Source organism: Sorangium sp. So ce363, from assembly GCF_051520435.1.
GTDB lineage: Bacteria > Myxococcota_A > Polyangia > Polyangiales > Polyangiaceae > Sorangium > Sorangium cellulosum_B.
In genome coordinates this window covers 7,682,767-7,740,437 of record NZ_CP150333.1, presented here as the reverse complement: position 1 = coordinate 7,740,437, position 57,671 = coordinate 7,682,767, and the positions used below count along the sequence as shown (strand labels likewise).

19 protein-coding genes and 2 pseudogenes (1 of these 21 running past the window's edge) are annotated in these 57,671 nt (G+C 70.5%); 7 read left to right on the top strand and 14 right to left on the bottom strand.

What is annotated here, in order from left to right; all coding sequences use genetic code 11:
• The 7 genes from WMF12_RS28880 to WMF12_RS28850 all read right to left on the bottom strand — a co-directional run.
• Window positions 1-5,595: the 5' portion of an AAA family ATPase gene (locus WMF12_RS28880; protein ID WP_437850572.1), read on the bottom strand. The gene continues 369 nt to the left of window position 1, outside the view; the window shows 5,595 of its 5,964 coding nt (coding positions 1-5,595); its start codon is at window positions 5,593-5,595; its stop codon lies beyond the left edge, outside the window.
• A gap of 181 nt (window positions 5,596-5,776) precedes the next feature.
• Window positions 5,777-11,809 (bottom strand): AAA family ATPase, encoded by a 6,033-nt coding sequence (locus tag WMF12_RS28875; RefSeq protein WP_437850570.1) that lies wholly within the window; start codon window positions 11,807-11,809, stop codon window positions 5,777-5,779.
• A 166-nt stretch (window positions 11,810-11,975) separates the two neighbouring features.
• Entirely contained in the window at window positions 11,976-18,002 is a 6,027-nt protein-coding gene (locus tag WMF12_RS28870; protein WP_437850568.1) for an AAA family ATPase, read from the bottom strand.
• Between the two features lie 233 nt (window positions 18,003-18,235).
• Window positions 18,236-18,838 carry a hypothetical protein gene (locus WMF12_RS28865; RefSeq protein WP_437850566.1) on the bottom strand — a complete coding sequence of 201 codons (603 nt, stop codon included), beginning with the start codon at window positions 18,836-18,838 and terminating at the stop codon, window positions 18,236-18,238.
• 70 nt (window positions 18,839-18,908) lie between these two features.
• A complete protein-coding gene (locus WMF12_RS28860) occupies window positions 18,909-19,985 on the bottom strand; it encodes a hypothetical protein (protein WP_437850564.1) in 1,077 nt (358 codons plus the stop codon).
• Window positions 19,982-21,553 (bottom strand): FecR domain-containing protein, encoded by a 1,572-nt coding sequence (locus WMF12_RS28855; protein WP_437850563.1) that lies wholly within the window; start codon window positions 21,551-21,553, stop codon window positions 19,982-19,984. Before WMF12_RS28855 ends, WMF12_RS28860 begins: the two co-directional genes overlap by 4 nt.
• A complete protein-coding gene (locus tag WMF12_RS28850; protein WP_437850561.1) occupies window positions 21,529-22,176 on the bottom strand; it encodes an RNA polymerase sigma factor in 648 nt (215 codons plus the stop codon). The genes WMF12_RS28855 and WMF12_RS28850 overlap by 25 nt, the downstream gene beginning before the upstream one ends.
• 328 nt (window positions 22,177-22,504) lie before the next feature.
• Here WMF12_RS28850 and WMF12_RS28845 point away from each other — a divergent pair, with 328 nt between their 5' ends.
• From WMF12_RS28845 to WMF12_RS28820, 6 genes and pseudogenes are all read left to right on the top strand, one after another.
• Window positions 22,505-24,760, top strand: a complete 2,256-nt coding sequence (locus WMF12_RS28845; RefSeq protein ID WP_437850559.1) for a DUF3160 domain-containing protein — start codon at window positions 22,505-22,507, stop codon at window positions 24,758-24,760.
• Between the two features lie 317 nt (window positions 24,761-25,077).
• Complete coding sequence (locus WMF12_RS28840; RefSeq protein ID WP_437850557.1) at window positions 25,078-25,701, top strand: hypothetical protein; 624 nt, start codon at window positions 25,078-25,080, stop codon at window positions 25,699-25,701.
• Between the two features lie 268 nt (window positions 25,702-25,969).
• Window positions 25,970-26,113 (top strand): annotated as a pseudogene (locus WMF12_RS28835) (helix-turn-helix domain-containing protein); the annotation flags it as partial.
• A 387-nt stretch (window positions 26,114-26,500) separates the two neighbouring features.
• Window positions 26,501-26,950: a DoxX family protein gene (locus WMF12_RS28830; protein WP_437850555.1), complete on the top strand. Its 450-nt coding sequence runs from the start codon at window positions 26,501-26,503 to the stop codon at window positions 26,948-26,950.
• A gap of 27 nt (window positions 26,951-26,977) precedes the next feature.
• Window positions 26,978-27,409: a VOC family protein gene (locus tag WMF12_RS28825; protein ID WP_437850553.1), complete on the top strand. Its 432-nt coding sequence runs from the start codon at window positions 26,978-26,980 to the stop codon at window positions 27,407-27,409.
• Between the two features lie 591 nt (window positions 27,410-28,000).
• The gene (locus WMF12_RS28820) at window positions 28,001-29,140 is read left to right on the top strand and encodes a hypothetical protein (RefSeq protein WP_437850551.1); all 1,140 of its coding nucleotides are present in this window, start codon (window positions 28,001-28,003) and stop codon (window positions 29,138-29,140) included.
• 484 nt (window positions 29,141-29,624) lie between these two features.
• Here WMF12_RS28820 and WMF12_RS28815 read toward each other — a convergent pair whose 3' ends face one another.
• From WMF12_RS28815 to WMF12_RS28805, 3 genes are all read right to left on the bottom strand, one after another.
• Window positions 29,625-30,014 carry a nuclear transport factor 2 family protein gene (locus WMF12_RS28815; RefSeq protein ID WP_437739903.1) on the bottom strand — a complete coding sequence of 130 codons (390 nt, stop codon included), beginning with the start codon at window positions 30,012-30,014 and terminating at the stop codon, window positions 29,625-29,627.
• A 143-nt stretch (window positions 30,015-30,157) separates the two neighbouring features.
• Window positions 30,158-31,228 carry a helix-turn-helix transcriptional regulator gene (locus WMF12_RS28810; RefSeq protein ID WP_437850549.1) on the bottom strand — a complete coding sequence of 357 codons (1,071 nt, stop codon included), beginning with the start codon at window positions 31,226-31,228 and terminating at the stop codon, window positions 30,158-30,160.
• Window positions 31,229-31,607: 379 nt separating this feature from the next.
• Complete coding sequence (locus WMF12_RS28805; RefSeq protein ID WP_437850547.1) at window positions 31,608-31,739, bottom strand: hypothetical protein; 132 nt, start codon at window positions 31,737-31,739, stop codon at window positions 31,608-31,610.
• A 494-nt stretch (window positions 31,740-32,233) separates the two neighbouring features.
• Here WMF12_RS28805 and WMF12_RS28800 point away from each other — a divergent pair.
• A pseudogene (locus WMF12_RS28800) lies at window positions 32,234-32,722 on the top strand (transposase); the annotation flags it as partial.
• Window positions 32,723-32,987: 265 nt separating this feature from the next.
• On the opposite strand, the gene WMF12_RS28795 reads toward WMF12_RS28800, so the two are convergent.
• The 4 genes from WMF12_RS28795 to WMF12_RS28780 all read right to left on the bottom strand — a co-directional run bounded on the left by WMF12_RS28795 (window position 32,988) and on the right by WMF12_RS28780 (window position 57,620).
• The gene (locus WMF12_RS28795; protein ID WP_437850545.1) at window positions 32,988-39,050 is read right to left on the bottom strand and encodes an AAA family ATPase; all 6,063 of its coding nucleotides are present in this window, start codon (window positions 39,048-39,050) and stop codon (window positions 32,988-32,990) included.
• Between the two features lie 128 nt (window positions 39,051-39,178).
• Entirely contained in the window at window positions 39,179-45,193 is a 6,015-nt protein-coding gene (locus WMF12_RS28790) for an AAA family ATPase (protein WP_437850543.1), read from the bottom strand.
• Between the two features lie 214 nt (window positions 45,194-45,407).
• Complete coding sequence (locus WMF12_RS28785) at window positions 45,408-51,452, bottom strand: AAA family ATPase (RefSeq protein ID WP_437850541.1); 6,045 nt, start codon at window positions 51,450-51,452, stop codon at window positions 45,408-45,410.
• Between the two features lie 135 nt (window positions 51,453-51,587).
• Entirely contained in the window at window positions 51,588-57,620 is a 6,033-nt protein-coding gene (locus WMF12_RS28780; RefSeq protein WP_437850539.1) for an AAA family ATPase, read from the bottom strand.
• Window positions 57,621-57,671: the final 51 nt, after the last annotated feature.

The window sequence follows — 57,671 nt, the reverse complement described above, 5'->3', positions numbered from 1 at the left end:
CTGCCCGACCACGGGCTCGCCCAGCTCGAGCTGGGTGCGGCAGCGGGCGTCGTCGAGCTGCTGGCCCATCCGCTCGACGACCTCGCGCGCGAGCGCCGCGAGATCGACCGTCGCGCGCGCGAGCGTCATGCGCCCGGCGCTCATGCGGGTGACGTCGAGCAGGTCGTTGACCAGGTGTCCGAGCCGCCCGATCTGGCGATCGAGGACCTGGTTCGCGGCGTCGACGCGCTCCGGGGCGATCTCTCCGCGCCGGTAGCGAGGCAGCAGCCGAGCGAGGAGGTGGGCCTGCATCTTCAGCGAGGTGAGGGGGGTGTTGAGCTCGTGGGAGGCGACAAGGAGGAACTCGTCGCGGCGCTCGATCGCCTGCTGGGCCTCGGCGAACAGACGGCTGTTGTCGAGGGCGAGCGCGGCGCGGCTCCCCAGCTCCTCGGCGAGCCACAGGTCGGCAGGGCCGTAACGGCGCCGGGGCGCGGCCGCCAGCAACGTCATGATCCCGAAGCATCGGTCGCGCGCGAGGAGCGGAACCCGGAGGAACGAGTGGACGCCGAGCCGATCGAGGAGGGGCGCAGCGCGGACGTCGCCCACCTCGGGCCGGTAGGACGACGCCGCTGCCAGGGGCCGCAGCGCGTCGGTCACCGCGTCCGCCAGCTCGTCCGGCACGCCTGTGGAGACGGCGTATGCCGGGGCGCCGCGGGCGAGGGCCACGTCGATGATGCACCGGTCGGCCAGCTCGGGCACGGCGAGCTGCGCCACGCTCTCGAGGGTGGCGCTGTAGCCGAGGGCCATCAGCTTGCGGCTCGCCTCGGCCAGGAAGCGCTCCGCCTGCTCGGCCCGCTTGCGCTCGGTGATGTCGGTGGCGATGCCGCAGAGCGCGCCCGGCGCGACGCCCTCGCCGAGCGGGAACTTGATCGCCAGGAAGGTGTGCGGCCCGTCGTCGAGCGCCACCGTCTCCTCCCACTCCATCGGCGCGCCCGTCTCGAGCACCTTCCGGTCGTGCTCGTCGATGACCTCGGCGACCGCCGCAGGCAAGAGATCAGCGTTCGTCTTCCCGAGGATTTCGTGCATCGGCATGCCCAGGAGGCTGCTCACCTTCCGGTTGACGAGGAGATGTCGTCCCGCGCGATCCTTGAGGTAGATGGCCGCGGCGGAGTTGTCGACGATGGCCCGGAGGGTCTTCTGATTGGCCTGGAGGTCCCGCTCCGCCCGGCGCCGCTCGGCGTTTTCCTGCTCGATATCGGCGTAGAGCATGGCGTTCTCGAGCGAGATGGCCGATTGCGAGGCGAGCAGCTCGAGCACGGTGAGCCGCCCTTGGGTGAACGCCCCGGCGACGAGCCCGTTCTCCAGGTAGAGCAGGCCGAGCAGCCGGGCCTGCCGCACGATCGGCAGGCACAGCACCGATCTCGGCCGCTTCCGCGTGAAATACTCGTCCTCGAAGAAGGGGTGTTTGCCGGCGGCGTCGTCGAGCAGCACGCGCTCGTGGGTCCGGCGGACGTAGTTGAGGATGGAATGCGGCAGCGCCGCCGCCTCGCCCGTGTCGAGCACCCGCGCCTCGCCCCCGGAGGCCGCGATCGCCGCGGCCGTCGATAGGCGATCCTCCCGTACCAGGAGCGCAACCCCCTCTCCGGCGCCCGCGTGCTCGACCACGATGCGCAGCAGCGTCTCGAGCAGGCGCGGGAGCTTGAGCTCGCCGGAGATGCTCTGAGAGGCCTTGACGATGGACAGGACGTCGAACTGCTCGGCCCGCACGGCGAAGGTGACGGTGGGGGCGATCGGCTTGCGCTCGATGAGGTGGGGATAGCGCTGGTCGAGCTGCTCCACCTTGGCGTGGGCGCCCCAGCGGAAATAGGCGGCGCGGGCCTCTTGCAGGTAGGCAGCGGCGGGCGTGGCAAGGCCGCGGCCGCGGTAGAACGCCGCGGCAAGCTCGCAGGCGATGGCCTCGTGCTGGACGAAGCCGTTCTCCCGCGCCGACGAGATGGCCCGCTCGTAGCGCCGGATGGCCTCCCCCTCCTGCCCGCGGAGCCGGGCGATCTCGGCGCAGACCAGCGCGTGCTTGTGGAGGAAGTTGTCGGGGCAGTTCCTGGCCCACGCGGCGAGCTGCCGCTCGCAGTCGAGGAGCCCTCCGGGGAGCTCCTTGAGCGGCGACGCCTCGCCGCAGGCGGCGGCGAGCGCGAGCGCGCGATAATGGAAGCTCTCGGCGATCAGCACGTGCGTCAGGGTCTTCCAGTCTTCATCGACGATCACACGCGCCGTCGCCGCGCACGCCTCCTCGGGGAAGCCGAGCACGAACAGCGCTTGGGCCTTCAGGCCGTAGTAAAAGCCGCGCAAGTTTCCCGGAGGGAGCCGCGCCTCGAAGGCCTCCTGACCCAGCTCGGACCCATCCAGCATCGAGAAATGGGCCGGCCTGCCGCGCAGCATCTGGACCATGTGAGGAACGCTGAGGAGGACGTCGTGAACGAGCTCATAACCAGCCTTGCGCACGAAGCCGAGGCGATCCTCGGCCTCGTGGAGGACGTCCTCCAAGGGCTCCCCGCACAGCAGCGGGAACACCGGGCCAAACAGGCAACTGTAACAGGCGCTGTTCCAGTCGCCGCACTCCACTGCGGCGTTGAAGCCGAGGCGCCGATAGAAAAAGGTCTCTCGGTAGTGGCGCGTCCAGTAGACGACCAGGTCCCCGAACAGGCTGAACACCGCGCTCTTGGCGGCGATGGAGGGGCTCCTGTCCGCCAGGTCGTAGGCGAGCTTGCCGAACAGGTAAGCCTCCTTGTATCTCCCGAACCGCGGGCCGAGCACCTTCGCGAAGGCGGTGTACGCGTGGGCGGAGTCCTCGGCGTTACCGTGGCGGAGGCTCAGCTTGACCATGTGCACGACGAGCAGATAGTGCAGGTTCTGGTCCACGAAGAACGCAGCGATGGCCACGCCCCGGAGGACGCTCGTCGCGATCTTGATCTCCGGGTGCGCCATGGAGGGCAGATCGAGCAAGCCCTCGATGGGCCGGTCGCCCAGGATCTCCCAGACGGCCTCGGTCTCCTCTTCGACCTGTGCGTCGGTGATGGGAAGCGACAGCTCGATGTTCCAGGCGCGGAGGCACGAGAGCCCGATCTCCACGGCGCGGGCGCATTGCCCGCGGGTGACGTTCAGCGCGACTTCGAGCTCGACGACCGCGGCTCTGTCGAGCTTGGTCCTCGCGCGATCCATGAGCTCGCCGAGCAGCCGCTCGGCTTCCTCGAAACGGCCTGTGGCGTACGCGGCGTGCGCGCGCTCGAGGCTCAGGTTGTAGGCCAGATCGTACTGCGTCTCCCAGCGGTCCGGCGCGAGCAGGGCGAGGCCGGCGGCGAAGAGGGCGGCGGCGGACTGAAAGCCCGCGGCGCCCTTGGCCTTCCTGCCGGCGCGGAGGTTGAGCGCGGCGAGCTCGTCGCGCTCGGCCTGAGAATGGATGAGCGCGGCGCCGCGGTTGAGGTGGCCGATGATGTCGAAGAGCGAGTCCTCGCGCTCTTCCGGGCTCCGCCCCTTCAAGAGCAGCCCGCCGATCCGGAGGTGCATCTCGGCGAGCTGTCCCGCCGGAATGAGCGAATACGCGGCCTGCTGCACCCGGTCGTGGAGGAACCGATAGGCGTCTCCACGGCAGAGGAGCTGCCCCTCGCGCACGGCCTCCGCGAGCGCCTCGCGGAGCTCTGCCGCCGGCCGGCTCGCGACGAGCGCGAGGGCGTCGAGGTCCACGCTGCTGCCGAGGCACGCGGCGAGCTTGAGCGCGCCCCGCGTCGGTGCCGAGAGCCGCTGCAGCTTGCCCGCCATCAGCTCGACGATGTTGTCGGTGAAGCCCTTGTCGCGGATCGCCGCGACATCCCACCGCCACCCGCCCCGCTCCCCGTCGAAGGCGATGAGCCCTTCCTGGTGCAGCTCGAGGAGGAACTGGAGCACGAAGAACGGGTTGCCGCCGGTCTTCTCGTAGACGAGCCGGGCGAGCGGCTCGACCTGCGCGGCGGCGGCGTGGACCGTCTCGGCGACGAGCGCTCCGACATCGGCGGCGGACAGCGGCTCGAGGACGAGCTCGGAGACGACGGCGCCGCGCTTGCGCGCCTCGGCCAGCGTGAGCGACAGCGGGTGCGCGGGGCCGACCTCGTTGTCGCGGTAGGCGCCGATCAGCAAGAGGTGCGCGGCGTCGGCGTAGGTGGCGAGCTGCTCGAGCAGCTGGAGGCTGCCGGCGTCGGCCCACTGCAGATCGTCGAGGAAGAGCGCCACGGGGTGCTCCTTTGGGGCGCACATCGCGACGAAGCGCTGGAGCGTGGCGTGCAGCCGGCCCTGCGCCTCGGCCGGCGGAAGCTCGGGCACCGGTGGCTGAGGGCCGAGGAGCAGCGCGATCTCGGGGAGCATGTCGGCGAGCAGCCGGCCGTTCTGGCCGAGCGCCTCCCGCAGGCGCTGCCTCCAGCGCTCGAGCTCCTCCTCGCCCACGCACAGGATCTCCTGCAAGAGCTCCCGGAAGGCCTGCAGGAAGGGGAGATACGGGACGTCCCTCTTGAGCTGCTCGAACTTGCCGGAGAGGAAGAAGCCCCGCTCGCGCACGATCGGTCTGTGCAACTCGGCCACGAGCGACGACTTGCCGATGCCCGAGTAGCCCGAGACGAGCACGAGCTCGGGCCGGCCCTGCGCCACCACGCGCTCGAACGCGGCGAGCAGCGCCTCGATCTCGCGCTCGCGGCCGTAGAGCCGCTGCGGGACCTGGAACCGGTCGGAGAGGTCGCGCTGGCCGAGCGGAAAAGCCTGGATAGTGCCCGTCGCCTCGAGCTGCGCGGAGCACTGCTCGAGGTCGTGGCACAGCCCGAGCGCGCTCTGATACCGCTCCTCGGAGGCCTTGGAGAGCAGCTTGAGCACGATCGCGGACACCGCAGGGGGAATCGAGGGGACGATCGCGTGCGGCGGGGGCGGGGTCAGGGCGATGTGGCAATACACCCATTCCACGGGGTCGCTCGCCTGGAAGGGCAAGGTGCCGGTCAGCATCTCGTAGAAGGTGACGCCGAGGGAGTACAGGTCGGTCCGCTCATCGGTGGAGCGGTTCATTCGGCCGGTCTGTTCCGGCGCCATGTACGCGAGCGTCCCCTCGATGAGCCCGCCATGGGAGGGGCGTTGGAGCTCGCGGAGCGAAATGCAGGCGATCCCGAGATCGGTGATCTTCACCTCGCCAGTGTCGGGATTGCAGAGGAGGTTCTGGGGCTTGATGTCCTTGTGGATGACGTGGTGCCGGTGCAGCTCGACGAGCGCGGCAGCGAGGCGCAGGGCGAGGGGGAAGAAGCGATCGAGCGGCATCGGCCCATCGAGGAGCCGGTCGAGCGAGCGGCCGCCGAAGTCCTCCAGGACCAGCGCGACCTGGTCGCCGAACGCCTCGATCGCGTGGGTCTTGACGATGACCGGCGCGTCGAGCGCCCTGGCGACCTCGTGCTCGTGACGCAGCCGCCCGAGGGCGCGCGGGCTCGCGTGATCGCGCCGCAGGACCTTGAGCACGGCCGGCCGGCCGTCCTTCGCGCGCCTGGCTCGGTAGAGGATCGTATCTGCCCCGGTGTGCAGGACCTCCAGCACCAGGTAATGGGAACTCTCAGGCATAGGAAGAACTTCGAAAGCCTGAGCGGCTTCCGAGGCGGGTGAGCGTCGATGAGGACGTTGCCAATAGCGCGGCGCTTCGTCTCGGACAAATGCCGCCGTGTCGGCTCGCCTGCGGCGCCCACGCGCCAGGCCCGCCGGGGGCGAAGGAAGCTGACCTCCCGCAGCGGCTCCCGGTGAAGGTCTACGCCGGTGGGCGCAGGGCACCCTGACCGTCCGTGTCCATGTCCGCTTCCGGCACGTGCAAAGGAAGCTGCACGATGAACGTGGCGCCGACGCCCGGCTCGCTCTTCACGCGGATGGTGCCGCCATGAGAGGCCACAATCCAGCGCACGATGTAGAGCCCGAGGCCGAGCCCGCCGAAGTTCCGGACCGACACCGCGCGCTCGAAGCGCTCGAAGATCCTCTCTTGATCCGACTCCGCGATACCGATGCCGTGGTCCCGGACCGCGAGCAGCGCGCGATCGGCCTGCCCGCGCGCGACGACGTGAATGGGGCTTCCCGCGCCGTACTTCATCGCGTTCGACAGGAGGTTGATGAGGACCTGCTCCACGCGAGACGGATCCCAGCGCCCGATCACAGCCTCGTCCAGATCGAGCCGGACGCTGCAGCGTGCGTCCGCGAGCTGCTGGCCCATCCGCTCGACGACCTCGCGCGCCAGGGCCGCCAGATCGACCGGGGCGCGCACGAGGGTCAGCCGCCCGGCGTTGAGGCGGGTGACGTCGAGCAGCTCGTTGATGAGGTGGCCGAGGCGCGCGATCTGGCGGCTCAGGACCTGGATCGCGGCGTCGATGCGCTCCGGAGCGACCTCGGCGCGCTGGAAGCGGGGCAGGAGGCGGGCGAGGAGGTGGGCCTGCATCGTGAGCGAGGTGAGCGGGGTCTTGAGCTCGTGCGAGGCGACGAGGAGGAACTCGTTCCGGCGCTCGATCGCCTCCTGGGCCTCGGCGAACAGGCGGCTGTTGTCGAGGGCGAGCGCGGCGCGGCTCGCCAGCTCCTGGGCCAGCCACAGGTCGGCGGGACCGTAGCGGCGCCGGGGAGCGGTCGCCAGCAGGGTCATGACGCCGAAGCACCGGTCGCGCGCGAGGAGCGGAGCCCGGAGCAAGGAGTGAACGCCGAGCGGCTCCAGGAGGGGCGCGGCGCGGACGTCGCCCACCTCGGGGCGTTGCAGCGACGCGGCCGAGAGCGGCTGCAGCGCGTCGATCACCGCCCCTGCGAGCTCGGCAGGCACGCCCGCGGCGATCGTGTGTCCCGGGGCGCCGCGAGCGAGGTCCACGTCGATGACACACTGATCGGCCAGCTCGGGCACGGCGAGCGGCGCCACGCTGTCGAGGGTGGCGCCGTAGCCGAGGGCCATGAGCTTGCGGCTCGCCTCGGCGAGGAAACGCTCGGCCAGCTCGGCCCGCCTGCGCTGGGTGATGTCGGTGGAGATGCCGCAGAGCACGCCGGGCATGACCCGCTCGCCGAGCGGGAACTTGACCGACAGGAAGGTGTGCGGCCCGTCGTCCAGCAAGATCTCCTCCTCGCACTGCAGCGGCTCGCCCGCGTCGAGCACCTTCCTGTCGTTGTCACGGAGCACCTCGGCGGTCGAAGCAGGAAAGACCTCGGCGTCGGTCTTTCCGACGAGCTCATGGCGCGGCAGCCCGACGGCGCTCTCCGCGTGGCAGTTGGCGAGCAGATACCGGCCGTCGCGATCCTTGAGGTAGATGGATGCAGCGGAGTTGTCGACGATGGCCTGGAGCGTCTTCTGGTTGGCCTGGAGCTCCCGCTCCGCCCGGCGCCGCTCGGCGTTCTCCTGCTCGATATCGGTATAGAGGATGGCGTTCTCGAGCGAGATGGCCGATTGCGAGGCGAGCAGCTCGAGCACGGTGAGCCGCCCGGGCGTGAACGCCCCGGTGATGAGCCTGTTCTCCAGGTAGAGCAGGCCGAGCAGCCGCGCCTGCCGCACGATCGGGAGGCACAGCACCGATCCCGGCCCCCTCTGCCTGAAATAGTCGTCCTCCGAGAACGGGTGCCGCCCGGCGGCGTCGTCGAGCAGCACGCGCTCGTGGCTCCGGCGAACGTAGTTGAGGACCGACTGCGGCAGCGCGGTCGCCGCCGCTTCGCCCGCGTCGAGCAGCCGCGCCGCGCCCCCGGACGCGGCGATCGCCGCCGCGATCGACAGGCGATCCTCCCGGACCAGGAGCACGACCCCCTCTCCGGCGCCCGCGTGCTCGACCACGATGCGCAGGAGCATCTCGAGCAGGCGCGGGAGCTTGAGCTCGCCGGAGATGCTCTGAGAGGCGGTGACCACCGACAGGACATCGAACTGCTCGGCCCGCACGGCGAAGGTGACGGTGGGCGCGATCGGCTGGTGCGGGGCGAGGTAGGGGTAGCGCTGGTCGAGCTGCTCCACCTTGGCGTGGGCGCCCCAGCGAAAATAGCCGGCGCGGGCCTCTCGCAGGTAGGCGTCGGCGGACGTGAAGAGGCCGCGCGCGCGGTAGAACCCCGCGGCGAGCTCGCAGGCGATGGCCTCGTGCTGGACGAAGCCGTTCTCCCGCGCCGAGGAGATGGCTTGCTCGTAGAGCCGCATCGCCCGCGGTTCCTGCCCGCGGAGCCGGGCGATCTCGGCGCGGACCAGGGCGTGCTTGTGAAGGAAGTTCTCGGGGCAGCTGCTGGCCCACGCGCCGAGCTGCCGCTCGCACTCGAGCAGCTCCTCGGGGGGGTCCCCCCGCGGGGCGGGCCGCGCCTCATGAGCCTCGCTGGAGAGGGCCGCGAGCGAGAGCGCGAGGTAATAGGAGCTCTCGGCGATGATGACGTTCGACTCGACCCTGGTGGGGTGCTCGGCGCGCCCGCGGGTCACCGCGGCGAACGCCGCTCCGGGAGGGCCGATCAGGAAGCGCGCCTGCGCCTTCAAGTTGTAATAGATGGCGCGGACGAGCGGAGGATTCCCCTCCTCCAGCGACGCCTCGAAGGCCGGCAGATCGAGCTCCGAGCCGTCCAGGGTCGAGAGGCGCACCGGCCTCCCGCGCAGCGCCTGGATCATGGCGGAGATGCCGAGGAGGACGCAGTGCGGTAATGCGTAACCGGCCCTGTGCACGAAGCCGAGGCGCTCTTCGACCGCGCGGAGCACGTCCTCCAGCGGCTCCCCGGAGAACAGCGGGAATATCTCGGCCCACATGCAGTTGTAGCACGCGTCGTTCAGGTTGCCGGACTCGACGGCGGCGCTGAACCCGTCGCGCGTGTACGGATACGTCTCTCGGTAATGGCGCGTCCAGAAGACGATATGCTGTCCAAACATGGTGAGCACCACCGATTTCGTGGTGAGGAGGCCGCTCCTCTGCGCCAGGTCGTGACCGAGCTTGCCGAACAGATATCCTTCCTGGTATCGCCCGTACCTCGGGCCGATCACCCTCGCGAAGAAGGTGTACGCGTGAGGGGAGGTCTCGGCGTTGCCGTGGCGCAGGCTGAGCTGGACCATGCGCAGGACGACGAGGTAGTGCAGGTTCGCGTCCATGAAGAACGCGGGGAGGGACACCCCCTTCAGCACGCCCATCGCGCTCTCGATCTCCGGATTCGTCATCCGGGGCAGGTGGATCAGGTCCGCGATCGCGCGATCGCCCAGGCCCCGCCAGACGTGCTCGGTCTCCTCGTCGACCTGTGCGTCGCTGGGGCCGAGCGGAAGTGCGATGTCGCAGGCTCGGAGCCACCCGAGCCCGATCTCCACCGCGCGAGCGTCTCGCCCTCGGGTGACGTTCAGCGCGACGGCGAGCTCGACGGCGGCGGCCGTCTCGGTCCTGGTCCTCGCCCGATCCATGAGCTCTTCGAGGAGCCGCTCGGCCTCGTCGAAGCCGCCGGTGATGTACGCGACGTGCGCGCGCTCGAAGGTCAGATCGTACGTCAGCTCGTGCCGCGTCTCCCAGCGGCATGGCGCCAGCAGGGAGAGGCCCGCGGCGAGGAGCGCGGCGGCGGCCTCGTAGGCCGCGGCGGCCTTGGCCTTCTTGCCGGCGCGGAGGTTCAGCGCGGCGAGATCGTCTCGCTCCACCTGGGAGCGGAGGAGCGCGGCGCCGCGGTTGAGGTGGCCGACGAGGTCGAAGAGCGACTCGTCGCGCTCGTAGGCGCGCTGCGCCTTCACGAGCAGCTGGCCGATGCAGAGGTGCACCTCGGCGAGCTGCTCGGCCGGGATGAGCGAATACGCGGCCTGTTGCACCCGGTCATGGAGGAAGCGATAACCAGAGCTCCGTCGGAGGAGCAGCCCCTCCCGCACGGCCTCCTCGAGCGCGCCGCGGAGCGCTTCCGCCGACCTTCGCGCGACGATCGCGAGGGTGTCGAGGTCCAGGCTGCTGCCGAGGCAGGCGGCGAGCTTGAGCGCGTCCCGCGCCGGGAGGGAGAGCCGCTTGAGCTTGCCCACCATCAGCTCGACGACGTTGTCGGTGAACCCCTTGTCGTGGATGGCGGCGATGTCCCATCGCCATACGCGCTGCTCGGCGTCGAAGGTGATGAGGCCTTCCTGGTGCAGCTCGAAGAGGAACTGGAGGACGAAGAAGGGGTTGCCGCCGGTCTTCTCGTAGACGAGCCGCGAGAGCGGCTCGACCTCCTCGGTTCGGGCGTGGACCGCCTCGGCGACGAGCGCCCCGACGTGGGCGGCGGAGAGCGGCGCGAGGACGAGCTCGGAGACGGCGGCGCCGCGCTTCTGCACCTCGGCCAGGGTGAGCCGGAGCGGGTGCGCGGGGCCGACCTCGTTGTCGCGGTAGGCGCCGATCAGCAGGAGGTGCTCGGACCCGGCGTAGGTGGCGAGCTGCTCGAGCAAGAGGAGGCTGGCCGCGTCGGCCCATTGCAGGTCGTCGAGGAAGAGCACCATGGGGTGCTCGTCCCGGGCGCACGCCGCGACGAAGCGCTGGAGCGCCGCGTGAAGCCGGCCCTGCGCCTCGGTGGGCGGGAGCTCGGGCACGGGCGGCTGCGGGCCGAGGAGGAGCGTGAGCTCGGGGAGCACGTCGGCGAGCAGACCGCCATCCTGGCCGAGGGCCTCGCGGAGGCGCTCTCGCCAGCGCTCGAGCTGCTCCTCGCTCGCGCACAGGATCTCCTGCAAGAGCGCCCGGAACGCTTGAAGGAAAGGGAGATAAGGGACATCGCGCTTCAGCTGCTCGAACTTGCCGGAGAGGAAGAAGCCGCGCTCGCGCACGACGGGCCTGTGCAGCTCGGCGACGAGCGATGACTTGCCGATGCCCGAGTAACCCGACACGAGCGCGAGCTCGGGCCGGCCATTCGAGACCACGCGCTCGAACGCGGCGAGCAGCGCCTCGATCTCGCGCTCGCGGCCGTAGAGCCGCTGCGGGACCCGGAACCGGTCGGAGAGGTCGCGCTGGCCGAGCGGGAACGGCTCGATGGCGCCGGTCGCCCGCAGCTGGGAAAAGCACCGGTCGAGGTCGTGGCGCAGGCCGAGCGCGCTCTGGTACCGCTCCTCGGCGGCCTTGGAGAGCAGCTTGAGCACGACCGCCGACAGGAGCGGGGGAATCGAGGGGACGAGCGCCTGCGGCGGCTGCGGCGCCTGGGCGATGTGGCAATGCACCCACTCGACGGGATCGCTGGCCTGGAACGGCAGGGCGCCCGTCAGTATCTCGTAAAAGGTGACGCCGAGGGAGTACAGGTCGGTCCGCTCGTCGATCCAGCGGTTCATCCGGCCTGTCTGCTCCGGCGCCATGTAGGCGAGCGTGCCCTCGATGAGCCTGTCGCGGGCGAGGTCCTGGGACTCGCGGGGCAGCAGGCACGCGATGCCGAGGTCGGTGATCTTCACCTCCCCGGTGTCGGGGTTGCAGAGCAGGTTCTGGGGCTTGATGTCCTTGTGGATGATGCGATGGCGGTGCAGCTCGGCCAGCGCGTCGGTCAGGCGGAGGGCGAGGGGGAAGAAGCGCTCGATCGACATCGGGCGCATCGGGCGCGTGGGCCCGTCGCCATCGAGCAGCTGGTCGAGCGAGCGGCCGCCGAAGTCCTCCAGGACCAGCGCCACCTGATCGCCGAACACCTCGATCGCGCGGGCCTTGACCACGGCCGTCGTGTCGAGCGCCCTGGCGAGCTCGTGCTCGTGGTGCAGCCGGCCGAGGGCGCGCGGGCTCGCGTGGTCGCGCCGCAGGACCTTGAGCACCACCGGCCGGCCGTCCTCCGCGCGCCGCGCTCGGTAGAGGATCGTCTCTGCACCTTGGTGCAGGACCCCCACCACGAGGTAACGCGGACTTTCTGGCATAGGCAAGATCGTCGGCAGCCGGAGCGGCCTCCGAGGCGTCGGCGTCTGGCCTGATGGTGCCAAAAGCGCCGTGCTTCGCCACGGGAAATGGCGGCATGCCCTCGCGCCGGCTCGCCTGCAGAGCGCATGCACCGGTCGCCCCGGGGGCCCCCTGTGAACGTCGATTCTATGTCGATGAGAGGGAGGTGCCCTGGCCGTCCGTCTCCGCCTCCGCCGCATGCAAAGGGAGCTCGACGATGAACGTGGCGCCCGCGCCCGGCTTGCTCTCGACGCGGATGGTGCCGCCGTGGGAGGTGACGATCCACCGCACGATGTAGAGGCCGAGGCCGAGGCCGCCGAAGTTGCGGACGGAGACGGCGCGCTCGAAGCGCTCGAAGATCCTGGCCTGATCGGCCTGCGCGATGCCGATGCCGTGGTCGCGGACGACGAGCAGCGCGCGGCCTTCCAGGCCGCGCACGACGACGTGAATGGGGGCCCCCGCGCCGTACTTGATCGCGTTGGACAGGAGGTTGATGAGGACCTGCTCCATGCGAGAAGCATCCCAGTCCCCGATCACGGGCCCTTCCAGCTCGAGCTGGGTGCGGCAGCGGGCGTCGGTGAGCTGCTGGTGCATCCGCTCGACGACCTCGCGCGTCAGGGCCGCCAGGTCGAGGGGGGCGCGCGCGAGGGTGAGCCGGCCGGCGTTGAGGCGGGTGACGTCGAGCAGCTCATTGATCAGGTGGGCAAGGCGCCCGATCTGGCGGCTCAGGACCTGGATCGCGGCGTCGATGCGCTCGGGAGCGACCTCGGCGCGCTGCAAGCGAGGCAGGAGCCGGGCGAGGAGGTGAGCCTGCATCTTGAGCGACGTGAGCGGGGTCTTGAGCTCGTGCGATGCGACGAGGAGGAACTCGTCGCGGCGCTCGATGGCCTCCTGGGCCTCGGTGAACAGGCGGCTGTTGTCGAGGGTGAGGGCGGCGCGGCTCGCCAGCTCCTGGGCCAGCCACAGGTCGGCGGGGCCGTAGCTGCGCCGTGGCGCGGTCGCCAGCAAGGTCATGACGCCGAAGCACCGGTCGCGCGCGAGGAGCGGAGCCCGGAGCAAGGAGTGAACGCCGAGCCGCTCCAGGAGGGGCGCGGCGCGGACGTCGCCCACCTCGGGGCGTTGCAGCGACGCGGCCGAGAGCGGCTGCAGCGCGTCGATCACCGCCCCTGCGAGCTCGGCGGGCACTCCTGCGGTGGCCGTGCGCTCCGGAGCGTCCGGATCGAGGCGCACGTCGACGACGCACTGGTCGGCCAGCTCGGGCACGGCGAGCTGAGCGACGCTCTCGAGGGTGGCGCCGTAGCCGAGGGCCATGAGCTTGCGGCTCGCCTCGGCGAGGAAACGCTCGGCCAGCTCGGTCCGCTTGCGCTGGGTGATGTCGGTGGAGACGCCGCAGATCACGCCGGGCATCACGTCCTCGCCGAGCGGGAACTTGACCGACAGGTAGGTGTGCGGTCCGTCCTCCATGATCAACTCTTCCTCGAACTCGAGCGCCTCGCCCCTGTCGAGCACCTGCCGGTCGTGCGCGTCCAGCGCCTCGGCGCGCGCGGCAGGCAGGAGCTCGGCGCTTGTCTTTCCGATGATCTGATCGAGCGGCCTGCCGAGGGCGCGGCTCACCCCGCGGTTGGCGAGCAGGTGCCGGCCGTCGCGATCCTTGAGGAAGATGGCCGCGGCGGAGTTGTCGATGATGGCCTGCAGCGTGGCCTGGCTCTCGCGGAGCTCGCGCTCCGCCCGGCGCCGCTCGGCGTTCTCCTGCTCGATATCGGCGTAGAGCATGGCGTTTTCGAGCGAGATGGCCGACTGCGACGCGAGCAGCTCGAGCACGGTGAGCCGCCCAGGGGTGAACGCCCCCGCCACGAGCCGGTTCTCCAGGTAGAGCACGCCGAGCAGCCGCGCCTGGCGCACGATGGGCATGCACAGCACCGACCTCGGCTTCTTCCGCGTGAAATATTCCTCTTCGAGGAAAGGATGCCTCCCGGCGGCGTCGTCGAGCAGCACGCGCTCGTGGCTGCGGCGAACGTAGTTGAGGATGGACTGCGGCAGCGCGGCCGCCGCGGCCTCGCCCGCGTCGAGCAGCCGCGCGGCGCCCCCGGACGCGGCGATCGCCGCTGCGGTCGACAGGCGATCTCCTCGGGCCAGGAGCACGTAGCCTTCCTCGGCGCCCGCGTGCTCGATCACCGTGCGCAGGAGCATCTCCAGCAGGCGCGGGAGCTTGAGCTCTCCGGAGATGCTCTGAGAGGCCTTGACGACGGACAGGACGTCGAACTGCTCGGCGCGGACGGCGAAGGTGACGGTGGGGGCGATCGGCTTTCGCTCGACGAGGAAGGGATACCGCTGGTCGAGCTGCTCGACCTTGGCGTGGGCGCCCCAGCGGAAGTAGGCGGCGCGCGCCTTCTGGATGTGGGCGTCGGCGGCCGTGGTGAGGCCGCGCGCGCGGTAAAACGCCGCGGCGAGCTCGCAGGCGATGGCCTCGTGCTGGACGAAGCCGTTCTCGCGCGCCGCCGACGCGGCCCGCTCGTAGAGCCGGGCCGCCTCCGGTTCCTGCCCGCGGAGCCGGGCGATCTCGGCGCGGACCAGGGCGTGCTTGTGGAGGTAGTTGTCGGGGCCGTTCCTGGCCCACTCGCCGAGCTGCCGCTCGCAGTCGAGCAGCCCGTCCGGCAGCTCCCGCTCTGGCGACGGCGGCGCCTCGTGCGGGCTGCGCGCGTCGTGCGCCTCGTCGTCGTCGACGAGCGCCGCGAGCGCGAGCGCGTGATAATAGAAGTCCTCCGCCACGAGCGCGTGCGGTTCGCTCCTCCAGGGCCTGTCGACGATCACCCGGCGCGTCGCCTCGCACGCCTCCCCGGGGGAGCCGAGCAAGAACAGCCCCTGGGCCTTCAGGCTGCAGTAGAAGCTGAGCACGCCGCCCATGTCCCCGGGAGGCAGCCGCGCCTCGAACGCGCCGGGATCCAGCTCGGATCCATCCATCATCGGGAGTCGGGCCGGCCTGCCTCGCAGCGCCTGGACCAGCGCGTAGGCGCTCAGGAGGATGTTGTAGACGAACTCGTATCCGGTCTTGCGCACGAAGCGGAGGTGCTCCTCGACCTCGCGGAGGACGTCCTCCAGCGGCTCGCCCGCGAGCAGCGGGAACAGCGGGGCCCAGATGCAGAGGAAGCACGCGTTGTTCTGGTCGCCGGCCTCGAGCGCCGCGTTGAAGCCGGCCCGCGTGTACGGATACGTCTCTCTGTAGTGGCGCCTCCAGAAGATGATCTGATTGCCGAACAAAGAAAACACCATGGCCTTGATGGCGAGGAGGTTGTCCCTCTCCACCAGGTCGTGGCCGAGCTTGCCGAACAGGTATCCCTCCTGGTATCGCCCGTACATCGGGCCGACCGCCTTCGCGAAGGCCGCATACGCGTGAGGGGAGCTCGCGGCATTGCCGTGCTGCAGGCTGAGCTTCACCATGCGCACGACGACGAGGTAGTTCAGGTCCGGGTGCACGAAGTACGTGGGGACAGACACGCTCGCCAGGACGCTCATCGCGATCTTGCACGGCGGGTGCGTCATGGGAGGCAGGTGGATCAGGCTCTCGATCGCCCGGTCGCCCAGGGCCTGCCAGACGCCCTCGGTCTCCTCCGCGAGCCGCGCTCCGGTGAGCGGGACCGACAGGTCGACGTCGCAGGAGCGGAGGAACGAGAACCCGATCTCCACCGCGCGGGCGGCCTGCCCGCGGGTCACGCTCAGGGCGATGGCGAGCTCGACGGCCGCGGCTCGCTCGGCCTCGGTGCTCGCGTGATCCATGAGCTCTTGCAGCAGCCGCTCGGCCTCGTCGAAGCCGCCGGTGATGTACGCGGCGTGCGCGCGCTCGAAGGTCAGGTCGTAGGTCAGCTCGTGCCGCGCCTCCCAGCAGCTTGGCGCGAGCAGGGAGAGGCCCGCGGCGAAGAGCGCGGCGGCCGACTGGAAGGCCGCTGCGGCCTTGGCCTTCCTGCCGGCGCGGAGGTTCAGCGCGGCGAGCTGGTCGCGCTCGGCCTGGGAACGGATGAGCGCGGCGCCGCGGTTCAGGTGCCCCACGACGTCGAAGAGCGCCTCCTCGCGCTCGTCCGCGCGCTGGCCCTTCAGGAGCAGCCGGCCGATGCAGAGGTGCACCTCGGCGAGCTGTCCGGCGGGGATGAGCGCGTGGGCGGCCTGCTGCACCCGGTCATGGAGGAAGCGGTAGCCCGAGTCCCGGCGGAGCAGCAGCCCCTCGCGCACGGCCTCGGCGAGCGCCTCGCCGAGCTCGGCTGCAGGGCGGCTCGCGACCAGCGCGAGGGTGTCGAGGTCCAGGCTGGCGCCGAGGCACGCGGCGAGCTTGAGCGCGTCCTGCGTCGGGACGGGGAGCCGCTTCAGCTTGCCCACCATCAGATCGACGACGTTGTCGGTGAAGCCCTTGCCGCGGATCGCGGCGATGTCCCAGCGAAAGGCGCCCGCCTTCGCGTCGAAGGCGATGAGGCCCTCCTGGTGCAGCTCGAAGAGGAACTGGATCGCGAAGAAGGGATTGCCGCCGGTCTTCTCGTGGACGAGCCGTGAGAGCGGCTCGGCGCGCTCGGCCGCGGCGTGGACCGCCCCCGCGACGAGCGCCCCGACGTCGGAGGCGGAGAGCGGTGCGAGCACGAGGTCGCTGAAGGTCGCGCCGCGCTTCCGCGCGTCGGCCAGCATGAGCGGCAGCGGGTGCGCCGGGCCGACCTCGTTGTCGCGATAAGCGCCGATGAGCAGGAGGTGCTCGGTCTCGGTGTAGGTGATGAGCTGCTCGAGCAGCTGGAGGCTGCCGGCGTCGGCCCACTGGAGATCGTCGAGGAAGAGCACCATGGGGTGCTCCTTCTGGACGCACGCCGCCACGAAGCGCTGGAGCGCCGCGTGGAACCGGTGCCGGGCCTCGACGCCCGGGAGCTCCGGCACGGGCGGCTGCGGGCCGAGGAGCAGCGCGAGCTCGGGGAGCACGCCGGCGAGCAACGCGCTGGTCGCGCCGACGGCCTCCCGGAGGCGCTCTCGCCAGCGCTCGAGCTCCTCGTCGCTCACGCCCAGGATCTCCCGCAAGAGCGCCCGGAACGCCTGGAGGAAGGCGTGGTAAGGGACGTCGCGCCTCAGCTGCTCGAACTTGCCGGAGAGGAAGAAGCCCCGCTCGCGCACCACCGGCCCGCGCAGCTCGGCCACGAGCGACGACTTGCCGACGCCCGAGTAGCCCGACACGAGCACGAGCTCGGGGCGGCCGCTCGCGACCACGCGCTCGAACGCGGCGAGCAGGGCCCCTAGCTCGCGCTCGCGGCCGTAGAGCCGCTGCGGGATCTGGAACCGATCGGAGAGATCGCGCTCACCGAGCGGGAAGGGCGGAATCTCCCCGCTCGCTTGCCACCTGGCGAAGCACTCGTCGAGGTCGCGCTGCAGGCCGAGCGCGCTCTGGTAGCGATCCTCGGCGGACTTGGAGAGCAGCTTGAGGACGACCGCCGACAGCTGCGGAGGAATCGAGGGGACGAGCGCGTGGGGTGGGGATGGGTGGAGGGCGACGTGGCAATACACCCATTCCACGGGATCGCTCGCCTGGAAGGGCAAGGCGCCGGTCAGCAGCTCGTAGAAGGTGACGCCGAGGGAGTACAGGTCGGTCCGCTCATCGGTGGAGCGGTTCATCCGGCCCGTCTGCTCGGGCGCCATGTACGCCAGCGTCCCGGCGATGAGCCCGTCGTGGGAGGCGTCGTGGCATTCGCGGGGCGAGAGGCAGGCGATCCCGAGATCGGTGATCTTCACCTCCCCGGTGTCGGGGTTGTAGAGCAGGTTCTGGGGCTTGATGTCCCTGTGGATGACGTGGTGTCGATGCAGCTCGGCGAGCGCGCCGGTCAGGCGGAGAGCGAGGGGGAAGAAGCGCTCGATCGGCGTCGGCCCCTGGATGAACCGGTCGAGCGAGCGGCCGCCGAAGTCCTCGAGGACCAGCGCCATCTGGTCCCGGAACGCATCGATCCCGTGGGCCTTGACGATGGCCGTCGAGTCGAGCGCCCTGGCGACGTCGTGCTCGTGGCGCAGCCGCCCGAGGGCGCGGGGGCTCGCGTGGTCGCGCCGCAGGACCTTGAGCACCACCGGCCGGCCGTCCTCCTCGCGCCGGGCTCGGTAGAGGATCGTCTCGGGCCCGTCGTGCAGGACCTCGATCACGAGGTAGCGTGGACTATCGGCCATAGGCGGATCTTCGAAGGCCAGTGCGGCGGCCTCCGAGGCGTCGAGCGTCGGTGCATGTTGCCAAAACCGCCGCGCTCCGCCATGGAAAATGGCGGAGCGCCCTCGCGCCGGCTCGCCTGCGATGACGAGGGGGAAGAGAGGGCGTTCGCCGAGAATCCTCCGACGCCTGCCGTTCGGGCGCGCTGTGCTGTTTCTGCCGGAGCCCGGCGGCCAGCCGTCGCGCGAGCGCAGAGCTATGTGCCGCAGCGCTGGACCGTGTAATCGCCGTCGACCGGCCAATGCTGGTCGCCCGCGCCGCGCACCTTCACGAACAGCGAGGTCTCGTCGCTGCTGACGATCTCGAGCGTGCCCCAATGGCCGGGGCCCGAGCCGCCCCCTCCACCGCAACCGGAGAGGATCACGGATTTGGAGAAGGGGATGTGCATGGCGGAGAGATCGATGAGACCTGGCTTGTTGAGCTCGGGCGGAATCGTCAGGATGAATTGCCAGGTACCTGCCTTGTCACAGTTGACGCCGACCTTGAGATCGATCACGGGCTGGGCGCACTGCTCGACAGCGTTGCTGAAGTACAGGACGAGCGCGTCCGGGGTCTCCCAGGGCGGTGGACTGCCCGTGAAGGGGAGGGAGCCGGGGACCACATCGCTGCCTCGCAGCGCGATGACGTGGACGGCCGAGGCGCCGTCGTCCACGTCGTCTACATCATCGTCGTCCACCTCATCGCCGTCGTCGGGCACCATGGGGGCCGGGGGGCTCTCCCAACCCCCATTTTGAATGGGATTGAAGATGAACTCGTCACATCCGCTGTTCATCACCGCCATCGCTCCGAGGACCATCATCCATCGTTTCATTCGAACGACCTCCAGGCCAGGCTCCAGAGGTGAAGTCCCTCCGGCGCGTGACGGTGGCTCATAAAAACAGATCGAGCTCGATGCCGGCTGAAGAGAGGATGAACGGTTTGCCCCAGGTCGCTGTCTCTCGCTCGACGAACCGGACGGAGACGCCCTCGACGAGGACGCTGGCGAGGGCGTCGGCGCGCAGGCGGAACGTGGGGGTCAGGGCGAAGGAGAGGCCGGCGCCCGCGAAGGGGCTGGCGGTCACCGCGGCGGATGCGCTCGAGCGGAAGCCTTTGCTGGCCACCCCCGTGCTCCAGAGCAACACGGCCGAGAAGCCGAGATCCGCCGAGGCCGTCCACGGGCTGGCGCGCGGGGCCAGCTCGAAGCGCGCGCCCCCGCCGGCGAGCAGGACGGAGAGCTCGGCGGTGCCTTGCGATCGCTCGATCTGGTGGGAGCTTACCGGAATCGCGGCGAACGCGATCGCGCCTACGTGCTCGCTGGGCAGCCAGGAGAGGCCGACGTCGATGCTGGCCGCCGCGCCGAAGCCGCCTGGGCTCAGCAGCGCACCGGGAGCGAGCGAGAGGCGGAGCGCCGGCGACGGCCTCTGGGCCGGCGCGGGCAGCGTGTCCGGCGCGCGGACCCGCAGCTTCTCGCGGATCTCGGGCGTCGCGGGCACCTCTCCGGGCGGGGGCGCGGGCAGCCCGACCTCGAGGAGGCTGGCGCGCAGGAGCTCGACGGCGCGGAGCGCGAGCGCCGCGTCGCGGTCGGGCGTGCCGCCGTCGTCCGCCATCTCGCGGAGGACGGTCTTGCCGGTCACCCGATCGGCGATCCAGATCTCGACGCCGCGCTCGGAGGGGACGGCGCGGATCGCGGCGATGGCGCCCACCTCGCGCGCCGAGGCCTCGAGGGACGCGCGCGACGCCGGCTCGGCCGCGGGGTCGAGGCGCTCCGCCCGGAAGCCCAGCGACTCGATCTCGGCCACGAGCCGCAGGCCGAAGCGATCGTCGGGGGCGCAGAGGACGGCGATGGTCGACGGGGCTTCGGTCCGGGTCTCGTCGGCACGCGCGCCCTCCGCGAGCGCGGCCCCTGCCGCGAGCGTGGCCCCGGCGAGGAAGGTGCGGAAGAGGAGCGTCGCCGCGCGGCGTATCACGGCGAGGGAGGCTCGGCGGCGGGGCCCGGCTCGCCGGGCGAGCCTCCGGAGGGGACGGGCCTGCCAGGCGAGCCTCCGGGGGGGACGGCCTTCGATCCGCGCGCGAGCACGTGCTTCGCGTACCCCGCGTGCGAGCCGCTCGGATGAGCGGCGAGGTACTGCTCGGCCGCCCTCCGGGCGCCCGCCTCGTCGCCCCGCCTGTCCTCCGCCTCGACGAGGCGCCCCGCGGCATCGGCGGCGAACGCGCCCGCCGGCTGCTCGCTCAGGTACCGGGCGAACCAGCGCGCGGCGGCCGCGTGGTCCTTGCTCTGGTCCTGGGCGATCCTCCCCAGGATGAACGCCGTCGACGTGGCCTCGGGCGAGCTGGGGAACCGGGCGCGGAGGGACGCGAAGGCCTGGGTGGCGCGCGCCGGGCTCCCGCCGAGCCGGGCCGCATCGCCGAGCGCGTGCAGATCGCTCGCGCTCGCGGCGTCGCAGAGCGCGTCGAAGCCCTCGCCCTCCGCGGCGGCCAGGGCGTCCCTGTACCTGGCCTCGAGGACCAGGGCGCGCCACGACGGCGTCTCTCGGTGCGCGGGCAGGGGAGCGACCGAGCCCTCGCCGCCTGCTTGCCCTTGGAGCGCGGCCGCCCCGGCGCCCGGGGCGCGGGCGCTCGCCAACGGCCCGCTCGTCGAGGGCGCAGCCGCGCCCGGAGCGGCTTCGCTCGGGGCAGACGCGCCTGGAGCGGCCGCGCTCGGAGCGCCTGCGTCGAGATCGGCCGCGCTCGGGGCCGTCGCGCCGGGCTCGGTCGCGCTCGGGGCAGCCGCGCCGGGCGTGGCCGCCGTCGATGTGGGGCCGGAGGCGGCGTCGATCGAGCCGACCTCGAGGGTGTTCGTCGCGGGCGAGATGGTGAGCCGCTCGCCGGCGCGGACGGCGCGCGATTCGCCCACGACCGGCCCGGAGACCGTGATCGCCCCCTCGTGCAGCGCGACCACGAGCTGCTCGGTCACCGGGTCCCATCGGGTCTCGAAGCGCGTCCCGATCACGCGGATCTGGAACGGCCCGACCCGCACCGTCCAGCGCGCGCCCTCGCGGTGGACGACCGAGAGATCGAGGGCGCCTCGCTCGAGGGAGAGCTCCGCGCCGTCTGCGCCCACCGAGGCGACGCGGGCGCGCCCCCCCGGCGCGAGGCGGAGCAGCGAGCCGTCGGAGAACCGGATCGGCAGCTCCGCCGTGGTCGGCGCGGCGATCCACGCGCCGACGACCCCTGGCTCGGCCGCCCCGAGCTCGAAGCGCATCGGAGCGCGTGGGCGCGCCACGAGCGCGACAACGAGCGCGGCGGCGAGCAGGGCCACCGCCGCCAGCGAGGCGGCGAGCCGCACCGCGAACGGCCTTCCAGGCCTCGTCCGCCGCCAGGAAGACTCACGGCGGGGCCGCTCTCCGCGCCCGGCCGTCTCCGCATCGGGCACCGGCGCCGCCGCGAGCAGCCGCGCTCGCCCGCGCTCGCGATCGAGCCGCGCCGCCGGCATCCGGTCCTGAAGCTCGGCCACGTGCCGCCCCAGGGGGGTCAGCGGGCGCTCGGATTGCCCCACCGGGTACCTCCATCGAGCCACGCCTCGAGCGCGGGTCGCTTGCGGGCTTCGGCCTCGAAGCGGGCGCTGGCGCGGGCGAGCCGCCGCTTGATCGTCGCGAGCGAGGTCTCGCACGCCGCGGCGACCTCGGTGAGCTCCATGCCGTCGATGAACCGGAGAGCGAAGGCGATCCGCTCATCCACCGGGAGCGCGTCGAGGACCGCGTAGGTCGCGCGCAAGGCGTCCAGCACGTCGCCCGACGCCGCGCCGGACTCGACCTCGGGCAGCTCCTCGCTCGGCAGGAACCAGAGCCAGCTGCGCCGCTTCCTGCGGGTGATCGACGTGCGCGCCACGTGCACCGCGATCATCGTGAGCCAGCCCCTGAGGGCGCTCGGGTCCTCCAGGCCCGGCAGCGAGCCGAGCGCGCGGACGAAGACGTCGTGGTGCAGGTCGGCCAGGTCGTGGCTGAAGCCCAGCAGCCGGTAGAGCACCCGGTGGACGTGATCCGCGAACCGGTCGTAGAGCGCGGCGCGCGCCCCGGGGTCGCCCCGCCGGAACGCGTGCACGAGGGTCGCGTCGTCGCCGGCGAAGGCCCGCTTCGGCGCGGGCGGCGGCGGTCGGACGAGCTTCAAGGGGCGGGTCAAACGGGGCTCCTCTGCTGAAGTCCCGCGAGGGGAGGCTCACGGCTCAGGGGGTCGTACGATCGTCCCCCGAGGCCCAAGGAGCGCCTGAAGAACCGTGGTTTCACACGAGAGCCCTGACCCTGCGCTCGTCGCAGAAGCGATCTTCGCGCCGAGGCTGCGCGGCCACGGCCGGCAGGCGCGTGGATCAGCCCCAGCGCGCGGCCGGAGCATGGCTGTCTCCCACCGTGTTGCAAGAGGACCGCCCCCGCATCGCGCGCCCACGGCACCACCTTTGCTTTCAGGGCCGTCGCGCCCCGGGCTCAGGGGCACGCTTCGAAAGGGGAGCACGATGCGCAACCTGCTTCTTCGCCTTCACGTCGTCCCGATCCTCGTCGCCCTCGCCGCCGGCTGTTCAGGCGAGGGGAGCCAGCCCGCGCCCGGCACCGACGGCACCCAGCTGCCGCCGGATCTGCCGTCCACGGGGCTCGGGTCCGATCAGCAGGCGGAGCTCACCGCGCTGCTCGCCGAGCGGGATGCCTCGGCGAGCATGACCGCCGAGGACTTCGCCTCGCGGTACCCCGTCTCCTTCGCGTCGGGCCTCTCCTATGAGCCGGCGGACGCCGCGGGGCTCGCGCTCCTCCAGGGCACCGCGCTCGCCCTCGACGAGGACGAGCTCGCGAAGCTCTCCGAGAACGGCTTCGTCATCTCGAGCAGGAAGTCCTTCCCGACCTTCGTCTACGGCTACGACAGCATCTACGGGCTCGACCTGCCGCTCTACGTGTCCGCGGACTCGATCCTGTACGCGGTCCACCGCTCGTACGACGCGATCCTGAAGGCGGTGGAGCTGGCCTCGCTCGCGCCCGAGCTCGGGCAGATGCTGAAGCAGATGCGCGCGCGGCTCGCCTCGGGCGCCGGAGCGGAGCTCGGCGACGAGGCGCGCGCGGACGCGGATCTCTTCACGGCCGTCGCGCTCGCGCTGCTCGACGGCGCGCCCGTCGCCCCCGTCGCGGGCGCCAGCGCAGCGGCGATCGACGAGCTCGTCGCGGGCGCCGAGGCCCACCAGGGCGCGGCGGAGGTCCGCCTCTTCGGTTCCGACCGGCTCATGGACTTCTCGCAGTTCGAGCCCCGCGGCCACTACATCGACGAGGAACACCCCGAGCTCGCGCGCTACTTCCGCAGCATGATGTGGCTCGGCCGCGTGGATTTCCGCTTCCTCGAGACCCAGCCGGACGGCACCCAGCGCTTCCACCGGCGGCACCTCGAGGGCGCGTACGTGCTGCGCGCGCTGGCCGACGCGGAGACCCTCGCCCGCTACAAGCGCATCGACGACGCGATCCAGGCCTTCGTCGGCGAGAGCGACTACATGACCCTGCCGGAGCTCGACGAGCTGCTCGCCGATCTCGGCCTCAGCGACGCCTCGGGCCTCGCCGGCGTCCCGGACGCGCGTATCACCGAGGTCATCGTGAAGGAGGGCCACGGCACGCAGCGGATCGCGAGCCACATCATGATCAACGGGCTCGGCAAGGGCACGATGCCCCTCTCGTCGAGCTTCGCGCTGCTCGGCCAGCGGTACGTCGTCGACTCCCACGTCTTCTCGAACGTGGTCTACGACCGGGTGAAGGGCGGCGCCGTCAAGCGCATGATGCCGAGCCCGCTCGACGTGGGCTTCGCCGCGCTCGGCAACGATCAGGCGGGCCAGCTGCTCGCGCCGGAGCTCGGACAGTTCGACTACGCGCCCGATCTGCACATGATGCGCGTGCTCGTCGACGCGCACCCCGCGGACTTCTGGGGGAAGAACCTCTACAACCGCTGGCTCGGCGCGCTGCGGGAGCTGTCGCCGGCGAAGGCGATCGGCGACGGCGAGGGGCTGCCCGGCGTGGCGAAGACCGAGGCGTGGGGCCGGCGCCTGCTGAGCACCCAGCTCGCCTCCTGGGCCGAGCTCCGCCACGACACCCTGCTCTACGCCAAGCAGTCGTACACGGAGGGGATCTCGTGCGAGTTCCCGGACGCCTACGTCGACCCGTACCCGGCGTTCTTCGCACGCATCGCCGAGCTGGCCGAGCAAGGCGTCGAGATCGTCGGCGCGCTCGATCTGTCGAGCGCGCCGCAGCTCGAGCGGGCGGTGTCGGCGTACTTCTCGCAGCTCCACGACGTCGCGCGGACGCTCGGCGAGATGGCCGCGAACGAGCGCGCCGGCCTGCCCCTCACCCAGGAGCACATCGCTTTCATCAACCAGGCCGTGCAGATCGAATGGCAAGGCTGCGGTGAGGCCACGGGCATCCACGGCTGGTACAGGCAGCTCTTCTTCGACGAGAAGAAGGGCCTGGAGCAGGATCCGACGATCGCCGACGTGCACACCCAGCCGACCGACGAGGGCGGCGCCCCGGTCGGCCGCGTGCTGCACGTGGGCACCGGCCTCCCGCGGCTCATGGTCGTGACGGCCGACCCCTGCGGCGGCGCGCCTCGCGCGTTCGTGGGGCTCGCCTCCTCGTACTTCGAGGCCGTCACCGAGGGCTTCGAGCGGATGGACGACCGGCAGTGGGCCGGCACGGTCCTGAGAACGACCCCCGACGTGCCCTGGATGACGGACCTCGTCTCCCGCTGATTCCGCTGATTCCGCCGACGCAGCGCTCGGCGCTGGCCGTCCCGTGAACTCGTGCCGAACTGTGTCGACTTGTGCCGATCCGGCGCTGCTGCGCGCCAGCGGGATCATGGTGCTCGGTCGATCCTGTCCGCGGCCGGAACGCACCACCGTCATGCGCTCGTCGCCATTTCGATCTCGAGCTTGAGGTAAAGCTCGCGGACGATCCTTTCAATTGTCTACTCCGGTGACTTCGATTACCTCGGTTCGGCAGGTTGCCCGGAATCGTCGGTTCCCCAGCGGATCTGGGCCATGAAAGTCCGTAGAGAGGTTCGGCTGTTATGCAAGCGCAGAGCGTGTTGGTGCAGGTCGGGACGGCGGTCTTCGCGATGCTGGCGGCGTCGGGCTGCATCGTCGCCGAGCGGATAGAGCAACCAGGAGACGAGGAGGTCGACTCGGTGAGCGAAGCGCAGCTCGACCCTGGCATGTCGACTCCATGGCGGCTGTACACGGCGACCTTCTCGAACGGCCAGCCGTTCTTTCGAGCCCTTGCGATCGGCGGGAGCAATGTGGGCAGCTACCAGGCGAACACCGAGTACTTTTATGTGACCACGGCGAGCCTGCAGTACCTCGGCAAGAAGGGCGTGAGCGTCAGCCACACGGACGGCAGCGGCGCGCCGCCGGCGCAGAGCGGAACGCAGCAGTTTCAGCTGCCGGTGAGCTCCTCCTGGACGTGGTTCTCGAGCGACCAGGTGAGCGGTGGATACCGCTATGACAACGGCGGCGTGCACCTGCGGATCGGCACGGGCGGCGGAGAGATCACCCGGCTGACCTGGTACCAGACGATCGGGCAGGGACAGAACCCGGCCAACATCACGCCGAACGGGGCGTTCACCGTCGGCTCAGGCGCCGTGACGGTCCCGGTCGGGAGCGCCGGATACTACGTCGACGACACGATCCCGTGATCACGGCGATCCACGGGGCGTCGAGGCGCTCGGCGGCGGGGGAGGGCCGACCCGCGATTGGCCCCTGGAGATGCGCCCGGTCGTGGTCGCCCGCATCCGCGGCGATGCGGCTCCAGTCGTTCGAAGCCTTGGGTTTTCCGGACGAGATCTAGCTGTAAAGCGCTATTCCTGCTCGAAGTAGACGCTGCCATCGAGGTCATCTAGAAGGCCCGGCAACGCAGGTTCCCAGGAGAGGCGCCTTCGCGTGAGCGCGCTGGAAGCTGGATTATCGCGAGATTCAATCTCGGCCATCGCCGGCGCGCTGGGATAGGAGTCCGAGAGCGCGTTCAGCTCGGCGTTCAAGAAGGTCATGGGCTGCTCTCCACGACGGTACGAGCTGCGGCACCGCGCTTCAAAGGGAACCACGAAGTAGTCGCCGCCTGACGGCCGGCCAGCAAGAGGGAGCCCGCGTGGGCTGCGACGGTCGCGATGCCTGTGCCGTCTGGTGTGAGCGTGGCTGCGGTGAGCCATCAACTATCAACGGCCTCTTCAGCAGAGCGGCGGCAACCAGCTGAGCTCTCGCCGGCGCTGCCCGCCCGGCCCCCGGCGGCCACGTGGCCTGGGCGATCCTCGTGCTCGACGTGCGCGGCGACGGCATCGCCGGCATGACCTCGTACCTCGACGTCGACTACCTGTTCCCGCGCTTCGGCGTGCCGCGATGCCTGCCCTGAGGGGCCCGCGAACTTTTTTTGCGGCCCATCGATGAGTTCAGCGCGGCCCCGGAGTCTATCCCTCAAAACGAACGCAACGGAGGGAGCCCATGACGACCGCGAGTGCCGCAATTTCTCAGCAATTTCATACTGTTGCGAGCCACGTCCGCAGCGAGGCGCCGTCCCGCGCCGCGCTGTGGGGAGGCCGGGTCGCGAGCGGCCTCGCGGTGCTGTTCTTGGCCTTCGACGGCGGCTTCAAGCTGCTGGCCGCCGAGACCGCCGCGAAGCACAGCGCCGACCTCGGCTGGTCGGGCGAGGCCATCCACACGCTTGGCATCCTCCAGGCCGTGTGCCTGGTGGCCTACCTGGTGCCCCGCACGCGCGTGCTCGGCGCCCTCCTGTGGACCGGCTACCTCGGCGGCGCCGTGGCCACGCACCTGCGCGTCGGGCACCCGCTGCTCAGCCACACGCTGTTCCCCATCTACATCGCCGCGCTCTTGTGGCTCGGCCTCTGGTTGCGCGACGCGCGCCTGCGCGCGCTGCTCCCGCTGTCCCGCTGAACCTCACGCCCACTCCAGGAGAAGCCCATGTCCATCAAGAACCTGAACCCGTACCTCATCTTCGACGGCAACGCCGAGCAGGTCATCCAGCTCTACGAGCGCGCGCTCGGGGCCAAGATCGAAGGCGGCATCATGCGCTTCGGCGACGTGCCCGGCACCCCGGCCGACTCGCCCGTGAAGAACCGCGTCATGCACGCGATGCTGCGCATCGGCGAGGGCGTGCTGATGATCAGCGACGCCATGCCCGGCACTCCGTTCCCGGCCGGCAGCAACGTGCACGTGTGCCTGCACTTCACCGACAAGAGCGAGATGGCCTCGCGCTTCGACGCGCTTTCCGCCGGCGGCAAGGTCGACATGCCTCTCCAGGACACCTTCTGGAACGCGCACTACGGCCAGGTCACCGACAAGTTCGGCGTGCAATGGATGTTCAACTGCGACAACAAGGGGGTGACGCCATGACCACGGCCCACACGCGCGGCCTCTTCGTCAACCTGGCGGTGAGCGATCTCAAGCGCTCGATGGCGTTCTTCACGAAGCTGGGCTTCTAGTTCAACCTCAAGTTCACCGACGGCAACGGCGCCTGCATGGTCATCAACCAGCACGCCTCGGTGATGCTGCTCAGCTAGCCCTTTTTCCAGACCTGCAGCGCGGCCATGGCGCCGATCATCGCGTCGGGGCAGGGCAGCGCGATGCTTGGCTCGCTGGCGCGCAGGCGGCGTGCGGCCAGGGCGAGCGCGTGATTGCGGGCGCACCGGCATAAGCTCCACCCTCGCGCTCGTCGCCGCTGACTCGCCCTCTCGACCCGGCGCGCCTCGCTGACGGTGCCAGCCGAATCCCCCGCGAGGCACCCGGCGTTGATGAATTGGCTCGACGCCGCCCTCGATACGCGGCACGTTCACGGACAGTCGTTTCGGTCCGTCCTCCGGGCCCCATGACCCTGAAAACGAGTGGCCCATGAGGGTGAGAGCCGGCGTGCAACAGGCCGCGGACTGCTCGGGCTGTATATCCGATCACGAGCGACGCGACGTCCCCGAAAGCGAAGGAGATCTCATGAAGAGAGCGGCCAATCGTCCTGCAGCAGGCCTCGGACCGAGCTTGCCGGGGGTGGTCTTGCTGAGCGCCCTCCTCGCAGGGTGCGGTGACGGCGAGATGAAGTCCAGCTCCTCATCCATGTCTTCAGGCACCGGAGTCAGCGGCGGCTGCATCGCCTGCAGCGGCGGCGGAGGCACGAGCGCCGGAAGCGGTGGTGGAGCAGGAGGCGGCGACGCGCCAAGCACCAAGGGCTACCCCGATCGCTTCACCGTCGGCGCACCCGGCGTGGGCACCTACGCCCAATCCGATCCCCAGCTCCCGGTGCCGCCCGGGTACACGGAAGTGTGGCCCAGCGACGACCAAAGCAAAGAGTGGGATCTGTACGATTGCAACGGCACTGTCAATCTGGACCACATGTATTTCCACGCGTTCATTTACATTGGCACCGGCTGCCACGGCACGGTCAACATCACCAATTCGATCATCGCGCCGCCGCCCGGCTCCACGAACCGCAGCATTCTGGTCAACGCCGACGAGTCCGCGCCGCTCACGTTGAACATCAGCGATACCACCATTCGCCCCGAGCCGGTCGGTCCCGGAGGTACGAACGTCGCCCTTACCGAGCATGCCGTGAACGCCTGTGCGACGTGTACCATCCGCTTGACCCGGGTGGACGCGGCCAATACCGGTGGCATGTGCCTTTGCGGCCAAAACACCATCATCGAGCAGAGCTGGTTGCACGACAACTACATCGCGCACTTGGCGGACCCCTCTCTTGCGCATACGGGCGGTGTCTTCCCGTACGGGGGCAGCGGGCCGCTCGAAATCAGCCACAACCGACTCGAGCCGGGCGTCGACGCCGCTACGGGCAACGAAGTGCCGAACTATTGGCAAGCCATCACTGCCGTGCTCTTCACCCAGAGCGTCGATGGCTCGACGCTGCAGAACTACGATGTCCACGACAACTTCGTCTCGCTCGGCGCCTACGACTTCTACCCCGAGAACGGCAAGGACATGATCCTGCGCAACAACGTCTTCGGCCCGAACCACTGGGGTTACACGACGTCGTGCGCGACGTGTACGTACGCTGATTGGTCCAACAACGTGGTCGGCGACATTGACGGCAACCCCACGAACGAGGTCGTCCCCCAGCCATAAGGTCGCGCTCTCGGCGGCGCCGAGGGGACGCGGGTCGCTTCTTGACCGCCGATGTCGCGGTGCGCACCCAAGCGGTCCCCGGCGGCGAACGCGATCCCTGGATGGATAGTATAGTAGGACGTGGTCGATCGATGCCGTGAGGGTCGCCGGCGAGCATCCGATAGAGGCCGGTGCGCTTCGGACCACCCTGGAAGTAGATGCAGGGCGCGTCGATGAGGAACGCTCCGCAGTTATTGTCCATCGGCTCGGCGACGCCCGTGGTGTCCTTCTTGACCCGGTAAAGCCCGTGCGCGCCGGTCCTCCCTGGAAGTACACGTAGCCATCTTCGGGCACGAGCGAGTTGCCGCAGTTGTTGTCCAGCTGCTGAGCCGTTCCATAGCGCCCGGTCGCTGCGCACGACGTGACGTGTCGTGCGCCGATTGGTGACCGGCTGTCAACTCGGCGAGGGGTAGGCGCGCGCCGCCGTGGGTGCGAGGCGGCGCGCTCAGAACATGGCGCGGGGGTTCGGCGCGTCGGCCGGGATGTCCTGCAGCACGTCCCAGTGCTCGCAGAAGCGTCCGTCGGCGACGCGGAAGATGTCGACCACCGCGACGCCGCGCGGCCGTCGCGGGTTCACGAGCTTGTAGTGCACCACGGCGTACTCGGCGTCAGCGATCATACGCTGGATCTCGACCTGCGCGCCGTGAAGTGGCGTCTCGCCGTCGCGGAAATAGGCGATGAAGGCCTCGCAGCCGTTCGCCCCGGGCGCGGCGCGCGCGTCGGGGTTGTGGTCGACGAAGTCGGCGGTCAACAGCGCGCGGACGGCGTCCCAGTGCCTGCCGACCACGGCGTCGTACAGCTCGAGCAGCATCTGCTTGTTGCGTTCGGGGTTCATACGGAGGGGGCGTGCCTTTCTGCACCGGGGGGGCATGGTCGCTCGCCGGTGCGTGCTCACCCTCGCAGCGGGGCGCGCGGCGGGCTTGAATCTGCGCGCCAATCGTCGGCCGCAGCGCGCGCGCACCGCGCCGTGGGCGCGTGCTAGCGCGTGCGCGCGACCGCGCGGTACGCGCTCGGCGGCATGCCCGACGCGACGCGGAACTCGCGCGCCAGGTGGGCCGCGTCGCTGAACCCGTACGCGTGCGCGATCTCGGTGAGCGGTCGAAGCGAGCCGGCGATCGCGACGGTGGCGTCGCGCGTGCGCACGCGGCGCGCGAGCGCCGAGGCAGTGGTGCTGTGTGCCGCGAGCCGGCGTTGCAGCGTGCGGACCGACTGGCGCGTGGCGTGCGCGAGGCCCTGCGGCGTCCACGGCGCGTGCGGCTCGCGCGCGATCGCCGCGAGCGTGGCGGCGACCGGGTCGTCCGCGGCGCTCTGTGGGTGCAACGTCAGGCGCGCGGACGGCGCCGGCGCGGTCCGGCGCGACCACACAAGGCGGAGCGCGACCGGGGGCTCGGCAAGCGACGCGGGCCCGAGCCAGCGGGCGTCGCAGGCGAGCTCGCGCCACGGTCCGCGCGCGGCGCGCGCCGCGACGACGAGTTCGCTGTGGCCCATCCGGCGCAGCAACGCGGCGAGCACCCCGGTGATCATCACGGTCTGGCTCGTGGGGGCGAGCGCGCCGGCGTACGGCTGCGCCGCGAGCTGCAGGGCGCCGTCGCCGTCGAGCGCGAACCGCGTCTGGTGGCGCACGCCCCACGCGCGCTCGAGCGCGCTCCAGCGATGCGCGAGCTGTGCCACGCTCGCGGCGCTCTCGAGCAGGTAGAGCGTTGGCGAGAAGGTCAACGTGTCAAGCCCGTCGCCCAGCGCGAAGACGGCGCCGAGCCCACCGACGCGTGCGCGCTCCGCGACGAGCGCCCGCAGCGGCGCCGCGGGGCTGAGGGCCTGCAGGGCGGGGTCGGGCGCGCGCGCGACGTGCGCGTCGCGCGCGCGGACGCGCTGCGCGAGGTGGAGCAGCTGCAGGCTGACGTTCTGCGACACGGCGCGTGGGCGCAGCGACAGGCGTGTGGACTGCCGCGCGCGCTCGCGCGCTAGTGTGGCACCTGCGCGCGCGGGCCGCCACGGTCGCGCGCCCTTCCCCCCTCGCCCGCGAGGGGGGAAGGGCGCGCACGCGCTCACCTCTCCCTCCTGGGCGATCTCTCGCCGCCCGAGCGCGATATCGCCTTCGGCGCGCCCGCAAGCTGCTCTGTTCAGGCGGCCCCTTAGATGGAATGAGGCAGCCCACGGGGCGCCTGGACCCATGATGCCGACCGCACCGACCCGAGCCTCTGCGCGACGCGTTCGCGCGGCGGGGCCTGCGAAGACAGCCCGCAGCACCGTGGAGGTCGGCCCATCGGCAGCCGAGGGTGCTGGAGTGCTCGGAGGCGTCAAGGGTTCGCGAGCGGAGCTCGCCGGCTCCGCCGCCCTTGACTCCCCCTGCGGTGCGCCAGGAAAGCCCTGGTGAGGAGGAAGCCATGTAAACCTTGACCCGGCTGGTCCCCTTCCGTCGGCCCGCGCTTCAGCCGCGGTCGGGCGAGAGCAGGGTCCCGAAGCCGGGGACCTTCGATCTGCTGGGCTTCACCCATTGCTGGGCGAGGTCGCGGCAGGGGAACTGGGTGGTGAGGCAGAGAACGGCCTGCGACCGCTTCACGCGGGCGCTCGCGAGAGTCGCCCAGTGGTGTCGGGAGAACCGGCACCAGCCGGTCCGCTGGCAGTGGCAGATCCTCACGCAGAAGCTGCGAGGCCACTTCGGGTATTACGGGATCACCGGGAACTTCGAGGCCCTCGATCGCTTTCTGCACGAGGCCCGGCGCGTCTGGTGCAAGTGGCTGAACCGCCGCTCGCAACGGGCGCGCATGCCGTGGGAGCGCATGGCGAAGCTGCTGGAGCGGTATCCGCTCCCGCAACCGCGCATCATGGTGTACTTTCCAAGCCGCGTAGCGAAGCCGTGTCACGAAGAGCCGGATGCGGTAGTCCCGCACGTCCGGATCTGTGGGAGCCCCGGGAGGGTAACCTCCCGGGGCCACTCGAGCGCTCCAGCCGGACAAAGCTGCGGGCGATGGGCGGACGGAGGCCTCCGGCGGGGGCTCCAGGCTCCGGAGAGGAGCGCGCAAGAAAGAGCCGCTCGGAGCAGCGGTCGTCGCCGCCGCATTCGTCTCGGTGGTGGACGAAGCCAAGCGCTTTCACCACGCCCACCAGCTCGCCTCCTATCTCGGCCTGGTCCCCCTGGAGGACACCTCCGGGGGGCGCGACAAGCAGCGGCTGGGCTCGATCACCAAGCAAGGCAACGCCTATCTGCGCGCGGGTGATCGGCCTGTGGGTCGAACATGCCGTCCCTTAGAATGCGCCTCCACGGTCCCGTTTCGGACTCCAGTGTACATCCAGGCACCAGGGCGACCGCCGGCCTGTGAATGCGGATCGTCGATCGAGCCACAGCTCGCTCCTGCGGGCGCGACAAGGCGCTCAAGCACAAGCGGAACGACCACGACCGGGGCGAAGGAAGACATCCATGCCAAAACGACCTGCACTGACGACGCAGAGCGCCGCCGCTGCCGAGCCGAAGCCGGCCAGCCGCGCAAAGAGAGCGCTCAAGCCCTTGACCTCAGGGCTGCCTCATCGTCGATGCATAGATAAACTATTGATATAGCCTCGTTTTTCCAGGAGGGCCGGATCGCGTAAGGTTCTCTATGTCAACCAGCGCGTGCAGCGTGGCCGTACGGTGGACCGGTGATGCCGCGGGCCCTTCACCGCGGCCGACGCGACGGCAGAGGGCGCCCCGTTGGGCCACACCGGAGCCGCCATCGGCGGCGAAACAGGCGGAAACTGTCAAAATCGCTACTGTTTCCGGCGACCGCGCGCGATCGACCGGATTGTCTGGCGGGATTTCTGGCACGCGGAGCTAGGCCTGTGGGAGCACGTCCCCTCGGCCGTCCGCCGCCATCTCCGACTCCGCCTCCGCCGCATGCAAAGGCAGCTCGATGATGAACGTGGCGCCCGCGCCCGGCTTGCTCTCGACGCGGATGGTGCCGCCGTGGGAGGTGACGATCCACCGCACGATGTAGAGGCCGAGTCCTAGGCCACCGAAGTTGCGGACGGAGACGGCGCGCTCGAAGCGCTCGAAGATCCTGGCTTGATCGGCCTCGGCGATCCCCATGCCGTGATCGCGGACGATGAGCAGCGCGCGGCCTTCCAGGCCGCGCACGACGACGTGAATGGGGGCCCCCGCGCCGTACTTGAGCGCGTTGGACAGGAGATTGATGAGGACCTGCTCCATGCGCGTCGCATCCCAGCTGCCCACCACGGGGCCTTCCAGATCGAGCTCGGTGCGGCAGCGGGCGTCGTCGAGCTGCTGGTGCATCCGCTCGACGACCTCGCGCGTCAGCGCAACCAGATCGACGGGCGCGCGCGCGAGGGTGAGCCGGCCGGCGTTCAGGCGGGTGACGTCGAGCAGCTCGTTGATCAGGTGGGCAAGGCGCGCGATCTGGCGGTTGAGGACCTGGATCGCGGCGTCGATGCGCTCCGGAGCGACCTCGGCGCGCTGGAGGCGGGGCAGGAGCCGGGCGAGGAGGTGAGCCTGCATCTTGAGCGAGGTGAGCGGTGTCTTGAGCTCGTGCGAGGCGACGAGGAGGAACTCGTCGCGGCGCTCGATCGCCTGCTGGGCCTCGGCGAACAGACGGCTGTTGTCGAGGGCGAGCGCGGCGCGGCTCGCGAGCTCCTGGGCCAGCCACAGGTCGGCGGGGCGGTAATGGCGTCGCGGCGCGGCCGCCAGCAGGGTCATGACGCCGAAGCGCCGGTCGCGCGCGAGGAGCGGGACGCGGAGGAAGGAGCGAACGCCGAGCGGCTCGAGGAGGGGCGCAGCGCGGACGTCACCCACCTCGGGGCGCTCCGGCGAGGTCGCTGCCAGGGGCCGCAGCGCGTCCATCACCGCGGCTGCGAGCTCGGCCGGCACGCCCGCGGTGACCGCGTGTCCCGGGGAGTCCGGGGAGCTGCGAGCGAGGTCCACGGCGATGACGCACCAGTCGGCCAGCTCGGGCACGGCGAGCTGCGCCACGCTCTCGAGGGTGGCGCCGTAGCCGAGGGCCATGAGCTTGCGGCTCGCCTCGGCGAGGAAGCGCTCGGCGAGCTCGGCGCGTTTGCGCTCGGTGATGTCGGTGGTGATGCCGCAGAGCACGCCGGGCATGACGTTCTCGCCGAGCGGGAACTTGACGGACAGGCCGGTGCGCAGCTCGCCCTCTATCAGCACCTCCTCCTCGAACTCCATCGGCTCGCCCGAGTCGAGCACCTTCCGGTCGTGGTCGTCGATGGACTCGGCGACCGCGGCAGGCAGGAGCTCGGCGGTCGTCTTTCCGACGATCTGCTCGGCCGGCCTGCCGAGGGCGCGGCTCACCTCCCGGTTGACGAGCAGGTGCCGGCCGTCGCGATCCTTGAGGTAGATGGCTGCAGCGGAGTTGTCGACGATGGCCTGGAGCGTCTTCTGGTTGGCCTGGAGCTCGCGCTCCGCCCGGCGCCGCTCGGCGTTCTCCTGCTCGATATCGGTATAGAGCATGGCGTTCTCGAGCGAGATGGCCGATTGCGAGGCGAGCAGCTCGAGCACGGTGAGCCGCCCTGGGGTGAACGCGCCGGCCACCAGCTTGTTCTCCAGGTAGAGCAGGCCGAGCAGCCGCGCTTGCCGCACGATCGGGAGGCACAGCACCGATCTCGGCCGCTTCCGCGTGAAATACTCGTCCTCCGAGAACGGGTGCCGCCCGGCGGCGTCGTCGAGCAGCACGCGCTCGTGGCTCCGGCGAACATAGTTGAGAATGGATTGCGGCAGCGCGTCCGCCGCCGCCTCGCCCGCGTCGAGCAGCCGCGCGGCGCCCCCGGACGCGGCGATCGCCGCCGCTGTCGACAGGCGATCTTCCCGGAGCAGGAGCACGTGCCCCTCTCCGGCGCCCGCGTGCTCGACCACGATGCGCAGCAGCATCTCGAGCAGGCGCGGGAGCTTGAGCTCGCCGGAGATGCTCTGAGAGGCCTTGACGACGGAGAGGACGTCGAACTGCTCGGCCCGGACGGCGAAGGTGACGGTGGGGGCTATTGGCTTTCGCTCGACGAGGAAGGGATACCGCTGGTCGAGCTGATCGACCTTGGCGTGGGCGCCCCAGCGGAAGTAGGCGGCGCGGGCCTTCTGGAGGTAAGCGTCGGCGGGCGTGGACAGGCCGCGGTCGCGGTAGAGCCGGGCGGCGAGCTCGCAGGCGATGGCCTCGTGCTGGACGAAGCCGCCCTCCCGCGCCGAGGAGATGGCCTGCTCGTAGAGCCCGATGGCCTCCAGATCCTGCCCGCGGAGCCGGGCGATCTCGGCGCGGACCAAAGCGTGTTTGTGGAGGAAGTTGTCGGGGCCGCTCGCGGCCCACTCGCCGAGCTGCCGCTCGCAGTCGAGCAGCCCGTCCGGGAGCTCCGGCCGGGGCGACGGCGCCGCCGCGCGGTCCTCGTCGTCGTCGACGAGCGCGGCCAGCGCGAGCGCGCGATAATAGAAGCACTCGGCGTACAGCGCGTTCGTGTCCATCTTCCAGTCGTAATCGACGACCACATGGGTCGTCGCCGCGAGCGCCTCCCGGTGAGCGCCGAGGACGAACGTCGCCTGAGCCTTCATGCTGAAGTGGAAGCAGCGGGGGACGACCGCCCCCTCCCGGTCGAGACGCGCCTCGAAGGCCGCCTGATCCAGCTCGGCGCCGTCGAGCATCGAATAATGGACCGGCCGCCCGCGCAGCGTCTGGATGAGGTGCCGTGCGCCAAGGAGGACGTCATACACGAACGCGTAACCGGCCTTGCGCACGAAGCCGAGGCGGTCTTCGGTCAGGTGGAGGGCGTCCTCCAGCGGCTCGCCAGACAGCAGCGGGAACATCGCTGCCCAGATGCAGTTGTAACATGCGTTGTTCCAGTCGCCGCCGTCCACCGCGGCGTTGAAGCCGCGGCGCGTATAGAAGCCGGTCTCCCGGTAGTGGCGCGTCCAGAAGACGACCTGCTGCCCGAACAGGGTGAACACCGCGCCCTTCGTGGCGAGGGCGTGGCCCCTGTCCGCGAGATCGTAGCCGAGCTTTCCGAACAGGTAAGCCTCACGGTACCGCCCGAACAGCGGGCCGACCATCCGCGCGAAGGCGGTGTACGCGTGGGCGGAGCGCTCCGCGTTGCCGTGGCGCAGGCTGAGCTTGACCATGCGCGCGAGCAGCAGATAGTGCAGCTTCAGATCCACGAAGAAGGCAGGGATCACCACGCCGATCAGGAGCCGTATCGCGACCTTGATCTCCGGGTGATCCATGGGCGGCAGGTCGACCAGAGCTTCGATCTCCCGGTCGCCCAGCGCCTGCCAGACGCCCTCGGTCTCTTCTTCGACCTGCGCGTCGGTGACGGGGAGCGACAGCTCGATGTCCCAGGCGCGGAGGCACGAGAGCCCGAGCTCCACGGCGCGGGCGCACTGCCCGCGGGTGACGTTCTGCGTGACGGCGAGCTCGACGACGGCGGCGCGCTCGATCTTGGTCCTCGCGCGCTCCATGAGCTCCCCGAGCAGCTGCTCGGCCTCCTCGAAGCTGCCGATGGCGTAGGCGGCGTGCGCGCGCTCGAGGCTCAGATCGTAGGTCAGCTCGTACCGAGTCTCCCAGCGCTCGCGGGGATCCTGCGCGAGGAGGGCCTGTCCTGCGGCGAAGAGGACAGCGGCGGACTGGAAGGCGGCGGCGGCCTTGGCCTTCCTGCCGGCGCGGAGGTTGAGGGCGGCGAGCTCGTCGCGCTCGGCCTGGGAACGGAGGAGCGCGGCGCCGTGGTTGAGGTGGCCGACGATATCGAAGAGCGCGTCCTCGCGCTCTTCGGCGCGCCGTGCCTTCAAGAGCAGCTGACCGATCCGGAGGTGCACCTCGGCCAGCTGTCCGGCCGGGATGAGCGAGGTTGCGGCTTGCTGCACCCGGTCATGGAGGAATCGATAGGCGCTGTCCCGGCGGAGCAGCAGCCCCTCCCGCACGGCCTCCTCGAGCGCCTCGCGGAGCTCCTCCGCCGGCCTTCGCGCGACGATCGCGAGGGTGTCGAGGTCCACGCTGCTGCCGAGGCACGCGGCGAGCTTGAGGGCGTCGCGCGTGGCGACGGGGAGCCGCTCCAGCTTGCCCACCATCAGCTCGACGACGTTGTCGGTGAAGCCCTTGTCGCGGATGGCGGCGATGTCCCACCGCCATGCGCCCTCGTCGGTGTCGAAGGTGATGAGCCCCTCTTCGTGCAGGGCGATGAGGAACTGGAGCACGAAGAAGGGGTTGCCGCCGGTCTTCTCGTAGACGAGCTGCGAGAGCGGCTCGACCTGCGCTTCAGGCGCATGGACCGCCTCGGCGACGAGCGCCCGGACGTGGGCGACGGAGAGCGGCTCGAGGACGATGTCGCCGACGGTGGCGCCGCGCTTCTGCACCTCGGCCAAGGTGAGCCGGAGCGGGTGCGCGGGGCCGACCTCGTTGTCGCGATAAGCGCCTATCAACAGGAGGTGTGCGTCGCCGGCGAGGGTGGCGAGCTGCTCGAGGAGCAGGAGGCTGCCGGCGTCGGCCCATTGCAGGTCGTCGAGGAAGAGGGCGACGGGGTGCTCCTTCCGGGCGCAGGCAGCGACGAAGCGCTGGAGCGTGGCGAGCAGCCGGCTCTGGGCCTCGGCGGGCGGGAGCTCGGGCACGGGCGGCTGCGGGCCGAGGAGCAGGGCGAGCTCGGGGAGCATGTCGGTGAGCAGAACGCCGCTCGCGCCGAGGGCCTCGCGGAGGCGCTCTCTCCAGCGCTCGACCTGCTGCTCGCTCGCGCCGAGGATCTCCTGCACGAGCCCCCGGAAGGCGTGAAGGAGGGGGCGGTAGGGGACGTCGCGTTTGAGCTGATCGAACTTGCCGGAAAGGAAGAAGCCGCGCTCGCGCACGATGGGCCCGTGCAGCTCGGCGACGAGCGACGACTTGCCGATGCCCGAATAGCCCGAGACGAGAAGGAGCTCTGGCCGGCCGTTCGCGACCACCCGCTCGAACGCGGCGAGCAGGGCCTCTAGCTCGCGCTCGCGGCCGTAGAGCCGCTGCGGGACCTGGAACCGGTCGGAGACGTCGCGCTGTCCGAGCGGGAAGGCCTCGATGGCGCCGCTCTGGCGCAGCTGGGAAAAGCACGTGTCGAGGTCGTGGCGCAGGCCGAGTGCGCTCTGGTAACGCTCCTCGGCGGCCTTGGAGAGCAGCTTGAGGACGACGGCGGAGAGCTGCGGTGGAATCGATGGGGCGAGCGTGTGCGGCGGCCGCGGCGCCTGGGCGATGTGACAATAGACCCACTCGACGGGATCGCTGGCCTGGAAGGGCAGGGTCCCAGTCAGCATCTCGTAGAAGGTGACGCCGAGGGAGTACAGATCGGTCCGCTCGTCGACGCGGCGGTTCATGCGGCCGGTCTGCTCCGGCGCCATGTAGGCGAGCGTGCCCTCGATGAGCCCGTCGTGCGCGAGCTCCTGGGCCTCGCGCGCGGAGAGGGAGGCGATGCCGAGATCGGTGATCTTCACCTCGCCGGTGTCGGGGTTGTAGAGGAGGTTCTGGGGCTTGATGTCCTTGTGAATGACGTGCCGCCGGTGCACCTCGGCGAGCGCGGCGGCGAGGCGGAGGGCGAGGGGGAAGAAGCGCTCGATCGACATCGGGCGCATCGGGCGCATGGGTCCGCCGCCATCGAGCAGTCGGTCGAGCGAGCGGCCGCCGAAGTCCTCGAGGACCAGGGTCATCTGGTCGCGGAACGGCTCGATGCCGTAGGCCTGGACGACGACGGGCGACTTCAGTGCCCTGGCGACCTCGAGCTCGTGCTGGAGCCTGCGGAGGGCGCGGGGGCTCGCGTGATCGCGCCGCAGGACCTTGAGCACCACCGGCCGGCCGTCCTCCTCGCGCCGCGCGCGGTAGAGGATCGTGTCCGCACCCTGGTGCAGCACCTCCAGCACGCGGTAACGTGGACTATCGAGCATAGGAGGATCTTTGAAAGCCGGGGCGCCGGCGGCGTGTCGCCAGTCAACCCGGTACACTGCCAAAAGCGCCGCGCCTCGTCACGAGCAAACGGCGCGGAGCAGCGCCGGCTTCGGCTCCCGGTGAACGCTCACGCCGGCGGGAGAAAGGTGCCCTGGCCGTCCGCCTCCGCCTCCGCCGCATGCAAAGGCAGCTCGACGATGAAGGCAGCGCCCGCGCCTGGCGCGCTCTCGACGCGGATGGTGCCGCCGTGGGAGGCGACGATCCATCGAACGATGTAGAGGCCGAGGCCGAGGCCGCCGAAGTTGCGGACGGAGACGGCGCGCTCGAAGCGCTCGAAGATCCTGGCCTGGTCTGTCTCCGCGATGCCGATGCCGTGATCGCGGACGACGAGCCGCGCGCGGCCTTCCAGGCCGCGCACGACGACGTGAATGAGGGCCCCCGCGCCGTACTTCATCGCGTTGGACAGGAGGTTGATGACGACTTGCTCCACGCGAGAAGCATCCCAGTGCCCGACCACGGGCTCTTCCAGATCGAGCTGGATGCGGCAGCGGGCGTCCGCGAACTGCTGCCTCATTCGCTCGACAGCCTCACGCGTCAGGGCCGCCAGATCGACGGGCGCGCGCGCGAGGGTGAGCCGGCCGGCGTTCAGGCGGGTGACGTCGAGCAGCTCGTTGACCAGGTGGGCGAGGCGCGCGATCTGTCGGTTGAGGAGCTGGATCGCGGCGTCGATGCGCTCCGGAGCGACCTCGGCGCGCTGCAAGCGAGGCAGGAGCCGGGCGAGGAGGTGGGCCTGCATCTTGAGCGAGGTGAGCGGTGTCTTGAGCTCGTGCGATGCGACGAGGAGGAACTCGTTGCGCCGCTCGATCGCCTCCTGGGCCTCGGCGAACAGGCGGCCGTTGTCGAGGGCGAGCGCCGCCCGGAGCCCGAGCTCCTCGGCGATCCACAGGTCGGTGGGGCCGTAGCTGCGCCGGGGCGCGGCCGCCAGCAGGGTCATGACGCCGAAGCGCCGGTCTCGCGCGAGGAGCGGGACGCGGAGAAAGGAGTGAACGCCGAGCGGCTCGAGAAGCGGCGCGGCGCGGACGTCGCCCACCTCGGGGCGGTGCGGCGGGGTCGCTGTCAGGGCCCGCAGCGCGTCCACCACGGCGCCCGCGAGCTCGGCCGGCATGCCCGCGGTGACCGTTCGCCCCGGGGCGTCCTGGGTGAGGTCCACGTCGATGACGCACCGGTCGGCGAGCTCGGGCACGGCGAGCTGCGCGACGCTCTCTAGGGTGGCGCCGTAGCCGAGGGCCATGAGCTTGCGGCTCGCGTCGGCAAGGAAACGCTCGGCGAGCTCGGCGCGCTTGCGCTCGGTGATGTCGGTGGAGATGCCGCAGAGCACGCCGGGCATGACCTCCTCGCCGAGAGGGAACTTGAGCGAGAGGAAGGTGTGCAGCCCGTCCTCCATCGCCACCTCTTCCTCGAACTCGAGCGGCTCGCCTGCCTCGAGCACTCGCCGATCGTGATTGCCGATGATCTCGGCGAGCGCAGCAGGCAAGAGCTCGGCGTCGGTCTTTCCGAGGAGCCGATGGCTCGGCAGGCCGGCGACGCTGCTCGCCTGGCGGTTGACGAGCAGATACCGACCCTCGCGATCCTTCAGGAAGATGGCCGCGGCGGAGCTGTCGACGATGGCCTGCAGCGTGGCCTGGCTCTCGCGGAGCTCGCGCTCCGCCCGGCGTCGCTCGGCGTTCTCCTGCTCGATATCGGTATAGAGCATGGCGTTCTCGAGCGAGATGGCCGATTGCGACGCAAGCAGCTCGAGCACGGTGAGCCGCCCGGGGGTGAACGCGCCGGTGACGAGGTTGTTCTCCAGGTAGAGCAGGCCGAGCAGCCGCGTTTGGCGCACGATCGGGAGGCACAGCACCGATCTCGGCCGCTTCCGCGTGAAATACTCGTCCTCCGAGAACGGGTGTCTGGCGGCGGCGTCGTCGAGCAGCACGCGCTCGTGGCTCCGGCGGACGTAGTTGAGGATGGATTGCGGCAGGGCGGCCGAAGGCGCCTCGCCCGCGTCGCGCATCCGCACCGCACCCCTCGGCGCTTCGATCGCCGCGCTCCAGAGGCGTTCACCCCGGATCAGGAGGACGCACCCCTGCTCGGCGCCCGCGTGCTCGACCATGGTGCGCAGGAGCATCTCGAGCAGGCGCGGGAGCTTGAGCTCACCGGAGATGCTCTGAGAGGCCTTGACGACCGACAGGACGTCGAACTGCTCGGCGCGGACGGCGAAGGTGACGGTGGGGGCGATCGGCTTTCGCTCGACGAGGAAGGGATACCGCTGGTCGAGCTGATCGACCTTGGCGTGGGCGCCCCAGCGGAAATAGGCGGCGCGGGCCCTCTGGAGGTAAGCGTCTGCGGGCGTGGACAGGCCGCGGTCGCGGTAGAGCCGGGCGGCGAGCTCGCAGGCGATGGCCTCGTGCTGGACGAAGCCCCCCTCGTGCGCCGAGGAGATGGCCTGCTCGTAGAGCCCGATGGCCTCCAGATCCTGCCCGCGGAGCCGGGCGATCTCGGCGCGGACCAAAGCGTGTTTGTGGAGGAAATTGTCGGGGCCGCTCCTGGCCCACGCGTCGAGCTGCCGCTCGCACTCGAGCAGCTGCTCGGGGAGCTCCCGCGCCAGGGAATCCCGCTCCGCGTGCGGCGCGTGCGGCGCGTCGACGAGGGCCGCGAGCGAGAGCGCGAGAACATAGAAGCTCTCGGCCATGAGCGCGTGCGGCTGGTTCCAGAAGGGTTGCTCGGTGACGACGCGGGTCGCCGCGTCGAGCGCCTCCCTGGGCGCGCCGAGCACGAAGAGCGCTTGCGCCTTCAAGCTGTAGTAGAATTCGCGCGTGGTCTCCAGCGCTCCCTCCTGCAGCCGCGCCTCGAAGGCCGGAGGATCCAGCTCGGAGCCGTCGAGCATGGCGAAGCAGACCGGCCTCCCGCGCAGCGCCTGGATCATGGCGTGGGCGCTGAGGAGGGCGCCGTGCGCGAACGCGAAACCCGCGCTGCGCACGAAGCCGAGCCGCTCGTCGACCTCGCGGAGCACGTCCTCGAGCGCCTCGCCAGAGAGCAGGTGGAACAGCGCGTCCCATACGCAGTTGAAGCACGCCATGCTCAGCGCGCCGGACTCGACCGCGGCGCTGAAGCCGGCGCGCCCGTAGGGATACGTCTCTCGGTAGTGGCGTGTCCAGAAGACGACATGGTGTCCGAAGGTGGCGAACACCATCGATTTCGTGGTGAGGAGGCCGCTCCTCTGCGCCAGGTCGTGGCCGAGCTTGCCGAACCGATAGGCCTCCTGGTATCGCCCGAACCTCGGGCCGAACATCCTCGCGAACGACGTGTACGCGACAGCGGAGCTCTCGGCGTTGCCGTGGCGCAGGCTGAGCTGGACCATGCGCAGGAAGATGAGAAAGTACAGGTTCGGGGTCATGAAGGACGCCGCGATGCCCGCGCCCTCCAGCACACCCATCGTCAGCTTGACCTCCCGGTCGGTCATGGGGGGCAGATGGATCAGGTCCTCGATCGCCCGGTCGCCCAGGGCCTGCCAGACGCTCTTCGTCTCCTCTTCGAGCTGTGCGTCGGTGGGGAGGCGCGGAAGATCGATGTCGCAGGCGCGGAGCCACGAGAGGCCGATCTCCACCGCGCGGACGGATTGCCCGCGGGTCACACGGAGCGTGACGATGAGCTCGACGGCGGCGGCCGTCTCGGTCCTGGTCCTCGCGCGCTCCATGAGCTCTTGCAGGAGCCGCTCGGCCTCGTCGAAGCCGCCGGTGATGTACGCGGCGTGCGCGCGCTCGAGCGTCAGGTCGTAGGCCAGCGCGTGCTGCGCGTCCCAAGAGGCCTGCGCGAGCAGGGAGAGGCCCGCGGCGAAGAGCGCGGCGGCGGCCTCGTAGGCCGCGGCGGCCTTGGCCTTCCTGCCGGCGCGGAGGTTCAGCGCGGCGAGCTCGTCGCGCTCGGCCTGAGAACGGAGGAGCGCGGCGCCGCGGTTGAGGTGGCCGACGATGTCGAAGAGCGCCTCGTCGGGCTCCTCCGCGCGCCGCTCCTTCAAGAGCAGCTGGCCGATCCGGAGGTGCACGTCGGCGAGCTGCTCTGCCGGGATGAGCGAATACGCGGCTTGCTGCACCCGGTCATGGAGGAAGCGATAGCCAGAGCCCCGGCGGAGCAGCAGCCCCTCCCGCACGGCCTCCTCGAGCGCGTCGCGGAGCTCCGCCGCTGGACGGCCCGCGACCACCGCGAGGGGTTCGAGGTCGAGGCTGCTGCCGAGGCACGCGGCGAGCTTGAGCGCGTCGTGCGCAGGGGCCGAGAGCCGCTTGAGCTTGCCGGCCATCAGCTCGACGACGTTGTCGGTGAAGCCCTTGTCGCGGATCGCGGCGATGTCCCAGCGCCATACGCGCTGCTCGGCGTCGAAGGTGATGAGCCCCTCTTCGTGGAGGGCGATGAGGAACTGGAGCGTGAAGAAGGGGTTGCCGCCGGTCTTCTCGTAGACGAGCTGCGCGATCGGCTCGACCTGCGCTTCAGGTGCGTGGACCGCCTCGGCGACGAGCGCCCGGACGTGGGCGGCGGAGAGCGGCGCGAGGACGAGCTCGGAGACGGCGGCGCCGCGCTGCTGCACCTCGGCCAGCGTGAGCCGGAGCGGGTGCGCGGGGCCGACCTCGTTGTCGCGGTAGGCGCCAATCAACAGGAGGTGCTCGGAGCCGGAATAGGTGGCGAGCTGCTCGAGCAAGAGGAGGCTGGCCGCGTCGGCCCATTGCAGGTCGTCGAGGAAGAGGGCGACGGGGTGCTCCTTCCGGGCGCAGGCGGCGACGAAGCGCTGGAGCGTGGCGAGCAGCCGGCTCTGGGCCTCGGTGGGCGGGAGCTCGGGCACGGGCGGCTGCGGGCCGAGGAGGAGCGTGAGCTCGGGGAGCACGTCGGCAAGCAGACCGCCGTCCTGGCCGAGGGCCTCACGGAGGCGCTGCCTCCAGCGCTCGAGCTGCTCCTCGCTCGCGCACAGGAGCTCCCGCAAGAGCGCCCGGAACGCCTGGAGAAAGGCGTGGTAAGGGACATCGCGCTTCAGCTGCTCGAACTTGCCGGAGAGGAAGAAGCCGCGCTCGCGCACGACGGGCCTGTGCAGCTCGGCGACGAGCGAGGACTTGCCGATGCCCGAATAGCCCGAGACGAGAAGGAGCTCTGGCCGGCCGTTCGCGACCACGCGCTCGAACGCGGCGCGCAGCGCCTCCACCTCGCGCTCGCGGCCGTAGAGCCGCTGCGGGACCTGGAACCGGTCGGAGAGATCGCGCACGCCGAGCGGGAAGTGCTGAATGGAGCCGCTCGCCTGCCACCGTGAGAAGCACGTGTCGAGGTCGTGGCGCAGGCCGAGGGCGCTCTGGTAACGCTCCTCGGCGGCCTTGGAGAGCAGCTTGAGGACGACCGCGGAGAGCTGCAGTGGGATCGAGGAGACGAGCGCGTGCGGCGGCCGCGGGGCCTGGGCGATGTGGCAATAGACCCACTCGACGGGATCGCTGGCCTGGAACGGCAGGGCGCCAGTCAGCATCTCGTGGAAGACGATGCCGAGGGAGTACAGGTCGGTCCGCTCGTCGACGTGGCGGTTCATGCGGCCGGTCTGCTCCGGCGCCATGTAGGCGAGCGTGCCCTCGATGAGCCCGTCGTGCGCGAGCTCCTGGGCCTCGCGTGGCGAGAGGGAGGCGATGCCGAGATCGGTGATCTTCACCTCGTCGGTGTCGGGGTTGTAGAGGAGGTTCTGGGGCTTGATGTCCTTGTGGATGACGTGGTGTCGGTGGAGCTCGGCGAGCGCGCCGGCGAGGTGGAGGGCGAGCGGGAAGAAGCGCTCGAGGGGCATGGGCCCGTCGCCATCGAGGAGCCGGTCGAGCGAGCGGCCGCCGAAGTCCTCGAGGACCAGGGTCATCTGGTCGCGGAACGGCTCGATGCCGTGGGCCTTGATGACGACGGGTGAATCGAGCGCTCTGGCGACCGCGAGCTCGTGCTGGAGCCTGCCGAGGGCGCGGGGGCTCGCGTGGTCGCGCCGCAGGGCCTTGAGCACCACCGGCCGGCCGTCCTCCTCGCGCCGCGCGCGATAAAGGACGGTATCTGCACCTTGGTGCAGCACCTCCAGCACGCGGTAGCGTGGACTATCGGGCATAGGAAGAGCTTTGAAAACCGAGGCGCCAGCGACGCGTTGCGGCTCAACTCGCTACACTGCCAAAAGCGGTGCGCCTCGTCACGAGCAAACGGAGCCGCGTTCTCGCGCCGGCTCGCCTGCAGCGACGCCGTCGTCCATGCACGGCGATAGCGGGGACGGAAAGGGAGCTGCTGAGGCGCAGTCGGGTAGTGAGCACGCAGCGCGCAGCGCGCGCCTACGCCTGCGGGAGCAGGGCGCCCTGGCCGTCCGTCTCTGCCTCCGCCGCATGCAAAGGCAGCTCGACGACGAACGTGGCGCCCGCGCCCGGCGCGCTCTCGACGCGGATGGTGCCGCCGTGGGAGGTGACGATCCACCGCACGATGTAGAGGCCGAGTCCGAGACCGCCGAAGTTGCGGACGGAGACGGCGCGCTCGAAGCGCTCGAAGATCCTCGCCTGATCGGCCTCGGCGATGCCCATGCCGTGATCGCGGACGACGAGCAGCGCGCGGCCTTCCAGGCTGCGCACGACGACGTGAATGGGGGACCCCGCGCCGTACTTCATCGCGTTGGACAGGAGGTTGATGAGGACCTGCTCCATGCGAGAAGCGTCCCAGTTGCCCACCACGGGCCCTTCCAGGTCGAGCTCGGCGCGGCAGCGGGCATCGGCGAGCTGCTGTCTCATCCGCTCGACGACCTCGCGCGTCAGGGCCGCCAGGTCGAGGGGCGCGCGCGCGAGGGTGAGCCGGCCGGCGTTCAGGCGGGTGACGTCGAGCAGCTCGTTGACCAGGTGGGCGAGGCGCGCGATCTGGCGGCTCAGGACCTGGATCGCGGCGTCGATGCGCTCCGGAGCGACCTCGGCGCGCTGGAGGCGGGGTAGGAGCCGGGCGAGCAGGTGGGCTTGCATCGTGAGCGAGGTGAGCGGTGTCTTGAGCTCGTGGGAGGCGACGAGGAGGAACTCGTCGCGGCGCTCGATCGCCTCCTGGGCCTCGGCGAACAGGCGGCTGTTGTCGAGCGCGAGCGCGGCGCGGCTCGCCAGCTCCTGGGCCAGCCACAGGTCGGCGGGGCCGTAACGGCGTCGGGGCGCGGTCGCCAGCAGGGTCATGACCCCGAAGCGCCGGTCGCGCGCGAGGAGCGGGACGCGGAGGAAGGAGTGAACGCCGAGCGGATCGAGGAGAGGTGCGGCGCGGACGTCGCCTATCTCGGGGCGAGCCGCCGAAGCCGCCGAGAGGGGCCGCAGCGCGTCCATCACCGCGCCTGCGAGCTCGTCCGGCACGCCCGCGGTGACCGCGGTGATCGTGCTTCCCGGGGCGCGGCTTTCGAGGTCCACGTCGATGACGCACCGGTCGGCGAGCTCGGGCACGGCGAGCTGCGCGACGCTGTCGAGGGTGGCGCCGTAGCCGAGGGCCATGAGCTTGCGGCTCGCGTCGGCCAGGAAACGCTCGGCGAGCTCGGCGCGCTTGCGCTCGGTGATGTCGGTGGAGACGCCGCAGAGCACGCCGGACATCACGTCCTCGCCGAGAGGGACCTTGACCGAAAGGAAGGTGTGTAGTCCGTCCTCCAGCATCACTTCCTCCTCGAACTCCATCGGCACGCCCGCCTCGAGCACCTTCCGGTCGTGGTCGTCGACGATCTCGGCGACCGCGGCAGGCAAGAGCTCGGCGGTCGTCTTGCCGATGATCTGCTCTGTCGGGATGCCGAGGCTGCGCCCCACTTCCCGGTTGGCAAGCAGGTGGCGGCCGTCGCGATCCTTGAGGTAGATGGCCGCGGCGGAGTTGTCGACGATGGCCTGCAACGTGGCCTGGCTCTCGCGGAGCTCTCGCTCCGCCCGCCGCCGCTCGGTGTTCTCCTGCTCGATATCGGCGTAGAGCATGGCGTTCTCGAGCGAGATGGCCGATTGCGAGGCGAGCAGCTCGATCACGGTGAGCCGCCCTGGGGTGAACGCGCCGGCCACCAGCTGGTTCTCCAGGTAGAGCAGGCCGAGCAGCCGCGCCTGGCGCACGATGGGCAGGCACAGCACCGATCTCGGCCTCTTGCGCGCGAAATACGCGTCCTCCGAGAACGGGTGCCGCCCGGTAGCGTCGTCGAGCAGCACGCGCTCGTGGCTCCGGCGGACGTAGTTGAGAATGGATTGCGGCAGCGCGGCCGCCTCCGCCTCGCCCGCGTCGAGCTGCTGCGCCGCGCCTCCAGAGGCCTGGATCGCCGCCGCGGTCGACAGGCGATCTTCCCGGACCAGGAGCACAACCCCCTCTCCGGCGCCAGCGTGCTCGACCACGATGCGGAGGAGCGTCGCGAGCAGGCGCGGGAGCTTGAGCTCGCCGGAGATGCTCTGAGAGGCCTTGACGACGGACAGGACGTCGAACTGCTCGGCGCGGACGGCGAAGGTGACGGTGGCGGCGATCGGCTTTCGCGGGGCGAGGAAGGGATAGCGCTGGTCGAGCTGATCCACCTTGGCGTGGGCGCCCCACGCGAAGTAGCCAGAGCGGGCCCTTCGCAGGTAGGCGTCCGCCGACGTGGACAGGCCGCGGACGCGGTAAAACCGGGCGGCGAGCTCGCAGGCGATGGCCTCGTGCTGGACGAAGCCGCCCTCTCGCGCCGACGAGATGGCCTGCTCGTAGAGCCGGATGGCCTCGTGCTCCCGCCCGAGGAGCCGGGCGATCTCGGCGCGGACCAGCGCATGTTTGTGGAGGAAGTTGTCGGGGCCGTTCCTGGCCCACGCGCCGAGCTGCCGCTCGCACGCGAGGAGCCCTTGCGGGAGCTCCCGCTCTGGCGAGGTCGCCGCGTCGCGCGCGTCGTCGAACAAGGCGGCGAGCGCGAGCGCGTGATAATAGAAGTTCTCGGCGACGAGCGCGTTCGAATCCATCTTCCAGTCGTCATCGGCGACCAGATGGGTCGACGCGGCGAGCGCCTCTCCGGGGGAGCCGAGGACGAAGAGCGCCTGAGCCTTCAGGCTATAATAATACCTGTGAGCGCTGGTCGAGGCTCCCGGAGGGAGCCGCGCCTCGAAGGCCGCCTGATCCAGATCGGATCCGTCGAGCATCGAGAAGCGGGCCGGCCGCCCGCGCAGCGTCTGCACGAGGTAGTGGACGCCGAGGAGGACGCCATGAACGAAGGCGTAACCGGCCTTCCGCACGAAGGCGAGGCGGTCCTCGGTCAGGTGGAGGACGTCCTCCAGCGGCTCACCGGAGAGCAGCGGGAACACCGATGCCCAGATGCAGTTGAAGCACGCGTGGTTCCAATCGCCGGATTCGACCGCGGCGCTGTAGCTGGTGCGCCTGTAGGGAGACGTCTCTCGGTAGTGGCGCGTCCAGAAGACGATGTACTGCCCGAACAGGAAGAGCACCGCGCCCTTCGTGGCGAGGGCGGGGCTCCTGTCCGCCAGGTCGCAGCCGAGCTTGCCGAACAGGTAAGCCTCGTTGTATCTCCCGAACCGCGGTCCGAGCACCCGCGCGAAGGCGGCGTACGCGTGGGGGGAGCTCTCGGCGTTGCCGTGGCGCAGGCTGAGCTTCACCATGCGCACGAGGAGCAGATAGTGCAGCTTCCGGTCCACGAAGATCGCGGAGAGGACCACGCTCATCAGGACGCGCATCGCGACCTTGATCTCCGGAAGCGCCATGGGGGGCAGATGGATCAGGTCCTCTATCGCCCGGTCGCCCAGCGCTTCCCAGACGCTCTCGGTCTCTCCTTCGACCTGCGCGTCGGTGATGGGGAGCGATAGCTCGATGTCCCAGGCGCGGAGGCATGAGAGCCCGATCTCCACGGCGCGCGCGCATTGCCCGCGGGTGACGTTCAGCGTGACGGCGAGCTCGACGGCGGCGGCTCGCTCGCTCGTGGTCCTCGCGCGCTCCATGAGCTCGTCGAGGAGCCGCTCGGCCTCGTCGAAGCTGCCGAGGACGTACGCGCAGTGTGCGCGCTCGAAGGTCAGGTCGTAGGTCAGATCATACCGAGTCTCCCAGCGCTCGCGGGGATCTGGCGCGAGGAGGGCCAGGCCGGCGTCGAAGAGGGCGGCAGCGGCCTCGTAGGCGGCGGCGGCCTTGGCTCTCCTGCCGGCGCGGAGGTTCAGCGCCGCGACCTCGTCGCGCTCGGCCCGGGAATGGATGAGCGCGGCGCCGCGGTTGAGGTGGCGGACGACATCGAAGAGCGCCTCGTCGCGCTTCTCCGCGCGCTTCGCCGAGAGGAGCAGCCGGCCGATCCCGAGGTGCACCTCGGCGAGCTGCTCTGTCGGGATGAGCGAGGTTGCGGCTTGCTGCACCCGGTCATGGAGGAATCGATAGGCGCTGCCCCGGCCGTGGAGCAGCCCCTCCCGCACGGCCTCCTCGAGCGCCGTGCGCAGGGCCTCCGCCGGCCTTCGCGCGATGATCGCGAGGGTGTCGAGGTCCACGCTGCTGCCGAGGCAGGCGGCGAGCTTGAGGGCGTCCTGCGCAGGGGCCGAGAGCCGCTTCAGTTTGCCCACCATCAGCTCGACGACGTTGTCGGTGAAGCCCTTGTCGCGGATCGCGGCGATGTCCCACCGCCATGCGCCCTCGTCGGCGTCGAAGGTGATGAGCCCCTCTTCGTGCAGGGCGATGAGGAACTGGAGCACGAAGAAGGGGTTGCCGCCGGTCTTCTCGTAGACGAGCTGTGAGAGCGGCTCGACCTGCGCTTCGGGTGAATGGACCGCCTCGGCGACGAGCGCCCCGACATGGGCGGCGGAGAGCGGCGCGAGGACGAGCTCGGAGATGGCGACGCCGCGCTTCTGCACGTCGGCCAGCGTGAGCCGGAGCGGGTGCGCGGGGCCGACCTCGTTGTCGCGGTAAGCGCCTATCACGAGGAGGTGCGCGTCGCCGGGAAGGGTGGCGAGCTGCTCGAGGAGCAGGAGGCTGCCGGCGTCGGCCCATTGCAGGTCGTCGAGGAAGAGGGCGACGGGGTGTTCCTTCCAGCCGCAGGCGGCGAGGAAGCGCTGGAGGGTCGCGAGGAGCCGGCTCTGGGCCTCGGCGAGCGGGAGCTCGGGCACGGGCGGCTGCGGGCCGAGGAGGCGCTCGAGCTCCGGGAGCGCGTCGGTGAGCAGCCTGCCGTTCTGGCCGAGGGCCTCGCGGAGGCGCTCTCGCCAGCGCTCGAGCTGCTCCTCGCTCGCGCTCAGGATCTCCTGCACGAATCCCCGGAAGGCGTTGGCGAGCGGGCCGTAGGGGACGTCGCGCTTCAGCTGCTCGAACTTTCCGGAGAGGAAGGAGCCGCGCTCGCGCACGACGGGCCTGTGCAGCTCGGCGACGAGCGATGACTTGCCGATGCCCGAGTAGCCCGAGACGAGCACGAGCTCTGGCCGGCCGCTCGCGACCACGCGCTCGAACGCGGCGAGCAGGGCCCCTAGCTCGCGCTCGCGGCCATAGAGCCGCTGCGGGACCTCGAACCGATCGGAGACGTCGCGCTGTCCGAGCGGGAAAGCATCGATGGCGCCGCTCTGCCGCAGCTGGGAAAAGCACGTGTCGAGGTCGTGGCGCAGGCCGAGGGCGCTCTGGTAACGCTCCTCGGCGGCCTTGGAGAGCAGCTTGAGGACGACCGCGGAGAGCTGCGGTGGAATCGATGGGACGAGCGCGTGCGGCGGCCGCGGCGCCTGGGCGATGTGGCAATAGACCCACGCGACGGGATCGCTGGCCTGGAACGGCAGGGCGCCAGTCAGCATCTCGTAGAAGGTGACGCCGAGGGAGTACAGGTCGGTCCGCTCGTCGACCCGACGGTTCATGCGGCCTGTCTGCTCTGGCGCCAAGTAGGCGAGCGTGCCCTCGATGAGCCCGGCGTGTGCGAGCTCCTGGGCCCCGCGCGGCAAGAGGGAGGCGATGCCGAGATCGGTGATCTTCACCTCGCCGGTGTCGGGGTTGTAGAGGAGGTTCTGGGGCTTGATGTCCTTGTGGATGACGTGCCGCCGGTGGAGCTCGGCGAGGGCGGCTGTCAGGCGGAGGGCGAGGGGGAGGAAGCGCTCGATCGACATCGGGCGCATCGGGCGCATCGGCCCGTCGCCATCGAGCAGCCTGTCGAGCGAGCGGCCGCCGAAGTCCTCGAGGACCAGGGTCATCTGGTCGCGGAACGGCTCGATCCCATAGGCCTTGACGACGACAGGCGCGTCGAGCGCCCTGGCGATCTCGAGCTCGTGCTGGAGCCGGCCGAGGGCGCGGGGGCTCGCGTGATCGCGCCGCAGGACCTTGAGCACCACCGGCCGGCCATCCTCCTCGCGCCGCGCGCGGTAAAGGACGGTATCCGCACCTTGGTGCAGCACCTCCAGCACGCGGTAGCGTGGACTATCGGGCATAGGAAGAGCTTTGAAAACCGAGGCGCCAGCGGCGCGTTGCGCTCAACTCGGTATATTGCCAAAAGCGCCGCACCTCGTCACGAGCAAACGGCGGCTCGTCAGCGCCGGCTGATGCAGCAGTCGGGCAGCTCGCGCCTACGCCTGCGGGAGGAAGCTGCCCTGGACGTCTGTCTCCGGCTCGGCCGGGTGCAAAGGCAGCTCGACGACGAACGTGGCGCCCGCGCCCGGCGTGCTCTCGACGCGGATGGTGCCGCCGTGGGAGGTGACGATCCATCGAACGATGTAGAGGCCGAGGCCGAGACCGCCGAAATTGCGGACGGAGACGGCGCGCTCGAAGCGCTCGAAGATCCTGGCCTGATCGGCCTCGGCGATGCCCATGCCGTGATCACGGACGACGAGCAGCGCGCGATCGCCCTCGGCGCGTACGACGACGTGAATGGGGGCTCCCGCGCCGTATTTGATCGCGTTGGACAGCAGGTTGATGAGGACCTGCTCCATGCGAGAGGCGTCCCAGTGCCCGATCACGGGCCCTTCCAGATCGAGCTCGGTGCGGCAGCGCGCGCTCGCGAGCTGCTGTCTCATCCGCTCGACGACCTCGCGCGTCAGGGCCGCCAGATCGAACGGCGCGCGCGTGAGGGTCAGCCGGCCGGCGTTCAGGCGGGTGACGTCGAGCAGCTCGTTGACCAGGTGGGCGAGGCGCGCGATCTGTCGGTTGAGGACCTGGAGCGCGGCGTCGATGCGCTCCGGGGAGATCTCCGCGCGCCGGTAGCGGGGCAGCAGCCGCTCGAGCAGGTGCGCCTGCATCTTCAGCGAGGTGAGCGGTGTCTTGAGCTCGTGCGAGGCGACGAGGAGGAACTCGTTCCGGCGCTCGATCGCCTCCTGGGCCTCGGCGAACAGACGGCTGTTGTCGAGGGCGAGCGCCGCACGAAACCCGAGCTCCTCGGCGAGCCGCAGGTCGGAAGAGCCATAACGGGGTCGGGGCGCGGTCGCGAGCAACGTCATGACCCCGAAGCGCCGGTAGCGCGCGAGGAGCGGAACGCGGAGGAAGGAGTGAATGCCGAGCCGCTCGAGGAGGGGCGCGGCGCGGACGTCGCCCACCTCGGGGTGGTTCGGCGAGGTGGCAGCCAGGGGCCGTAGCGCGTCCACCACGGCGCCCGCGAGCTCGGCCGGCACGCCCGCGGTGACCGCGTGTCCCGGGTCGCCGTCAGCGACGCCCACGTCGATGACGCACTGATCGGCCAGCTCGGGCACGGCGAGCTGCGCGACGCTGTCGAGCGTGACGCCATAGCCGAGGGCCATGAGCTTGCGGCTCGCGTCGGCGAGGAAGCGCTCGGCGAGCTCGGCGCGCTTGCGCTCGGTGATGTCGGTGGAGATGCCGCAGAGCCCGCCGGGCATGACCTCATCCCCGAGAGGGAACTTGACCGACAGGAAGGTGTGCAGCCCGTCCTCCAGCGGCAGCTCCTCCTCCCACTCCATCGGCGCGCCCGCCTCGCGCACCTTCCTGTCGTGGTCGTCCAGGGTCTCGGCGACCGGAGAACGCAAGAGCTCGCCGACCGTCTTTCCGACGATCGCCTCGATCGGCATGCGCATGATGGCGCCCACGTGCCGGTTGGCGAGCAGGAGCCGGCCTTCGTGATCCTTGACGTAAATGGCCGTGGCCGAGTTGTCGACGATGGCCCGCAGGGTCGCCTGGTTGCTCTTCAGCGCCTGTTCTGCCCGCCGCCGCTCGGCGTTCTCCCGCTCGACCTCGGCATACAGCATGGCGTTCTCCAGCGAGATGGCCGATTGCGACGCAAGCAGCTCGAGCACGCTGAGCCGCCCCGGGGTGAACGCCCCGGTGATGAGCCTGTTCTCCAGGTAGAGCAGGCCGAGCAGCCGGGTATGCCGCACGATCGGGAGGCACAGCGCCGATTTCGGCGCCCTCCGCCTGAAATACTCGTCCTCCGAGAACGGGTGCCTCGCGGCGGCGTCGTCGAGCAGCACGCGCTCGTGGCTCCGGCGAACGTAGTTGAGGATGGACTGCGGTAGCTCGGCCGCCGCCGCCTCGCGCGCGTCGAGCAGCCGCGCCGCGCCGCTGGACGTCGAGAGCGCCGCCGCGATCGACACGCGATCCTTCCGGACCAGGAGCACATGCCCCTCTCCGGCGCCCGCGTGCTCGATCGCGACGCGCAGGAGCATCTCGAGCAGGCGCGGGAGCTGGAGCTCACCGGAGATGCTCTGAGAGGCCTTGACGACGGACAGGACGTCGAACTGCTCGGCCCGGACGGCGAAGGTGACGGTGGGCGCGATCGGCTTGCGCGGGGCGAGGTGGGGATGGCGCTGATCGAGCTGCTCCACCTTGGCGTGAGCGCCCCAGCGGGAATAGGCGGCGCGGGCCTTTTGCAGGCAGGCGTCCGCCGGGGTGGCGAGGCCGCGCGCATGGTAGAACGCCGCGGCGAGCTCGCTGGCGATGGCCTCGTGCTGGACGAAGCCGCCCTCTTGCGCCGACGACGCGGCCTGCTCGTAGAGGCGGATTGCCTCGGATTCCTGCCCACGGAGCCGGGCGATCTCGGCGCGGACCAGGGCGTGTTTGTGGAGGAAGTTGTCGGGGCCGTTCCTGGCCCACGCGCCGAGCTGCCGCTCGCACTCGAGGAGCTGCTCGGGGAGCTCCCGCGGCGGGGTGGGCCGCACCTCGCGTGCCTCGCGCTCCTCGTCGGCGTCGACGAGCGCCGCGAGCGAGAGCGCGAGATAGTAGAAGTTCTCGGCGATGAGCGCGTGTGGCTCGGTCCTCAAGGGGTTCTCGTTGAGCGCGCGGGTCGCCGCCGCGAGCGCCTCGCCGTGAGCGCCGAGCACGTAGAGCGCCTGGGCCTTCAAGCTGTAATAACGGCCGCGAAGTCGCTGGAGATCCCCCTTGTCGAGCCGCGCCTCGAAGGCCGGCGGATCCAGCTCGGACCCGTCCAGCATCGAGACGCGGATCGGCCTCCCGCGCAGCGCCTGGATCATCGCGTGGGCGCCGAGGAGGGAGCTGTGCGTGTACGCGTACCCGGCCCTGCGCACGAAGCCGAGGCGCTCGTCGACCTCGCGGAGCACGTCCTCCAGCGGCTCGCCGGAGAGCAGCCGGAACATCGCGACCCAGACGCAGTTGAGGCACGCCATGTTCAGGTCACCGGACTCGACCGCGGCGCTGAAGCCGGCGCGCGAGTACGGATACGTCTCTCGGTAGTGGCGTGTCCAGAACAGGACATGCTGTCCAAAGACGGTGAACACCATCGATTTCGTGGTGAGGAGGCCGCTCCTCTGCGCCAGGTCGTGGCCGAGCTTGCCGAACAGATACCCCTCCTGGTATCGCCCGAACCTCGGGCCGAGCACCCTCGCGAAGTCGGCGTAAGCGTAAGCGGAGCTCTCGGCGTTGCCGTGGCGCAGGCTGAGCTCGACCCTGCGCAGGACGATGAGACAGTGCAGATCCACGTCCGCGAAGAACGCAGGGGTGGCCATCGCCTGCAGCACGCCCATCGTGAGCTTGACCTCCGGGTGCGTCACGGGGGGCAGATGGATCAGATCCTCGATCGCCCGTTCGCCCAGGGCCCGCCAGACGCATTTCGCCTCTTTATCGAGCTGTGCGTCGGTCGGGTGGCGCGGAAGCTCGATGTCGCAGCTGCGGAGCCACGAGAGCCCGATCTCCACCCCGCGGGCGCATTGCCCGCGGGTCAGGTAGAAGGCGAGCGCGAGCTCGACGACGGCGGCCGTCTCGCCATGGGTCCTCGCGCGCTGGGGGAGCTCCTCGAGGAGCCGCTCGGCCTCGTCGAAGCCGCCGGTGATGTACGCGACGTGCGCGCGCTCGAAGGTCAGATCGTAGGTCAGCTCGTGCTGCGTCTCCCAGCGGTCCGGCGCGAGCAGGGAAAGGCCCGCGGCGAAGAGCGCGGCGGCGGCCTCGTAGGCCGCGGCGGACTTGGCCTTCCTGCCGGCGCGGAGGTTCAGCGCGGCGAGCTCGTCGCGCTCGGCCCGGGAACGGATGAGCGCGGCGCCGCGGTTGAGGTGGCTGACGACCTCGAAGAGCGCCTCGTCGCGCTCCTCCGCGTGCGGCGCCTTCAGGAGCAGCCGGCCGATCCAGAGGTGCACCTCGGCGAGCTGCTCTGCCGGGATGAGCGAATACGCGGCTTGCTGCACCCGGTCATGGAGGAAGCGATAGCCAGAGCCCCGGCGCAGCAGCAGCCTCTCCCGCGCGGCCTCCTCGAGCGCGTCGCGGAGCTCCTCCGCCGGGCGGCGCGCGATGATCGCGAGGGGCTCGAGGTCGAGGGTGTTGCCGAGGCACGCGGCGAGCTTGAGCGCGTCGCGCGTCGGGACCGAGAGCCGGTTCAGCTTGCCGGCCATCAGCTCGACGACGTTGTCGGTGAAGCCCTTGTCGCGGATGGCGGCGATGTCCCAGCGCCATACGCGCTGCTCGGTGTCGAAGGTGATGAGCCGCTCTTCATGCAGGGCGATGAGGAACTGGAGCACGAAGAAGGGGTTGCCGCCGGTCTTCTCGTAGACGAGCTGCGAGAGCGGCTCGACGTGCGCTTCTGGCGCGTGGACCGCCTCGGCGACGAGCGCCCCGACATGGGCGGCGGAGAGCGGCGCGAGGACGAGCTCGGAGACGGCGGCGCCGCGCTTCTGCACCTCGGCCAGCGTGAGCCGGAGCGGGTGTGCGGGGCCGACCTCGTTGTCGCGGTAGGCGCCTATCAGCAGGAGGTGCTCGGACCCGGCGTAGGTGGCGAGCTGCTCGAGCAAGAGGAGGCTGGCCGCGTCGGCCCACTGGAGATCATCGAGGAAGAGCGCGACGGGGTGCTCCTTCCGGGCGCACTCCGCGACGAAGCGCTGGAGCGTGGCGAGCAGCCGACTCTGAGCCTCGGTGGGCGGGAGCTCGGGCACGGGCGGCTGCGGGCCGAGGAGGAGATCGAGCTCGGGGAGCACGTCGGTGAGCAGCCTGCCGTTCTGGCCGAGGGCCTCCCGCAGCTGCCGTCTCCAGCGCTCGACCTGCTCCTCGCTCGCGCCGAGGATCTCCTGAAACAGCGCCCGGAACGCCTGAAGGAAAGCACGGTAGGGGACATCCCTCGCGGTCTGATCGAACTTGCCGGAGAGGAAGAAGCCGCGCTCGCGCACGACGGGCCCGTGCAGCTCGGCGACGAGCGACGACTTGCCGATGCCCGAGTAGCCCGAGACGAGCGTGAGCTCAGGCCGGCCATTCGCGACCACGCGCTCGAACGCGGCGAGCAGCGCCTCGATCTCGCGCTCGCGGCCGTAGCGTCGCTGCGGGACCCGGAACCGGTCGGAGCGATCGCGCTCACCGAGCGCGAAGGGCTGGATGTCGCCGTTCGCTCGCCACCTCGCCAAGCATTCGTCGAGGTCGTGCAACAAGCCCGCCGCGCTCTGGTAACGCTCCTCGGCGGCCTTGGAGAGCAGCTTGAGCACGATCTCGGACAGGAGCGGTGGAATCGATGGGACGAGGGTGTCCGGCGGGACCGGCTTCTGCGCGATATGGCAATAGACCCACTCGACGGGATCGTTCGCCCGGAACGGCAGGGCGCCCGTCAGCATCTCGTAGAAGGTGACGCCGAGGGAGTACAGGTCGGTCCGCTCGTCGATCGAGCGGTTCATGCGGCCTGTTTGCTCCGGCGCCATGTAGGCCAGCGTCCCCTCGATGAGGCTGTTGTGGACGAGATGCTGGGATTCGCGGGGGGAGAGGGAGGCGATGCCGAGATCGGTGATCTTTACCTCGCCGGTGTCGGGGTTGTAGAGGAGGTTCTGGGGCTTGATGTCCTTGTGGATGACGTGCCGCCGGTGCAGCTCGGCGAGCGCGCCGGTGAGGCGGAGGGCGAGGGGGAGGAAGCGCTCGATCGACATCGGGCGCGTGGGCCCGTCGCCATCGAGCAGCCGGTCGAGCGAGCGGCCGCCGAAATCCTCCAAGACCAGCGCGGCCTGGTCGCCGAGCGATTCCATCGCGTAGGGCCTGACGATGACCGCCGTATCGAGCGCTCTGGCGACCTCGAGCTCGTGCTGGAGCCTGCCGAGGGCGTGAGGGCTCGCGTGGTCGCGCCGCAGGACCTTGAGCACCACCGGTCGGCCGTCCTCCTCGCGCCGCGCGCGGTAGAGGATGGTATCCGCACCTTGGTGCAGCACCTCCAGCACGCGGTAACGTGGACTATGGGGCATAGGAGGATCTTTGAACCCGGGGCGTCAGCGGCGTGCTGCGGTTCAATTCGG

Bases quoted from the DNA above. Each gene is read 5' to 3' on its own strand.
- WMF12_RS28875 (WP_437850570.1), bottom strand. From the start codon at position 11,809: ATGCCAGAAAGTCCGCGTTACCTCGTGGTGGGGGTCCTGCACCAAGGT.
- WMF12_RS28870 (WP_437850568.1), bottom strand. From the start codon at position 18,002: ATGGCCGATAGTCCACGCTACCTCGTGATCGAGGTCCTGCACGACGGG.
- WMF12_RS28865 (WP_437850566.1), bottom strand. From the start codon at position 18,838: ATGATGGTCCTCGGAGCGATGGCGGTGATGAACAGCGGATGTGACGAG.
- WMF12_RS28845 (WP_437850559.1), top strand. From the start codon at position 22,505: ATGCGCAACCTGCTTCTTCGCCTTCACGTCGTCCCGATCCTCGTCGCC.
- WMF12_RS28840 (WP_437850557.1), top strand. From the start codon at position 25,078: ATGCAAGCGCAGAGCGTGTTGGTGCAGGTCGGGACGGCGGTCTTCGCG.
- WMF12_RS28830 (WP_437850555.1), top strand. From the start codon at position 26,501: ATGACGACCGCGAGTGCCGCAATTTCTCAGCAATTTCATACTGTTGCG.
- WMF12_RS28825 (WP_437850553.1), top strand. From the start codon at position 26,978: ATGTCCATCAAGAACCTGAACCCGTACCTCATCTTCGACGGCAACGCC.
- WMF12_RS28820 (WP_437850551.1), top strand. From the start codon at position 28,001: ATGAAGAGAGCGGCCAATCGTCCTGCAGCAGGCCTCGGACCGAGCTTG.
- WMF12_RS28815 (WP_437739903.1), bottom strand. From the start codon at position 30,014: ATGAACCCCGAACGCAACAAGCAGATGCTGCTCGAGCTGTACGACGCC.
- WMF12_RS28795 (WP_437850545.1), bottom strand. From the start codon at position 39,050: ATGCTCGATAGTCCACGTTACCGCGTGCTGGAGGTGCTGCACCAGGGT.
- WMF12_RS28790 (WP_437850543.1), bottom strand. From the start codon at position 45,193: ATGCCCGATAGTCCACGCTACCGCGTGCTGGAGGTGCTGCACCAAGGT.
- WMF12_RS28785 (WP_437850541.1), bottom strand. From the start codon at position 51,452: ATGCCCGATAGTCCACGCTACCGCGTGCTGGAGGTGCTGCACCAAGGT.
- WMF12_RS28780 (WP_437850539.1), bottom strand. From the start codon at position 57,620: ATGCCCCATAGTCCACGTTACCGCGTGCTGGAGGTGCTGCACCAAGGT.